At 64.1% G+C, this 54333-nt stretch carries 61 protein-coding genes and 1 tRNA gene (1 of these 62 only partly in view); 24 read left to right on the top strand and 38 right to left on the bottom strand.

The features are described 5' to 3' along the window. Positions 1 to 476: 476 nt before the first annotated feature. A complete protein-coding gene (locus tag ASF77_RS07530; RefSeq protein ID WP_056337110.1) occupies positions 477 to 2651 on the top strand; it encodes a tetratricopeptide repeat protein in 2175 nt (724 codons plus the stop codon). 11 nt (positions 2652 to 2662) lie between these two features. Here ASF77_RS07530 and ASF77_RS07535 read toward each other — a convergent pair whose 3' ends face one another. The 4 genes from ASF77_RS07535 to ASF77_RS07550 all read right to left on the bottom strand — a co-directional run bounded on the left by ASF77_RS07535 (position 2663) and on the right by ASF77_RS07550 (position 5990). After that, entirely contained in the window at positions 2663 to 3160 is a 498-nt protein-coding gene (locus ASF77_RS07535) for a GNAT family N-acetyltransferase (protein WP_056337114.1), read from the bottom strand. 66 nt (positions 3161 to 3226) lie between these two features. Further along, positions 3227 to 4321, bottom strand: coding sequence for a DegT/DnrJ/EryC1/StrS aminotransferase family protein (locus tag ASF77_RS07540; protein ID WP_056337117.1), 1095 nt, complete (start codon positions 4319 to 4321; stop codon positions 3227 to 3229). Positions 4322 to 4349: 28 nt separating this feature from the next. Then, positions 4350 to 4775, bottom strand: coding sequence for an FdtA/QdtA family cupin domain-containing protein (locus ASF77_RS07545; RefSeq protein WP_056337120.1), 426 nt, complete (start codon positions 4773 to 4775; stop codon positions 4350 to 4352). Positions 4776 to 4859: 84 nt separating this feature from the next. Continuing rightward, complete coding sequence (locus ASF77_RS07550) at positions 4860 to 5990, bottom strand: hypothetical protein (RefSeq protein ID WP_056337122.1); 1131 nt, start codon at positions 5988 to 5990, stop codon at positions 4860 to 4862. A gap of 273 nt (positions 5991 to 6263) precedes the next feature. Here ASF77_RS07550 and ASF77_RS07555 point away from each other — a divergent pair, with 273 nt between their 5' ends. Next, the gene (locus tag ASF77_RS07555) at positions 6264 to 7184 is read left to right on the top strand and encodes an NAD(P)-dependent oxidoreductase (protein WP_056337125.1); all 921 of its coding nucleotides are present in this window, start codon (positions 6264 to 6266) and stop codon (positions 7182 to 7184) included. A 13-nt stretch (positions 7185 to 7197) separates the two neighbouring features. Here the strand turns inward: ASF77_RS07555 and ASF77_RS07560 are convergent, their stop codons facing one another. The 9 genes from ASF77_RS07560 to ASF77_RS07600 are packed head-to-tail and all read right to left on the bottom strand — an operon-like array spanning position 7198 to position 15118. Next, positions 7198 to 8538 carry a class I adenylate-forming enzyme family protein gene (locus ASF77_RS07560; RefSeq protein WP_229445313.1) on the bottom strand — a complete coding sequence of 447 codons (1341 nt, stop codon included), beginning with the start codon at positions 8536 to 8538 and terminating at the stop codon, positions 7198 to 7200. A 2-nt stretch (positions 8539 to 8540) separates the two neighbouring features. Beyond that, positions 8541 to 8783 (bottom strand): acyl carrier protein, encoded by a 243-nt coding sequence (locus ASF77_RS07565; RefSeq protein WP_056337130.1) that lies wholly within the window; start codon positions 8781 to 8783, stop codon positions 8541 to 8543. Next, the gene (locus tag ASF77_RS07570; RefSeq protein WP_056337133.1) at positions 8773 to 10578 is read right to left on the bottom strand and encodes an HAD family hydrolase; all 1806 of its coding nucleotides are present in this window, start codon (positions 10576 to 10578) and stop codon (positions 8773 to 8775) included. The genes ASF77_RS07565 and ASF77_RS07570 overlap by 11 nt, the downstream gene beginning before the upstream one ends. Continuing rightward, a complete protein-coding gene (locus ASF77_RS07575) occupies positions 10575 to 11768 on the bottom strand; it encodes a glucose 1-dehydrogenase (RefSeq protein WP_056337136.1) in 1194 nt (397 codons plus the stop codon). Before ASF77_RS07575 ends, ASF77_RS07570 begins: the two co-directional genes overlap by 4 nt. Position 11769: 1 nt before the next feature. Beyond that, positions 11770 to 12783 carry a 3-oxoacyl-ACP synthase III family protein gene (locus tag ASF77_RS07580; protein ID WP_056337140.1) on the bottom strand — a complete coding sequence of 338 codons (1014 nt, stop codon included), beginning with the start codon at positions 12781 to 12783 and terminating at the stop codon, positions 11770 to 11772. Then, positions 12770 to 13477: an MBL fold metallo-hydrolase gene (locus ASF77_RS07585; RefSeq protein ID WP_056337143.1), complete on the bottom strand. Its 708-nt coding sequence runs from the start codon at positions 13475 to 13477 to the stop codon at positions 12770 to 12772. Before ASF77_RS07585 ends, ASF77_RS07580 begins: the two co-directional genes overlap by 14 nt. A gap of 1 nt (position 13478) precedes the next feature. Next, positions 13479 to 14198, bottom strand: a complete 720-nt coding sequence (locus ASF77_RS07590; protein WP_056337145.1) for an SDR family NAD(P)-dependent oxidoreductase — start codon at positions 14196 to 14198, stop codon at positions 13479 to 13481. Continuing rightward, positions 14195 to 14476: a hypothetical protein gene (locus tag ASF77_RS07595; RefSeq protein WP_229445315.1), complete on the bottom strand. Its 282-nt coding sequence runs from the start codon at positions 14474 to 14476 to the stop codon at positions 14195 to 14197. Before ASF77_RS07595 ends, ASF77_RS07590 begins: the two co-directional genes overlap by 4 nt. Positions 14477 to 14527: 51 nt before the next feature. Next, complete coding sequence (locus ASF77_RS07600; protein ID WP_056337151.1) at positions 14528 to 15118, bottom strand: GNAT family N-acetyltransferase; 591 nt, start codon at positions 15116 to 15118, stop codon at positions 14528 to 14530. A 260-nt stretch (positions 15119 to 15378) separates the two neighbouring features. Here ASF77_RS07600 and scpA point away from each other — a divergent pair, with 260 nt between their 5' ends. After that, positions 15379 to 17604, top strand: a complete 2226-nt coding sequence (scpA, locus tag ASF77_RS07605; RefSeq protein ID WP_082493645.1) for a methylmalonyl-CoA mutase — start codon at positions 15379 to 15381, stop codon at positions 17602 to 17604. A 4-nt stretch (positions 17605 to 17608) separates the two neighbouring features. Here the strand turns inward: scpA and ASF77_RS07610 are convergent, their stop codons facing one another. Next, positions 17609 to 18094, bottom strand: a complete 486-nt coding sequence (locus tag ASF77_RS07610) for a VOC family protein (RefSeq protein ID WP_056337154.1) — start codon at positions 18092 to 18094, stop codon at positions 17609 to 17611. A 585-nt stretch (positions 18095 to 18679) separates the two neighbouring features. Here ASF77_RS07610 and ASF77_RS07615 point away from each other — a divergent pair. From ASF77_RS07615 to ASF77_RS07640, 6 genes are all read left to right on the top strand, one after another. Further along, positions 18680 to 18946: a hypothetical protein gene (locus ASF77_RS07615; protein ID WP_056337158.1), complete on the top strand. Its 267-nt coding sequence runs from the start codon at positions 18680 to 18682 to the stop codon at positions 18944 to 18946. A 376-nt stretch (positions 18947 to 19322) separates the two neighbouring features. After that, the gene (gene dusA, locus ASF77_RS07620) at positions 19323 to 20333 is read left to right on the top strand and encodes a tRNA dihydrouridine(20/20a) synthase DusA (protein ID WP_056337161.1); all 1011 of its coding nucleotides are present in this window, start codon (positions 19323 to 19325) and stop codon (positions 20331 to 20333) included. A gap of 391 nt (positions 20334 to 20724) precedes the next feature. Next, on the top strand, positions 20725 to 22479 hold the full coding sequence (locus ASF77_RS07625) for a methyl-accepting chemotaxis protein (RefSeq protein WP_229445320.1): 1755 nt from the start codon (positions 20725 to 20727) through the stop codon (positions 22477 to 22479). Between the two features lie 109 nt (positions 22480 to 22588). Next, a complete protein-coding gene (locus ASF77_RS07630; protein ID WP_056337164.1) occupies positions 22589 to 22921 on the top strand; it encodes an energy transducer TonB in 333 nt (110 codons plus the stop codon). Between the two features lie 243 nt (positions 22922 to 23164). Then, positions 23165 to 23584, top strand: a complete 420-nt coding sequence (locus ASF77_RS07635) for a YXWGXW repeat-containing protein (protein WP_056337167.1) — start codon at positions 23165 to 23167, stop codon at positions 23582 to 23584. 153 nt (positions 23585 to 23737) lie between these two features. Next, entirely contained in the window at positions 23738 to 25222 is a 1485-nt protein-coding gene (locus tag ASF77_RS07640; RefSeq protein ID WP_082493646.1) for a DNA cytosine methyltransferase, read from the top strand. A gap of 6 nt (positions 25223 to 25228) precedes the next feature. Here the strand turns inward: ASF77_RS07640 and ASF77_RS07645 are convergent, their stop codons facing one another. The 6 genes from ASF77_RS07645 to ASF77_RS07670 form a co-directional block, all read right to left on the bottom strand. Next, positions 25229 to 25774 (bottom strand): hypothetical protein, encoded by a 546-nt coding sequence (locus ASF77_RS07645; RefSeq protein ID WP_056337170.1) that lies wholly within the window; start codon positions 25772 to 25774, stop codon positions 25229 to 25231. 9 nt (positions 25775 to 25783) lie between these two features. Then, positions 25784 to 26467 carry a SinI family restriction endonuclease gene (locus ASF77_RS07650; protein WP_056337173.1) on the bottom strand — a complete coding sequence of 228 codons (684 nt, stop codon included), beginning with the start codon at positions 26465 to 26467 and terminating at the stop codon, positions 25784 to 25786. A 142-nt stretch (positions 26468 to 26609) separates the two neighbouring features. After that, positions 26610 to 26685 (bottom strand) — tRNA-His (locus tag ASF77_RS07655). Positions 26686 to 26773: 88 nt separating this feature from the next. Beyond that, positions 26774 to 27637: a glutamate racemase gene (gene murI / locus ASF77_RS07660; protein WP_056337176.1), complete on the bottom strand. Its 864-nt coding sequence runs from the start codon at positions 27635 to 27637 to the stop codon at positions 26774 to 26776. A 44-nt stretch (positions 27638 to 27681) separates the two neighbouring features. After that, entirely contained in the window at positions 27682 to 29214 is a 1533-nt protein-coding gene (locus ASF77_RS07665; RefSeq protein WP_056337179.1) for a fumarate hydratase, read from the bottom strand. A gap of 21 nt (positions 29215 to 29235) precedes the next feature. Then, complete coding sequence (locus ASF77_RS07670) at positions 29236 to 29844, bottom strand: TIGR00645 family protein (protein ID WP_056337182.1); 609 nt, start codon at positions 29842 to 29844, stop codon at positions 29236 to 29238. Positions 29845 to 30044: 200 nt separating this feature from the next. On the opposite strand from ASF77_RS07670, the gene acs reads away from it, so the two are divergent. From acs to ASF77_RS07685, 3 genes are all read left to right on the top strand, one after another. Then, positions 30045 to 32042, top strand: a complete 1998-nt coding sequence (acs, locus tag ASF77_RS07675) for an acetate--CoA ligase (RefSeq protein WP_056337185.1) — start codon at positions 30045 to 30047, stop codon at positions 32040 to 32042. A gap of 60 nt (positions 32043 to 32102) precedes the next feature. After that, the gene (locus ASF77_RS07680) at positions 32103 to 32474 is read left to right on the top strand and encodes a DUF2946 domain-containing protein (RefSeq protein WP_056337190.1); all 372 of its coding nucleotides are present in this window, start codon (positions 32103 to 32105) and stop codon (positions 32472 to 32474) included. Positions 32475 to 32603: 129 nt separating this feature from the next. After that, complete coding sequence (locus ASF77_RS07685; protein WP_056337193.1) at positions 32604 to 34916, top strand: TonB-dependent receptor; 2313 nt, start codon at positions 32604 to 32606, stop codon at positions 34914 to 34916. 225 nt (positions 34917 to 35141) lie between these two features. Here ASF77_RS07685 and ASF77_RS07690 read toward each other — a convergent pair whose 3' ends face one another. The 18 genes from ASF77_RS07690 to ASF77_RS07765 form a co-directional block, all read right to left on the bottom strand. Beyond that, positions 35142 to 35465 carry a hypothetical protein gene (locus tag ASF77_RS07690; RefSeq protein ID WP_200934145.1) on the bottom strand — a complete coding sequence of 108 codons (324 nt, stop codon included), beginning with the start codon at positions 35463 to 35465 and terminating at the stop codon, positions 35142 to 35144. 75 nt (positions 35466 to 35540) lie between these two features. Continuing rightward, the gene (locus ASF77_RS07695; protein ID WP_056337196.1) at positions 35541 to 35930 is read right to left on the bottom strand and encodes a hypothetical protein; all 390 of its coding nucleotides are present in this window, start codon (positions 35928 to 35930) and stop codon (positions 35541 to 35543) included. A 320-nt stretch (positions 35931 to 36250) separates the two neighbouring features. Next, positions 36251 to 37435 (bottom strand): site-specific integrase, encoded by a 1185-nt coding sequence (locus ASF77_RS07700; protein ID WP_162244839.1) that lies wholly within the window; start codon positions 37433 to 37435, stop codon positions 36251 to 36253. After that, positions 37414 to 37641: an excisionase gene (locus ASF77_RS24130; protein ID WP_229445321.1), complete on the bottom strand. Its 228-nt coding sequence runs from the start codon at positions 37639 to 37641 to the stop codon at positions 37414 to 37416. The genes ASF77_RS07700 and ASF77_RS24130 overlap by 22 nt, the downstream gene beginning before the upstream one ends. Before the next feature lie 2 nt (positions 37642 to 37643). Next, positions 37644 to 37835, bottom strand: a complete 192-nt coding sequence (locus ASF77_RS24135; RefSeq protein WP_156648790.1) for a hypothetical protein — start codon at positions 37833 to 37835, stop codon at positions 37644 to 37646. Further along, positions 37832 to 39907 (bottom strand): DNA cytosine methyltransferase, encoded by a 2076-nt coding sequence (locus ASF77_RS07710; protein WP_056337202.1) that lies wholly within the window; start codon positions 39905 to 39907, stop codon positions 37832 to 37834. The genes ASF77_RS24135 and ASF77_RS07710 overlap by 4 nt, the downstream gene beginning before the upstream one ends. Positions 39908 to 39909: 2 nt before the next feature. Next, the gene (locus tag ASF77_RS07715; RefSeq protein WP_056337203.1) at positions 39910 to 40656 is read right to left on the bottom strand and encodes a hypothetical protein; all 747 of its coding nucleotides are present in this window, start codon (positions 40654 to 40656) and stop codon (positions 39910 to 39912) included. A gap of 3 nt (positions 40657 to 40659) precedes the next feature. Next, entirely contained in the window at positions 40660 to 40902 is a 243-nt protein-coding gene (locus ASF77_RS07720; RefSeq protein ID WP_056337205.1) for a hypothetical protein, read from the bottom strand. After that, positions 40902 to 42602, bottom strand: coding sequence for a YqaJ viral recombinase family protein (locus ASF77_RS07725; protein ID WP_056337207.1), 1701 nt, complete (start codon positions 42600 to 42602; stop codon positions 40902 to 40904). Before ASF77_RS07725 ends, ASF77_RS07720 begins: the two co-directional genes overlap by 1 nt. 9 nt (positions 42603 to 42611) lie before the next feature. Beyond that, complete coding sequence (locus ASF77_RS07730) at positions 42612 to 43562, bottom strand: recombinase RecT (RefSeq protein WP_056337209.1); 951 nt, start codon at positions 43560 to 43562, stop codon at positions 42612 to 42614. 122 nt (positions 43563 to 43684) lie between these two features. Further along, a complete protein-coding gene (locus ASF77_RS07735) occupies positions 43685 to 43897 on the bottom strand; it encodes a hypothetical protein (RefSeq protein WP_056337211.1) in 213 nt (70 codons plus the stop codon). Further along, entirely contained in the window at positions 43894 to 44214 is a 321-nt protein-coding gene (locus tag ASF77_RS07740; RefSeq protein WP_056337213.1) for a hypothetical protein, read from the bottom strand. Before ASF77_RS07740 ends, ASF77_RS07735 begins: the two co-directional genes overlap by 4 nt. Positions 44215 to 44624: 410 nt before the next feature. Further along, positions 44625 to 44972: a hypothetical protein gene (locus tag ASF77_RS07745; protein WP_056337215.1), complete on the bottom strand. Its 348-nt coding sequence runs from the start codon at positions 44970 to 44972 to the stop codon at positions 44625 to 44627. Positions 44973 to 44974: 2 nt separating this feature from the next. Further along, positions 44975 to 45181, bottom strand: a complete 207-nt coding sequence (locus tag ASF77_RS07750; protein WP_056337218.1) for a hypothetical protein — start codon at positions 45179 to 45181, stop codon at positions 44975 to 44977. 162 nt (positions 45182 to 45343) lie between these two features. Then, positions 45344 to 45568 (bottom strand): hypothetical protein, encoded by a 225-nt coding sequence (locus ASF77_RS07755; protein ID WP_056337219.1) that lies wholly within the window; start codon positions 45566 to 45568, stop codon positions 45344 to 45346. Positions 45569 to 45615: 47 nt separating this feature from the next. Further along, positions 45616 to 45996 carry a hypothetical protein gene (locus ASF77_RS24140; RefSeq protein WP_156648791.1) on the bottom strand — a complete coding sequence of 127 codons (381 nt, stop codon included), beginning with the start codon at positions 45994 to 45996 and terminating at the stop codon, positions 45616 to 45618. 38 nt (positions 45997 to 46034) lie between these two features. Further along, positions 46035 to 46460, bottom strand: coding sequence for a S24 family peptidase (locus tag ASF77_RS07760; protein ID WP_056337221.1), 426 nt, complete (start codon positions 46458 to 46460; stop codon positions 46035 to 46037). Further along, on the bottom strand, positions 46457 to 47137 hold the full coding sequence (locus tag ASF77_RS07765) for a S24 family peptidase (protein WP_056337222.1): 681 nt from the start codon (positions 47135 to 47137) through the stop codon (positions 46457 to 46459). Before ASF77_RS07765 ends, ASF77_RS07760 begins: the two co-directional genes overlap by 4 nt. Positions 47138 to 47252: 115 nt before the next feature. Here ASF77_RS07765 and ASF77_RS25205 point away from each other — a divergent pair, with 115 nt between their 5' ends. The 12 genes from ASF77_RS25205 to ASF77_RS07815 all read left to right on the top strand — a co-directional run. Next, positions 47253 to 47480 carry a YdaS family helix-turn-helix protein gene (locus tag ASF77_RS25205; RefSeq protein ID WP_082493649.1) on the top strand — a complete coding sequence of 76 codons (228 nt, stop codon included), beginning with the start codon at positions 47253 to 47255 and terminating at the stop codon, positions 47478 to 47480. A 20-nt stretch (positions 47481 to 47500) separates the two neighbouring features. Further along, a complete protein-coding gene (locus ASF77_RS07770) occupies positions 47501 to 48097 on the top strand; it encodes a hypothetical protein (protein ID WP_156648792.1) in 597 nt (198 codons plus the stop codon). Next, positions 48094 to 48966 carry a DNA adenine methylase gene (locus ASF77_RS07775; RefSeq protein ID WP_056337227.1) on the top strand — a complete coding sequence of 291 codons (873 nt, stop codon included), beginning with the start codon at positions 48094 to 48096 and terminating at the stop codon, positions 48964 to 48966. Before ASF77_RS07770 ends, ASF77_RS07775 begins: the two co-directional genes overlap by 4 nt. Next, the gene (locus ASF77_RS07780) at positions 48963 to 49823 is read left to right on the top strand and encodes a YdaU family protein (RefSeq protein ID WP_056337231.1); all 861 of its coding nucleotides are present in this window, start codon (positions 48963 to 48965) and stop codon (positions 49821 to 49823) included. Before ASF77_RS07775 ends, ASF77_RS07780 begins: the two co-directional genes overlap by 4 nt. After that, positions 49820 to 50107 carry a hypothetical protein gene (locus tag ASF77_RS24145; RefSeq protein ID WP_156648793.1) on the top strand — a complete coding sequence of 96 codons (288 nt, stop codon included), beginning with the start codon at positions 49820 to 49822 and terminating at the stop codon, positions 50105 to 50107. The genes ASF77_RS07780 and ASF77_RS24145 overlap by 4 nt, the downstream gene beginning before the upstream one ends. Then, positions 50104 to 50532, top strand: coding sequence for a RusA family crossover junction endodeoxyribonuclease (locus ASF77_RS07785; protein WP_056337232.1), 429 nt, complete (start codon positions 50104 to 50106; stop codon positions 50530 to 50532). Before ASF77_RS24145 ends, ASF77_RS07785 begins: the two co-directional genes overlap by 4 nt. Before the next feature lie 100 nt (positions 50533 to 50632). Next, positions 50633 to 51019, top strand: a complete 387-nt coding sequence (locus tag ASF77_RS07790; protein ID WP_056337235.1) for a hypothetical protein — start codon at positions 50633 to 50635, stop codon at positions 51017 to 51019. A gap of 178 nt (positions 51020 to 51197) precedes the next feature. Then, positions 51198 to 51464 (top strand): hypothetical protein, encoded by a 267-nt coding sequence (locus ASF77_RS07795; RefSeq protein ID WP_056337238.1) that lies wholly within the window; start codon positions 51198 to 51200, stop codon positions 51462 to 51464. Between the two features lie 231 nt (positions 51465 to 51695). After that, the gene (locus ASF77_RS07800; RefSeq protein WP_056337241.1) at positions 51696 to 51905 is read left to right on the top strand and encodes a hypothetical protein; all 210 of its coding nucleotides are present in this window, start codon (positions 51696 to 51698) and stop codon (positions 51903 to 51905) included. A 214-nt stretch (positions 51906 to 52119) separates the two neighbouring features. Continuing rightward, positions 52120 to 52371: an HNH endonuclease gene (locus ASF77_RS07805; RefSeq protein WP_200934146.1), complete on the top strand. Its 252-nt coding sequence runs from the start codon at positions 52120 to 52122 to the stop codon at positions 52369 to 52371. Between the two features lie 183 nt (positions 52372 to 52554). Further along, a complete protein-coding gene (locus tag ASF77_RS07810) occupies positions 52555 to 52875 on the top strand; it encodes a hypothetical protein (RefSeq protein WP_056337247.1) in 321 nt (106 codons plus the stop codon). Beyond that, positions 52811 to 54333, top strand: partial view of a terminase large subunit gene (locus ASF77_RS07815; RefSeq protein ID WP_056337252.1) — the 5' portion only. Its footprint extends 274 nt past the window's final position; only the first 1523 of its 1797 coding nucleotides appear in the window; it begins with the start codon at positions 52811 to 52813; its stop codon lies off the right edge, out of view. The genes ASF77_RS07810 and ASF77_RS07815 overlap by 65 nt, the downstream gene beginning before the upstream one ends.

Consider the following 54333-nt stretch of genomic DNA (forward strand, 5'->3'; position numbering starts at 1 on the left):
CGCTGCGCGCCCCGGGCGCCTCGGCAGTGATCTACGGCCAGCTCGACGGGTCATCGAGGTCGACAGTTTGTTCTGGGTGTTCGACAGCGAGTTCTGTGCGGACAGGGAAGCAGCGTTGGTGTGAAGGCTCAGCATGGTTGGCTCCGATTAGTTGGGGTTCAAGGAGCAGCTCATCTGCTCTCACAAGTACAAGACGACCGTACTCAGCCGTTCATTAAATGCCGTACGGAAATTTTTTGATTTATTTTTGCAGCCCCTGTTTTGGGACGCCGCCGCTGTCCCTGCACGGAGCGTGGCGCCCTTCTTGCTGCACGTAAACTGCGCCCTCTATAATGGAACGCAAGCTCCTCGCCACGCCTGCTATCCTTCAGGACGCCGATCCGCGTACCGCTCCACCTCACCAGCAAAGGTTCTCGACCATGGGAAAACACAGTAAAGGCGCACGATTCACGCCCGCCAATCCAACCGCGGCACGTGTGGCCACACTGTTCGACGAGGGGATCGCGTTTCACCAGAACGGCCAGCTCGAGCGCGCGCTGGCGGCCTACGAAGGCGTGCTGCGCCTGATGCCCAGGCACGTCGAGGCGCTGCACCATACCGGCATCGTCGCCTTCCAGCGCGGCGATTACCCGGCTGCGGCCAAGTTCATCGGTGCGGCGCTCGCGCTCAGCCCCGACATGGGCGCCGCCCACGGCAACCTCGGCAACGCCTTGAAGGAGCTGGGCCGCTACGACGAGGCACTGGCCAGCTACGCGCGCGCGCTCGCCCTGCAGCCCGACGACGCGGACACCCTCTACAACCAGGGCAGCGTCCTCCAGCACCTGGGCCGCTACGACGAGGCCCTGGCCAGCTTCGCGCAGGCGATCGCGCTCAATCCGAACGACATCGATGCCCTCAACAACCGCGCCGTCGTCCTGCACGCACTGCAGCGCAACGAGGAAGCGCTGGCCGATCTGGATCGCGCGCTGGCGCTCAACGTCGGCTTTGCGCATGCCCACAACAACCGCGGCAACGTCCTGAAGGATCTGGGCCGCTTCGAGGAAGCGCTGAGCGCTTTCGAGTTCGCGCTTGCAGCGGCCAACAATTTCGGCGACGCCTGGTACAACCGCGGCATCGTCCTGCACGTGCTCGGCCGGCCGGAAGACGCGGTGGCCAGCTACGACAATGCGCTGCACCTGAATGGCGAGTCGGCCGCCATCTGGCACAACCGCGCCCTGGCCCTGCAGCTGCTGCGCAACTACCCCGAGGCGCTGGAGAGCTGCGAGCGCGCCCTGGCCCTGCAGCCTGACAACCCGGAAATCCTGCGCCACCGCAGCCGCCTGCTGGCCCAGCTGCACCGGCACGACGCCGCGCTCGGCAGCCTGGAACAGATGCGCGCCCAGCGGCCGGACGATCCGAAGACCCTGCACCTGCGTTCTCAGACCCTGCGCGAACTGGGCCAGCTCGACGCCGCGCTGGCCAGCGTCGACCGCGCGCTGGCGCTCGACCCGGATCGCTACGAATTCCTGTTCACGCGCGGCTCGCTGCTGCGCTCCCTGCTGCGCTATCCGGAAGCCCTGGCCGATTTCGACAAGGCGGTCGCCCAGCGTCCCGACGCCGCGGCGGGCCACGCCGATCGCGGCATCGTGCTCGCCGACCTCGGCCGGTTCGAGGAGGCAGGCGCCGCCTACGACCGCGCGCTGGCCATCGATCCCGATTTCGCCATCGCGCGCTGGAACCGCGCGCTGCTGCGCCTGATGCTGGGCGACTTCGCCGCCGGCTGGCCGGATTACGAGGCGCGCTGGAACGTGGAAGGACTGAACGTCTTCCACGAAAAGCGTGACCTCGGCGCACCGCTCTGGCGCGGCGCCGAACCGCTCGCGGGCAAGACCATCCTGCTGCATGCGGAGCAGGGCCTGGGCGACACCCTGCAGTTCTGCCGCTATGCGCCGATGGTGGCGGAGCAGGGCGCGCGCGTCATATTGGAGGTGCAGCCGTCCCTGCTGCCGCTGATGCGCAGCCTGCCGGGCATCGACGGGCTGGTGGCGAAGGGCGATCCCTTGCCGCCCTTCGACCTGCAATGCCCCCTGATGAGCCTTCCGCTCGCCTTCGGCACGCGGCTCGATTCGATTCCCGATCCGGGCGCCTATCTCAAGCCGGGCGCGGCCAAACTCGCTCAATGGGCGGCCGAGCTGGGCGAAAAGACGCGTCCGCGTGTGGGCCTGGTCTGGAGCGGGAACGCGCATCACCGCCTCGACCGCTTCCGCAGCATGTCGTTCCTGGCGGCGTCGAACCTGGTGTCGGACGGGTTCGAATTCGTCTCGCTGCAGAAGGAATTGCGCCCGCTCGACAAGGTCGTGCTGGGGATGAAGCGCAACGTGCGCCACTTCGGCGAGCGCCTGGCCGACTTCGAGGACACGGCTGCGCTGATCGCGCAGATGGATCTGGTGATCACCGTCGACACCAGCGTCGCCCACATGGCCGGCGCCATGGGCAAGCCGGTCTGGATCCTGCTGGCGGGCGGCACCCTGGCCGACTGGCGTTGGCTACTCGAGCGCGGCGACAGCCCGTGGTATGCGAACGCGCGCCTGTATCGCCAGGAGGTGCCGGGCGACTGGACGCCGGTGCTCGAGCAACTGAAGACGGATCTGCGCGCGCTGGCCGTGAACTGACCTGGCGCGGGTCACACGGCGTCGGGTCGGATTGGCTTGCTCATGGTCGACGACCGGACTGCATAACCCAGCTCTTCATACAGCCGTTCGGCTGGTTGGTTGAATGTCCAGACTTCGAGCTGGATCTCGCTGGCGCCCTGCGAAGCCGCCCAGCGCTCCGCGTATTCCATGAGTGTCCGTCCGATGCCGCGTCCACGCATCGGCTCCGCGACACATAGCGTGCCGATCCTTGCAAAGCGTAGCGGCCGAAGCAGGCAATGGCGCTCTTCAGCGACATGCACGGTAACGAAGCCGACATCGATCTCGCCATCGCATGACAGGAAGGTCGCCGCGGCGTCGCCCTCCAGGCTCTTCAGCCAATGCGCCTGTTCCGCGTCGCGGTCGGGGTTCGGCTCGAAGAGCTGCGGCCATGCCGCGTGGTGCAAACGGTTGACGACCTGGCCAAGTTCGCATATCGACGGCAGGTCTTCAACGGTAGCGCGGCGGTAAGACAGCGTGTTTTGAAACATACAATGTCCGCAAGAGGGTGCCCGCTGCCGCCGGCTCGGGCGTGAGGGAATGGTTGTCGTGCCGACTCAGGCGAAAAAGGCCTTCACCTCGGTTGCGATCAGCGCCACCTCGTCCGCGCTCAGGTAGGGCGCCATCGGCAGGCTGAGGATCTCCGCCTGCAGCCGCTCGGTGACCGGGAGCGCCGGCCAGTCGTGGCCGGCATACGCCCCCTGGCGATGGCAGGGAATCGGATAATGGATCTGCGTGCCGATTCCGCGCTGCGTCAGGTGCTCGCGCAGGGCATCGCGCCGGGGCGTGCGCACGACGAGCAGGTGCCAGACCGACCGGGCGCCATCGGGCACGCGGATCAGCTCGACCGGCGTGTCGGTCAGCGCTGCGCGGTACGCCTCTGCGACGGCCGCGCGCCGTGCGTTGTCGGCATCCAGGTGCTGCAGTTTGACGCGCAGCACGGCCGCCTGCATCTCGTCCAGGCGCGAATTGATGCCCGCGGCATCGTGCTGGTATTTGATCGAGGAGCCGTAGTTGCGCAGCTTGCGCAGGCGTTCGGCCAGATCGTCGTCGTTCGTCGTGATGGCACCGCCGTCGCCCAGCGCGCCCAGGTTCTTGCCGGGATAGAAACTGAAGCCCGCCGCGTCGCCGAGGCCGCCCGCGCGCCGGCCCCGATACTGCGCGCCATGCGCCTGTGCCGCGTCCTCGATGACGCGCAGGCCATGGCGATCCGCGATGTCCCGGATCGCGTCCATCTCCGCCGGCATGCCGTATAGGTGCACGGGCATGATCGCGCGCGTGCGCGGCGTGATCGCGTCTTCGATCCGCTGCGGGTCGATGTTCCAGGTTGCGTCGTCGGGTTCGACCGGGACGATGCGCGCGCCGACCAGGCTGACCGCGAGCCAGGTGGCGATGAAGGTATTCGCCGGTACGATGACTTCGTCGCCCGCGCCGATGCCGTAGGCGCGCAGGATCAGGTGCAGGGCATCGAGGCCATTGCCCACGCCGATGCAATGCTCGACGCCGCAGTAGCTTGCAAACTCCCGCTCGAATGCGGCGGTTTCCTCGCCCATGATGTAGTAACCCGAGCGCAGCACGCGGTCGATCGCCTCGCGCATCGCCGCTTCATAGGGGGCGTTCGCGCGGCCCAAGTTGAGAAAGTCTATCGGCATTGTTGGTCAGTTTTTTATACGGGACAGGTCAGGCGCCGGCGAGCTTGTTCTGCCGGACGCGTTCGAGAAATTCGTCATAGTCACGAATATAGTCGTCTTCGCTATACCGTTCCGACGCCAGCACCATGCAGACGCCGCCTGACGAGAAATTATCGAGCGTGCGCCACATCATCGGCGAGATATACAGGCCATAGTAGGAGCGGTTCAATTGGAAACGGCGCTGGCGGTCGCCGTCGTCGAGCACGATGTCGAAGCTGCCCGACATGGCGATGACGAACTGATGGAGATTTTTGTGCGCATGCGCGCCGCGGTCGGAGCCTCCCGGCACGTCGTACAGATAATAGACGCGCTTGATATCGAAGGGGATGTGGTTTCCGCCTTCGACGAAGGTGAGGTTGCCACGGGGGTCGGAAATCTTCGGCAATTCGATCAGGCGGCAATCATTGAGAGGCATTCCCCGCTCCTTGTCAGTTCAACTCGTAAAAATCATCACGACGCCGCCGGCGCCGAAGTTTGTGCTGCGCATCCCCGTGTCCGCTTACGCCTTCGTGCGCACCTTGATCCAGTTACTCGTCTCTTCCAGGTATTTGACGAAGCCGAAGAGCGAGCAATGTTGCTGGTAGTGGCGCGCGAAATCGCGGCACTGCTCCCGGTGGGATTCGGGCGAGGCCATGACGCGCTCCGCCTTGATGCGTAATCCGCCGGCAGCGCCGTCGAAGAACAGGTCACCGTAGTCGCCGCCCAGGAACGTCTCGTACGGCCAATTCGATCCAGCCAGGAAGCCCGATCGGTTGCTCATCGCTCGCAAGGTACGGTCATGCAGGGCATCGTGAATCGGCGCCGCATCGACGATGCCGTACTGGGACGCGAACTGGAATGCATTATCCGATATCGTGTCGAACGACAGGAATTCGTGATGGCGGTTTTGCCTGAGCCGGAAGCGCTCCCATCCCCGCCCATAGATCTTGAGCGGCACATCCGCCAGATCGTTGACGATGTGCTCGGCGACCGTATTGCGATGGATTTTGTCGAGCAGCGCATGGACGTGCATGCGCACCGCCAGTTCCGAGCTGCTGAACTCCGCGCACAAGGCTGCCATCAATTCCGCGTCCAGCATGCCGTCGATGATGTCATGGTGGTTGGTTCGGTCGCCGTTCCTGAATTCGCCGATGATCGCATCCGCCGCATGGAGCAGGAAGCTCCCGAGCAGTTGATGCGATTCCGCACGCCACCTGTCCAGGGTCGTGTCGAGATCGTCGAGATTCTTGGGGAGGACGAAGAAATTCCCCTCGAACTGGCCTTTGACGCCATCGGTAAACAAATTCGGCGTCGGGAAGAACGTGGCGGCGATCCGGCGCGGAAGGTGGGTGTTCGCGAACCGGGCGAACGACGCCGTGCTGTAGATGTGCTGCACCCATGGCGAGGTGGCCGTGTGATTCAAGGGCATCTGGGCTGGATGGTCGCCGTGATAGCACAGTACCGGCACCTGCAACTGTTCCCAGAGGGTGGTGGGGTCGGTGTCCGTCGCGCCAAGCTGCAAACCGATGCCCTGCCATAGGATGATAAAATCGATACCTTCTTCGTTGATCGCGGCCAGCTTGTCCACCATCGAATCGTCGATATCGACAATATGAACCGACCGCCCCATACGCTCGATTGCCTGCTTCATGCATGTGCTGAAATAGGTGAAGAAATCATTTTCTCCTCCCTTCCAGTTGATTATCACGATGTTCATAGTTTTAAAAGATGAGTGGGGGAAGTCGTGCGAAGTGCGCGCTGGCGTGCAAAGACAATTTTGCCGGAATGATCTGCGTGCGCTTCCAGGCCGTGGGCCGCGAACTGTCGGTGCCCCTATTTTAGATGGAAGAAGATGTTTTAGGATAATACTCACCGTCCTGGGCGTGTCGTTCGGGCGTCGAAGCTCCATTCGGGTTGTACGAGCATGACCGGACGCCGCGCACTCGTCACCGGCGCCAGTGGCTATGTCGGCTCGCAGCTCGCGCGCCGCCTGGTGGAGGAGGGCTGGGAGGTGCATGTCCTATTGCGCCCCGGTTCCAGTCTCGACGCGCTGGCGCCCGTGATCGACAAACTTACCGTGCACCGCTTCGACGGCGGCACGGCCGCGCTGGCCCACATTGTGCGCGAGGCCGCACCCGACGCCGTGTTCCACCTGGCCGCCGTGTTCCTGGCCCAGCACCGACCCGACGAGATCGAAGCCCTCATCGAGGCCAACGTCCTGTTTCCAACCCAGCTTTTGGAAGCCATGGCGGCCAACGGCGTGCGCATCTTCGTCAACACCGGCACCGCCTGGCAGCATTTCGAGAACCGCGCCTACGATCCGGTGAATCTGTATGCCGCCACCAAGCAGGCCTTCGAGGCGCTGCTGGCCTATTACGTCAATGGGCTCGGCTTCTCGGTGGCGACGCTGGCGCTGTTCGACACCTACGGGCCGCAGGATCCGCGGCCGAAACTGATGAGCGCCCTGTGGAAGGCGGCCGCCAGCGGCGCGGCGCTGTCGATGTCATCCGGCGAGCAGCTGCTCGACATGGTGCATATCGACGACGTGGTCGACGCCTACCTCGCCACCGAACGCGCCTTGCGCACGGCCGGCCCGGTGCAGCTGCGCTACGGGGTGTCCTCGGGCGCGCCGCTGCGCCTGAAGGAGCTGGTGGCCGCATTCGAAGCGGCGCTCGGTGCGCGCCTGCAAGTGCGTTGGGGCGCGCGCCCCGATCGCCCGCGCGACACCCTGCGCGCCTGGACGGACTTTGAAGCGCCCCCCGGCTGGCAGCCGCGCGTGCCTTTCGCGGAAGGCCTGCGCCGCAGCGCGCCCCCCGGTTGGCAGCCGCACGATCCGGTCGAATAGAATCCGAAGGCGCTTACTCGCGCCGGACTTTCTTCTGGCGTGCGCTGTGCAGGACGCCTTCGGCCAGCACCACCTTGGCCGGCACCTTGAACGAGTTCAGCTGGGCCAGGCACGCCTGGCGTACGCGCTTCTTCACGCTGTCGACCGGCTCCGGCTGTTCGAGCACGATCTTGGCGACGACGATCTGGCCCAGCAGCGCGTGCTTCTCGCCGAACACGGCCACATCCTGCACATTGTCCAGGTCGAGGATCACGCTCTCGACCTCGGCCGGGTAGACCTTCTGGCCGCCCACGTTGATCATGTCCGTCACCCGGCCCAGGATGCGGAAGTAGTCGCCGTCGACCTCGACCTGATCCTGGGTGTTGAACCAGCCGTCGGCATCGAATTCGGATGGCGCGTTCAGGTACCCGACCATGGCGTAGTCGGACTTGATCCACAATACATTGTCGACGATCCTGGTCTGGAAGCCCTCGCCGCCGATGCGCACCCACAGCGAGCCGTCGTCGCGCGACTGCGAGCGCAGCACGCCGACCTCGGACAGGCCGTAGGTCTGCTGCAGGTTCACGCCCGGGAAGGCCGCGCGCACGCGGTCCAGCGTCGATTGCGGCATCACTTCGGTGCCGTAGGTGATCCGCTTGAGCGAGGACAGGTCGTACTCGGCGTACAAGCCGGAGGCCATCAGCAAGGTCAGGAAGGAGGGCGTGGCCGGCAACAGCTCGACCTTGTAGCGCTCGATCGCGCTGCAGATGTTCGCCACCGCGCGGTCGGCCACCGTGACCACGGTGCCCAGGCTGGCCGTGATGGCCAGGATGGTGTTGATGCCGCCGAAGTGGTCGATCATCAGGAACGGAATCGCCACCACCGGCGCGCGCTGCTTGCGGAATTTTTCGGCCACCTGGTTGAAGTCGTGCAGGATGCCCTTCGGCTTGCCGGTCGAGCCCGACGAGAACAGCACCAGCCCCGGCGTGCCGCGCTGGCGGAATTCAGCCAGCAGTGCGTTGTCGCTGGCCAGGTTGCGGTAGCCGATGCTGAAGCCGCGCCCGGCCGTGTCGAATTCGATATACCAGTCGCAGCCCGACACCCCGAGCGCCACCGATTCCTCGATCACCGACTGGCGCGTCAGCGGAATCACGATCGCGCCCAGCTGGGCCAGTGCCAGCATGGTGCAGAACACTTCGGGCGAATAGTCGCCCAGCACCACCACGGTCTGGCCGCGCGTCACGCCGGCGCTGGCCGCGCGCGCGCGGAAGGCGTTCACGTTGGCCACCACGGCGCCGTAGCTGACTTCGCGGCCTTCGTGGATGAATGCCAGCCGCTCCGGGGCGGCGGCGAACCGTTCGATCAGCCAGTCCATGCTCAGCCTTGGGCGCGCAGCTGTTGCTCGAGGACGAGCTTGATCAGCTGGTAGGAGGTGATGTCGCCCGCGTCCTCGTCGGGAATCGTCACCTTGAACTCTTCTTCCAGCGCGAGCACCAGGTTCATGTGGCGCAGGGAGTCCCAGCTGGGAATGGTGTCCATGCTCGCGTCGGGGCCGATGCTGGCCGGATCCACGTTCAACATGGTGGCCATCACGTTTTTCAGGGCGTCTTCATTCAGCATATTTGATCTCTATCCAAGGGGAGGCGGGAGCGGTGAAGGTGGCGAGGGGCACGCCGTATTCGCGTGTGCCGTCGGCCATCCGGTTCAGCAGGGGCAGGCCCAGGCGGTCGTAAAAGTCGGCCACCTGGGCATTCTTGGCGCTCGGGATGTACTGCGCGCGTATTTCGGTGCAGGCGCGCGCGGCGGCGCCGGCGGCGATGTGCGACCAGATGGCGGTCTCGACGCCACGTCCGATGACGCGGCAGCTCATGAAGAAATTGTCGACGTGGGCGACCGGGCCCGCATAGCGAACGACAACGACGCCGGTCAGGCCGGCACTGCCGAAGCGATCGGTGACCACCAGCGAATACACGTCGTGCTGCCCGCCGGCCATCATCTGCTCGACCTCGGCCCCGCTGTAACGGCGCGTGGTCAGGTTGAACTGATTCGATTTCTGCGACAGCTCGCTGATGCGGGCTACGCTCGCGTACGCGTTGCGGCTCAGTTCCACGGCCAGCTGCAGCGACGCCAGGTATTCCTCCTGGGTTGCGAACGCGGCATCGAGGGCCGCGGCGCTGGCGCGCTGGCGGTATTGCTCGGTCTTGCCGCGGCTGTCGGCCGCGATGCCGCCGGCCAGGAACAGCCCGCGAATCTCGCGCACCACGCGCGGGTACTCGGACAAGGTGGCCGGCACCTGCACCGTCTTCACCATCGGCAGCTGCTGGCGCACGGCCTCGCATTCGAAGGCGGAATCGTCGAGGAACACGAAGCTGTCCAGACCGAGGTTCAGCTCCTGGGCCAGCGCGCGCAGGTTGGACGGCTTGTCGTCCCAGTTGATGCGGCGCGCCACGATCTGCGGCGCACGCAGCACCATGTCGGGGTGGTCGCGCAAGACTTCGTCGACGTCGGCCGGGTTGTTCTTGGTGCACAGGCAGAGCAGCACGCCGGCGCGTTCCAGCGCCGCAAACTCGTGCTGCATGCGCCAGTAGATATTGCCGGGATAGTCGTGCGGGCCGAGCTTGATGCCGTTCAGCAGATCCTCGCCGACCACGCCGCCCCACAGGGTATTGTCGCAGTCCAGCACCAGCACTTTGTAGAAGTGGGCGCCGAAGCCGCGCGCGCTGGCCGCGATCCGGCGCGCCAACTCGTTCATGTAGACGCCGCTGTAGGGCGCCTTGTTGCGGAAGTAGAAGCGCAGGTCGAAGGCGGCCGCCGGGCCCACTGTGCGCAGGATGTCCTCGCTGTCGACGATGCGGATATTCGCATGCGCCGCCGCTTCTTCGCGCAGCGCGGCGTTGAAGCGCGCCAGCACCGCGGCCACCGCGTCCTGGCCGTCCGCGCCGGCCGGGCTGCCGAGGCGGTGGAAAGTCGCCAGCCAGACGCTGTCCATGCCGCGCGCCTTGGCGAAGGCCAGGCGGTAGCGCGCCCGCAGTTCGGCTTCCCTGGCGTCGAGCGCGTCCGGCGCCATGCCGTCCAGTTGTGCTTCGAAGGCCGGCAACAGCGTGTCGAAGAAGGGCAGCAGCACCATGTGGCGCACGCCCTGTTCAACGAAGCGTTCGACGTCGCCGATCGGGTCGTCGTAATTGCCGGGCACGATCTCGATGCGGGCGCCGGCCAGCAGGCCGTGCTTGCGCAGGTAGGTGCCCAGCAAATCGATGGTGGCGGACGACGACAGGCCGATCTTCAGGTGGCGCGCGGACGGCTCCTGCTCCAGCACAGCCATCGCCTTCATCAGTTGCGGCAGGGTGGTGCCGGCAGCGGCCAGCGTCGCCAGCGCCTCCAATGCCTCGGCGCGCTCAGTCGGCAACGCCGTCATCGGATCGCCATCCCGCCGTTCACGGCCAGCGTATCGCCTGTGACGAAGCCGGCATCGCTTGATACCAGGTAGGCCACGGCCGCGGCCACGTCGGCCGGCTTCGCCAGGCGGCGCAACGGGGTCTGGCGCGCGATCATCAGCTGCGCCTTTTCCGGAATGTCGCCGATCAGCGTGGTTTCGCACATGCCGGGCGACACGCAGTTGACCGTGATGCCCTGCGGGCCCAGCTCGGCCGCCATGTACTTGGAAAAGACGGCCAGCGCGCCCTTGGCCATTGCATAGCCGGTCCAGCCGAGCGAAGGCTGTCCATCGAGCACCTGCGAGGTGATGTTGACGATGCGCCCCCAGCGGCGTTCGCTCATGCCGGGCACCACCGCGCGCGTCATCAGGAAAGCGCCCTTGACCTGCACATCGATCTGCCGCTGCACGTCGCCCCAGTCGGTATGGCCGAAGGGCTTGGGATTGATGCGCGGCGAGGCATTGTTGACCAGCACGCCGACCGGGCCGAATGCCCGCAGCGCCGCCTGGTACAAGGCCTGCGCGCCTTCCTCGGTGGCGATGTCGGCCTGCACGGCGAGCGCCCGCGTCTTGCCCTGTTTGTTGATTTCTTCTGCGATGGCGACGGCGCGGTCGGCCTGGCTGCGGTAGTTGACCACCACGTGGTAGCCGTCGCTGGCCAGACGCAGGCAGATTGCCTTGCCGATGCCGCCGGCGCCGCCGGTCACGATGGCCACGCGCGGCCGTTCCTCTTGCTGCTGCGCCGCTTCCGGCACGGCGCTGACCAAGACCTTGACCTTGCCCTGGCCGGACAGCACCAGCTGCTGGTTCTGGTTGACGATGCGCGTGTCGAGCTCGAGCAGGCGGTCGCGCTCATGCTTCTTCAGCACGGTGGCGCTGATGGTGAGCCGGTCGCCGAGCCGCACCGGCAGCAGGAATTCCATGTTCTGCGACACCCACAGCGCGCCGGTGCCCGGCAGCTTGGTGCCGATCACGGTGGAAATGAAGGAGGCGCCCAGCATGCCGTGCACCACGATGTCCTTGAAGGCCGTGGTTTCGGCGTAGGCACGGTCGACGTGCAGGGGATTGTCGTCGCCTGTCATGTCGACGAACTTGCGCACGTCCGCCTCGGTGATGTCCTTGACCAGCGTCTGGGTGTCGCCGACCTGGATCGCGTTGAAGTCGCCGAACATCTCAGGCTTCCCGCTTCGGCATGTGCCAGCGCCATACCGAGGCGCCGAAGTTGAAGCCGGCGCCGACCGCAGCCAGCACCACCAGTTGCCCATCTTTTAAGTGGCCTTGTGCCACCGCCTCGCTGAGCGCGATGCCGACCGACGCGGCGCCGGTGTTGCCCACCTCGGCCACGTTGGTGAAGGTCTTTTCCAGGCCATAGCCCATCTTGCGCACCACGTATTCGATCATCTTCAGGTTCGCCTGATGGAAGATCAGGAAGTCCACTTCCTTCGGATCGACATCGCTCTTCGCGCAGGCGCGCCGGATCACGGTGGGCAGGTGGGTGATCGCCTGCTTCCAGGTGGCGATGCCGTTCATTTCCATGTAATCGACGGCCGCATCGAAACCGCGCTCGCGCAGCGGGAAGCTGGAGCCGCCGCCGCGCATGCGCACCGCCTCGAAATTCGAGCTGTCGGTATGGAAGGCGGACGACTGGATGCCGAGGCCGGGCGCGCAGCGGCTCAGCACGACGGCGCCGGCGCCATCGCTCATGTAGATCGCCGAATTGACGTCGCTGCGGTCGATGTAGCGCGAGTTGATCTCGACGCCGATCACCAGCGCGTGGCGCACGCTGGCGTCCACCAGCATGCGGTCGGAAGCGGTCGTCAGGCCAGTGACGAAGCCGCTGCAGTTGGCCTGCAGGTCGAAGATCTGCGCACCCTGCGCGCCGAGCAGGTTCTGTACCTTGGCCGACACCGGCGGGAAGATGTAGTCGCCGGAGAAGGTGCAGACCACGATCAGGTCGATCTCGCCCGCTGGCACCCCGGCCATCTCGAGCGCGCGCCGCGCCGCCTGCGCCGCGTAGTCGGACGCCGAGTCGCCCGGACGCGCCAGGTAGCGGCGCTTGATGCCGGTCTTTTCGATGATCCAGTCCGGCGTGACCTCGAGGTTCGCGCACAGCGTCTCGTTGTCCTCGATCAGGTCGGGCAGGTGATGGCCAACGCCGGAGATGGCTACGCCGCTATCGAATTTCATAGTGTTCAGAATGTTGTTCTTCAGTGGTGTTCAAGCCCAGGAAGGCCAGCAGCGCCTTGTTGTCGCTGCGCACGGCCGCGCCGCTGGCGCTGTCGCCATGGCCCGGAAACACGGTGTGCCCGGCGCTCAGCAGGGGCCACAGCGCGAGGATACTTTGCTTCAGCTGCGCGCGGTCTTCGCCGGGCAGGTGGGACAGGCCGACGCCGCGGCTGTAGATGGTGTCGCCGGTGAACAGTGCCGTGCCCAGCTGGAGCACGCAGGAGCCCGGCGTGTGGCCCGGCGCGCCGTGGAAAGTCAACGCATGTGCGCCGACGGCGATCGACAGGCCGGCGCTTGCCGCGGTGATCTGCGCCAGCTTGACGCGCGTCGCCAGCTTGCATGCCATCAGCAGGAAATTCGACGCCTTCAAAATCTTGAGGTCGGCGCCGTGCAGGTAGACCGGACAGCCGTACTTCTGCTGGAAGTACTCGGCTCCGCCGGCATGGTCGAAATGGCCGTGGGTGCAAAACACCGCATGCGGCTGCACGCCCAGCTCGCCCATCGCCGCATCGATCGCGGCCGGATCCAGGCCGGCATCGATCAGGATGCAGCCGCCGGGCAGGTCGATCCCGCAGATATAGGCATTCGAAGGAAACTCGCCGCTGGTGACGCGCCAGACCGGCCCGCCGCCCCAATGGCCTGCAGCCGCGATCATTTCAGTTGACCCCGCCGAGGAAGACGGTCTGCGCGGTGATGATGGAGCTGCGCTCGGCGGCGAAGAAATCGATCACGTTCAGGATGTCGTCGGGTTGCGAGAAGCGCGGCACCGGCAGGCCGGCGATGATGGCGTCGATCTTGTCGCGCGGCAGCTGGGACAGCATGTCGCTGTCGATCGCGTTGATGGCGAGCGTATTGCAGGTCACGTTCATCGCCGCGAACTCCTTGGCCATCACGTTCGCCAGCGTGCTCAGGCCGGCCTTGCAGGCGGCGTACATCGAGTCGCCCATCGGCTCCAGGCTGGCCGCCATCGAGCCGATGTTGATGATGCGGCCCCATTTGCGCTTGCGCATCATTTTGGCCGCCTCGCGCGACACCATGAAGGGGCCGAGCAGGTTGACGTTGACCATGGCCTGGGCCGCTGCCGGCGGCATGATCATCGCGTATTGCGAGGTCAGCACGGCCGCGTTGTTGATCACGATCTGGATCGAGTCGGTCACTTTCTTCACTTCGCCAAAAGCGCGCACGACGGCATCGGTGTCGCCGACGTCGACCTCGAAGTGGTGGTAGGACGGGTGTTCGATGGCGGCCGCGCCGCGCGCGAAGCCGAGGACGGTGGCGCCGGCCGCCAGGAAGTGCTCGGCGATGAGCTTGCCGACGCCGCGCCGGCTGCCGGTCACCAGCACCACTTTGCCGGCGTATTCGCTGGGCACGCTCATGGCGCCTCCGCCAGCAGTTCGACGATGTAGTCGGTCAGCGCCTGCACGTCGGTGAACGGCGACACCGCACGGCTCATGGCGCGGTCGTCGGTCAGGCTGATGGCGCGCCCGATGGCGGACGAGACATCGCCTTCGACGTCGACGATGACGGAGACCAGCGACAAGGAATCGAGCGCGGCGTCGGCGCCGAACAGCGCGGTGGTCGGGCTCACCTCGAACTTGTCGTCGGGGCCCATCTCATCGTTTACGGTGTCCAGCGCGCGCAGAATGATTTGCAAAATATCGGCTCGATTCAACATTCCTGGCTTTCTTCTAAAGAGGGAGAAAAATTAAGATTGGGCAGCTTGCTGGCGTGCCATCTTGATCAGCACTTCCATGCGCGGCAGGGCCTCGCTGCGGTATTCGTCGGCCAGCAGGCCGAGGCAGACGGCATCCTGCCAGGCGCCGTCGATGAAGTAATGCTGGCGCAGCCGGCCTTCCTCTTTCATGCCGAGGTATTTCTGCCACTTGATCATGCGCCCGTTACCGGAAGCGACCGTGCCGTGCACGCGCACCAGGCCCAGTTCGTCGAAGGCCAACTCGTAGAGCAGCTTCATCGCCTCGACCGCGGCGGGCATGCCGCGCGCGCCGTCCTCGTCGCCGATCAGGAAGCGGCCGCTTTCCGCATGGCGGTTGACCTTGTCGATACCGACCAGCGCCAGCATGCCCAGCGGCCGGCCATCCTTGCGTTCGATGATGAAGTTGCATTCGCCCGCCGGGCGGCCGGCGATCCAGCGCGCCTGGGCGTCCACGTCGGGCGCGCCGGCATTGAGCAGGCGCGCGCGCTCGGCCTGGCGCCAGGCGAAGGTGAGGGCGGCGTCCTCGATGCGCAGGGGGCGCAGGTCGATGAACTCGCCGATCCGGCGGCTGCATGCTTGCATCTTGGTATACAGCCGCGTCCCGCGCGGCGCGGTTTCCGGCCCGCTTTCGGCGTGCTGTCCTGTATCTGTTGATCCGCCGGCCGTGACCGCTGCGTTATGCCAAAGGCTGTATTATACGAGGCCATCCCCGTTTCAGTTCGCAGAAATAAGCCACATTCACCGGTCTGCTCGACTGATGCCAGCGCGCAACAAGTTGCGTCGTGGAATCATCTGCCACGCTATAATCGGCTACTCCTTCCCCAACCAAAGTCGCCCTTCCCATGTCCGATTTCGACCGGCCGAGCCTCACCGAGTGGCACCAGGCGGCGGCGCCTTCCTCACCTGGCCAGGATCCGTCCCGTCTCGACCAACGCGATCCCGACGGCATCACGATCAAGGCCCTGTACACGGCGGCCGATCTGGAAGGCCTGCCGCATACCGACACCCTGCCGGGCTTCGCGCCCTTCGTGCGCGGCCCGCAGGCCACGATGTATGCGACGCGGCCATGGACGATCCGGCAATACGCCGGCTTTTCCACGGCCGAGGAATCGAACGCGTTCTACCGCCAGGCGCTGGCCGGCGGCGCCCAGGGCGTGTCGGTGGCCTTCGACCTGCCCACCCACCGCGGCTACGATTCGGATCATCCGGGCGTGGCGGCCGATGTCGGCAAGGCCGGCGTTGCGGTCGATTCGGTGGAGGACATGAAGATCCTGTTCGAGGGCATCCCGCTCGACCGGGTGTCGGTCTCGATGACCATGAATGGCGCCGTACTGCCGGTGCTGGCCGGCTACATCGTGGCGGCCGAGGAGCAGGGCGTGCCGCAGGCGCAGTTGAGCGGCACGATCCAGAACGACATCCTCAAGGAGTTCATGGTTCGCAACACCTACATCTACCCGCCCGAACCGTCGATGCGGGTGGTGGCCGATATCATCGGCTACACCGCGCAGCACATGCCGCGGTTTAATTCGGTGTCGATCTCCGGCTACCACATGCAGGAAGCCGGCGCGACGCCGGTGCAGGAACTGGCCTTTACCCTGGCCGATGGCATGGAATACGTGCGCACCGCGCTGCGAAGCGGACTGGACGTGGACGATTTCGCCGGCCGCCTGTCGTTTTTCTTCGGGGTCGGCATGAACTTCTACCAGGAAGTGGCCAAGCTGCGCGCGGCGCGCCTGCTGTGGTGCCGCATCATGCAGTCGTTCGGCGCCAGGGAGCAGAAGTCGCTGATGCTGCGCACCCACTGCCAGACCTCGGGCTCGTCGCTGACCGTACAGGATCCGCACAACAACGTGGTGCGCACCACGATCGAAGCGATGGCCGCCGTCTTCGGCGGCACCCAGTCGCTGCACACCAATTCGCTGGACGAGGCGGTTGCCCTGCCGAGCGAATCGGCCGCGCGCATCGCCCGCAACACCCAGCTGATCCTGCAGGAAGAGACCGGACTGACCCAGGTGATCGATCCCTGGGCCGGTTCCTACATGATGGAGAAGCTGACCCAGGACATGGCCGACGCGGCCTGGGCCCTGATCGAGGAAGTCGAGGCGATGGGCGGCATGACCGAGGCGGTCGGCAATGGCTGGGCCAAGCGCCGTATCGAGACCGTGGCCGCGGCCAAGCAGGCCCGCATCGACAGCGGCAAGGACGTGATCGTCGGCGTCAACAAGTACCGCAGCGCGCAGCAGCAGCGGGTGGAGGCGCGCGACATCGACAACGGCGCGGTGCGTGCAGCCCAGCTGGCGCGCCTGGCCGCGCTGCGCGCCGCGCGCGACCAGGGGGCCGTGGACGCGGCGCTGGGAGCCTTGACCGCCGCTGCCCGCGACGGCGGCGCCAACCTGCTGGCGCTGGCGGTGCATGCGACCCGTGTGCGCGCCACCGTCGGCGAGATTTCCGATGCCCTGGAGCTGGCATGGGGGCGGCACCGCGCCAGTAACGAAGGCGTGACCGGCGTGTACGGCAGCGGACTGGGCGAGGACGCCGAGTGGGCGCGCCTGCGCGGCGACACCCAGCGTTTCGCCGAGGAGCAGGGGCGCCGTCCGCGCCTCATGGTGGCCAAGCTGGGCCAGGACGGCCATGATCGCGGCGCGCGTGTGGTGGCCTCCGCGTTTGCCGACCTCGGCTTCGACGTCGACCTCGGCCCGCTGTTCCAGACGCCCGATGAGGCGGCGCGCCAGGCGATCGAGAACGGCGTGGACGCGATCGGCGTCTCCACGCTGGCAGGCGGCCACAAGACCCTGGTGCCGGCCCTGACGGCGGCGCTGCGCGCCGGTGGCGCCGGTGACATCGTCGTGTTCGTGGGCGGGGTGGTGCCGAGCCGGGATCACGATTTCCTGTACAAGGCCGGCGTCGAGACCATCTTCGGCCCCGGGACGCCGATTCCGCAGTGCGCGGCCGAGGTGCTGGGGTGCATCGCAGCGCTTGCCCGCCGGCGCATGAAAAGCGCCGCCGTGCCAATGGATGCGAATGCGGCTGCGGATGCGGCCAGGTTGCCGGAGCTGTTCGGCGGCTAGTCGGCTAATCGGCCAGCGCCGCGATCACCTCCGGCGGCGCTTGTACCAGTTCGATCAGCACCCCGGCGCCGCTGAGCGGAAACGCGTCGTTGGGACGCGGGTGCACGAAGGCGACCTCGTGCCCGGCCGCGCCCTTGCGGATGCCGCCCGGCGCAAAGCGCACGCCCTGCGCCTGGAGCCAGGCGCAGGCCTGCGCCAGGTCGTCCACCCACAGCCCGATATGGTTCAGTGCCGGCTGGTCCACGCGGGGGCTGCGCGCCGGATCGACCGGCTGCATCAGATCCACCTCGACCTGGGCCGCGCCGCGCCCGAGCAGCACGATATCCTCGTCCACGTTCTCGCGTTCGCTACGAAAGTGTCCGGCCGGCTGCAAGCCGAACAGGTCGACCCACAAGGCGCGCAGCGGCGCCTTGTCCGGCCCGCCGATCGCAATCTGTTGCAGGCCCAGGATGCGGAAAGGCCGAGCGGGGGGCGTGGCAGCGCCGTTCACGGTTCGCACACCGGTTCATCCATGGCCGTGGCCGACGGCCGAGGCAGACGGTGTTGGGGAACGGAGTTGAGGCACTCGATCGCGGTATGAGGAAATTTATCGTGCATCGTCGGAGCTGAATATTTTGCATAGGCATTCTAGCTCAGTCACTACCGAAACAGCCGGTTAGAAGCGCACTATCGCGGGTGTGATACGAACGAGCGTTGATCAGGGCCATGGCGCTATCTGCGCGTACTTCGCCGATCCGGCGAGGCTTTATCTCTCGAGGCTGTGTTCTCTTGTTCCAGGCGTTTATAGAGATCGACGGCAGCCTCATGCGTCAACGCACGCCCCATCGCGGCTTTCTCTTCATCGGATGCGGCAGTGGGCGTCGTTGAGCGCTCGTTCTGATGTTGCGTCGGTATGGGCATGGCGCCTCCTCAATCCCACCATGCGCCACATTGGCACCGGCGTCAATCGATTGCTTCCGACCGGCGACCGTCGTCGATGGTTCGTCCTGAATGCCGTCTAACGCCAGGACGCTGTACATTCGGTGAATTGTTGTCATGAACGCGCAAGCCGCGACGAGGCGGCCAGGAGAAACGTATGGAAGAGATTCAGCGAAGAGCAGCGTTTCGCGGGCTGCCCTTGACTTCGCAACAGGACAGCGAGATCAGACATTACATTCATTGCAGGCAACGCAACGGTCTGCCTTGGGATACCGAGGAGCTTGGCTCCATGCTGCACGATATGCTCTCGCCCCCTGAAGCGACGAGCGAAGAGAGCGGGGCGATCGATGGCGAGACCCGCAAGGAACGTGATACCGCCCTGAGTGAAGCTTACCTGGATGGGCGGGAGATCGACAAGGAATAAAGGCAGGTACGTCCTTGGCCGCAGCGGGCGGCCCAGGCGCGGACTGAGGCCGGATCGTTCACGGGGACGGGCGTCTGTCGTCGTCCGGCCGCCCATGTTACACTCTCGCGCTTGACCCTCGGCCAGGCCGTCGTCTTGCGCCCATCGGGAAGGCTGGCGGGTGCAAGCGCCGACGCGTCTGCGCGTACATCACGCTGCCATGCTCGCATGCGCTCTGCGCGATTCGGGTGAACGTTTCTTTCCGATTCATTCCACCTGCGCGTACTCGAGCAAACCATCTCCACCAGGATAGTCTGCCACTGGATGCGAGTCCATGTGTCCCCTGGCGTACCTGTTTAATCTCTCGCGTGCACCCTGGGTGCACCTTGTGCTGCACATGAACAAAACTAGCGAAAATAGCATCGGCGTGAACAAAAGGCGGCTGAGCGTCGCCCCGATGATGGACTGGACCGACCGCCACTGCCGCGTCTTCCACCGCCAGATCACCCGCCACACCTGGCTCTACACCGAGATGGTGACCACCGGCGCCCTGGTCTACGGCGACGTTGAGCGGCACCTGCGCTACGACGAGATCGAGCATCCGGTCGCGCTGCAGCTGGGCGGCAGCGAGCCGGCCGACCTGGCGAAAAGCGCGAAGCTGGGGCAGGAGTGGGGCTATGACGAGATCAACCTCAACTGCGGCTGTCCGTCCGAGCGCGTGCAGCGCGGCGCATTCGGCGCCTGCCTGATGAACGAGCCGCAGCTGGTGGCCGACTGCGTGAAAGCCATGCGCGACGCGGTGTCGATTGACGTCACGGTCAAGCACCGCATCGGCATCGACAAGAACGAGGAATACGGCTTCGTGCGTGATTTCGTCGGCACGATTGCCGACGCCGGCTGCCGCACCTTCATCGTCCATGCCCGCAACGCCGTCCTGAAGGGCCTGTCGCCCAAGGAAAACCGTGAGATCCCGCCGCTGCGCTACGAGGTCGCCTACCAGCTCAAGCGCGAATTCCCCGAGCTGGAAATCATCATCAATGGCGGCGTGAAGAGCGACGACGAGATCGCCCTGCACCTGCAGCACCTGGACGGCGTCATGCTGGGCCGCGAGGCGTATCACAATCCCTACCTGATGGCGAACTGGGACGCCCGCTTCTACGGCGACACGGCGTCGCCGAAGACGCGCGCCGAGGTGCTGGCGGCGATGGTGCCCTACATCAGCGCCCAGCTGGCGCAATACGGCCCCCTCGGCCTCAAGCTCAACAGCATCACCCGCCACATGCTCGGCCTGACCGCCGGCCTGCCCGGTGCGCGCGCTTTCCGCCAGATGCTGTCCGATCCGAAGAAGCTGGCCACGGCCGATCCGAATCTGCTACTCGAAGCGGCGGGCCAGATCCGCAGCTTGTAGGACATCGACGGCAGCTGTTCACGCTGCCGTTTTTCAGTCCGGACGACACGAAAGACGGCTTGGCAACAAGGTCAAGTCGTCCTTTGCGCTTTTGTCATTGCAAAACCACTTATTTTCGTTGCCTTACGTAATAAGTCGGTATGACAAAGATAAGAACACCCGTGCTAATTCTCTTGCGTGTAGGAAATTTACTACAAGGAAACGAGAATTTGTGTAGACAAATCATGCCAGTGCTTGCTCTACAGCAAGCTCCAATCCATAATTTCGACACGGGGTTTTAACCCAACGCAATACCGAAGCACTTTGTGCAGCGAATCCGCGCAATACAGCTGTGCATTACATCTGCCTAGTACATTTGCTTAGTACGTCTGATCAACCATTAGGAAGCGAAATGAATTTATCGAAGATGAAAGTCGGGATGCGCTTGGGACTGGGCTTTGCCCTGGTGCTGGTGCTGCTCGTGGTCGTCACCATCGTCGGCATCGTGCGCATGTCGCAGATCCAGGATCGCCTCGACTATGTGGTCAGCGTGAACAACGTGTCGAGCCGCGCCGTCATCGAGATGCGCAACAATGTGCACGACCGTCTCGCTTCGCTGCGCGTCCTGACCTTGATGACCGACGCCACCGAAATGGAACCTGAACTCAAGAAGTTCAAGGAACAGACCGCCAAGTACGACGAGGCCCAGAAAAAACTGAGCAGCATCTTCGCTGCCGAAGGCAGCACTGGCGAAAAAGCCCTGCTGGCCGAGATCAAGTCGCACGAAGCTGCCGCCATGCCAGCCATTGCCAAGGCCTCGGAACTGTATCTCGCCAACGACGCCATGAGCGCCACCCGCGTCATGATCAAGGAAGTGCGTCCAGTCCAGAAGAAGTGGACGGAAGCGCTCGACAAGCTGGTCACCATGGAAGACGCGCAGAGCGCCCAGAGCCAGAAAGATGCCGAGTCGGCCTTCGCCAGCACCCGTAACTTCATGCTCTTCATGCTGGTCGCGGCCCTCGCCATGGGCGTGGCGGCTGCCTGGTTCATCACCCGCGGCCTGATCAAGCAGCTCGGCGGCGAGCCGGACTACACCACCAAGATCGCCGGCAGCATCGCCCACGGCGACCTGGCCATTGCCATCGACACCCGCACCGCCGAAAAAGGCAGCCTGCTGGCCGAGATGAACGAAATGCGCAACAGCCTGGTCAAGATCGTCGGCCAGGTGCGCCGCGGCACCGAGACCATCGGCACCGCCTCGCGTGAAATCGCCGCCGGCAACATCGATCTGTCCTCGCGTACCGAACTGCAGGCCAGCTCGCTGGAAAAGACCGCGTCGGCCATGGAAACCCTGACCACCACCGTCAAGCAGAACGCCGAACATGCCCGTGAAGCGAACCAGCTCGCGGCCAGCGCCTCGGATGTGGCCCGCAAGGGCGGCGACGTGGTGTCGCAGGTGGTTGGCACCATGGGCGAGATCAACAGCTCGGCCAACAAGATCGCCGACATCATCGGCGTCATCGACGGCATCGCCTTCCAGACCAACATCCTGGCGCTGAACGCCGCGGTGGAAGCGGCACGTGCCGGCGAGCAGGGCCGCGGTTTCGCGGTCGTCGCGTCCGAAGTGCGTAACCTGGCCCAGCGTTCGGCAGCGGCCGCGAAAGAAATCAAGACCCTGATCGGCGACTCCGTCGAGAAGGTCGAGCGCGGCAGCAAGCTGGTCGGCCAGGCCGGCGTGACGATGGACGAAGTGGTTGCCAGCGTCAAACGCGTCACCGACATCATGGGCGAGATCGCCAATGCCAGCACCGAACAGAGCGCCGGCATCGAGCAGGTGAACATGTCGATCATCGAGATGGACAGCATGACCCAGCAGAACGCAGCCCTGGTCGAAGAGGCAGCCGCCGCCGCCCAGAGCCTGCAGGATCAGGCCGGTGAACTGAGCCGCGTGGTCAGCATCTTCAAGCTGGTCGATGGCGAGGAGCACAGCATCGAACAGGTCGCCGCCTTGCCTGCAGCAGTACCTGCAGTCGCCAAGCTGCCGGCAGTGCGCACCCCGGCACCACGCCCGGCACGCCCGGCGCTGAAGAAGAGCGCACCGGCAGCGGCCCAGCCGAAGCCGAAGAAAACGCCGGTTGCAGCAGGCGACGACTGGGAAGAGTTCTGATTTCGCATTACGTTTTTAAGTTTTACATTCACGGCGATTTCGCCGGACACACTGAAAGACCGCAAGCAGTCAGCGGCAGATAAACAACAACTACCAAGGAACGACCATCATGAAAAACACCATCATCGCCACCATCGCTATCGCCTTCGCCGGCTCGGCTTTCGCCGCTGAAACCCCAGCTTCGTTCGACCCATCGAAGTGCAAGGTCGAATACCCGAAAGCCTCGCTGATGAACGAAGAGCAGGGCACCACCTCGATGTCGTTCCTCGTCAATGCCGACGGCAGCGTCGCCGATTCGAAGCTGGAAAAGTCGAGCGGCTTCAAGGGCCTGGACAAGGCAGCCCAAAAGGGCCTGGCATCGTGCAAATTCAAGCCGGGCATGAAGGACGGCGCACCAGCCCAGACCTGGGCCAAGGTCGACTACGCATGGAAGCTCGACTAATTTGCTGATGCACCTTGCATGAAGAACAGCCGGCCTCGCGCCGGCTGTTTCGTTTTACGAGTGCCGCATTGGTAGCCGGACTCGTCCGTGCGCGTTCCAAATGGCCGACGAGGTAGCATAAGGTTTCCAGTCTGTTAATGGATTCCTGCCAAATGTATCGATTGTAAGCACTTGCATCAGTGCTACTGTGCGCTGGAACGTTTGGCTATAGTGATCTCACACCGAACCGAAAGGAGCACTACCATGAAACGAATTCTCTTAGCAGTTGCAGCCGCCGTGATCAGTACCGCTGCCTTCACCCCGGTGGCGCAGGCGCAGCACACCCGCACCGAAGTCATCGTCGTGCAGAAGGCGCCACCGCCGCTGCGTCGCGAAGCGGTTCCGGCGGCACGCCGCGGCTATGAATGGGTGCCTGGCTATTGGAACTGGAATGGCCGCCGCTACACCTGGGTCAAGGGCCATTACGAGCGCGTTCGTGTCGGCTACGTCTATGCCCGCCCTGAATGGCGCCGCGACGGCGACGGCTGGGTGCTGAACCGCGGCGGCTGGCAGCGCGGCGACCGCGACGGCGACGGTGTCTCGAACCGCCATGACCGCGACCGCGACAACGACGGCATCCCGAACCGCGCCGATGCGCGTCCGAACAACCCGAATCGTTACTGATCGGGGAGGGCTCCGGCCCTCAGTCATCAAGGCCACCCGCGGGTGGCCTTTTTTGTTCGTTCAGCGCCTCCATGCCGGGCTAACCCAGCATGGATATCGTGGCAAGCATCGGGTATCATTTCGGTTTCGATAGCGAAACGAAAGCAATACCCCATGCAGGATGCAATGACGGCTGCGCAAGCTGCCGACCTACTCAAGCTGTCCGAGCAGCGTGTCAGAACCTTGCTGCGCTCCGGCGCTATCGAAGGCAAGCAGATCGGCAAGCAATGGATCACGACGCCCGCCGCGGTGGCGACGTTTCAATTGTCCGGCGCGGCGCCCGCGGCGCACGACCATCCGCGCATGCCCGGCCCCTTGCCGCAACTGAAGGCGCTGTCCTTCTTTTCCGGCGCCATGGGGCTCGATCAAGGCCTGGAAAAGGCCGGCATCCACGTACTGCTGGCCTGCGAGATCGACAAGATCTGCCGCCGCACGATCACCGCCAACCGCCCGGATATCGGCCTGCTGGGCGATATCTGGAAGTATTCGCCCGCCGAGATCCGCACCGCCGCCGGCCTCTCGGACACCGACGAGATCGACATCATCGTCGGCGGCCCGCCATGCCAGGCCTTCTCCACCGCCGGTGCGCGGCGCGGGTTCGAGGATGCGCGCGGCAATGCGTTTCTGCGCTATATCGAGATCATCCTGGCCCTGCGCCCGAAATTCGCGGTGATCGAAAACGTGCGCGGCTTATTGTCCGCGCCGATGGTGCACACGCCCCATGCCGAGCGCGGCCCAGGCTGGCAGCCCGATCCGGAAGAACGTTCGGGCGGGGCGCTGTACCACGTGCTGCAAATGCTGCGCGCGGGCGGTTACGGCGTTTCCTTCAACCTGTACAACGCCGCCAATTTCGGCGTGCCGCAATCGCGCGAGCGCGTCATCCTGGTCTGCTCGCGCGATGGCGAAAAACTGCCGCACCTGATGCCGACCCATTCCCAGGACGGCGCCTTCGGCCTGCCGAAATGGAAAACCCTGCGCGAAGCGTTCGAGGGACTCGATCCGAAAGCCGGCGACCATGAAGTCTTCCCCGAAGCCCGGCTGCGTTTCTACCGCATGCTCGGCCCCGGCCAATACTGGAAGCACCTGCCGGTCGAACTGCACCGCGCTGCGCTCGGCAATTCGCTCGATTCCGGCGGCGGCAAGACCGGCTTCCTGCGCCGGCTCGACTGGGACAAGCCCTCCTGCACCCTGGTCACCTCGCCGACCATGCCGGCCACCGACATCTGCCACCCGGAAGAGGATCGCCCGCTCTCGGTACAGGAATACAAGCGCATCCAGCAATTCCCCGACGATTTCATCCTGTGCGGCGCGATCAGCGACCAGTACAAACAGATCGGTAACGCGGTGCCCGTCGGCCTGGGCGAAGCGGTGGGGCGGCTGATCCTGGCGCACATGGCAGGGAAGGACGTGCGTCCGCCCGCCGGTTTCCCGTTCAGCCGCTACAAGGACACGGACGAGGTGTCGTGGGAGCGCAATACGCGCATCGCGATGGGGCTCGACCAGAAGCAGCCGAAGGTGAAGGCGAAAGCTGTAGCAAAGCCATCGGCGAAAGACAACTCGCAGATGGCCTTGTTTGTGGCGGATGCCGAGCTGCAGTAAGAGGAACTAGCCTTCGCGACGCTCGGTGGCGAAGAGTGCCGTGAACTTTCTGATGTCGAGGATGAAGGACGACTTCGCGTTCGGGTCGCCAGGGCCCACACGATGTTGGTAAGAATGCTCGGGGGCGCCTGCTTCGATCAGCGCAGCAACATCGCTGAACGGCAGATGGAAGATACCGCCGTAATAGTCAACCGTACCCCAGCGCGAGCTTGTCTCCGTCCAGTCGAGCCAGAAATAGATCGAGATGTCTGAGTAGTACGCTTTGTATCGCTCGTAATCCTTGCGGTTGAAGGTCACGGCGTAGCGCGGGTCGATACCAAAGCGGCGCGCCGTGTAGAAGGGCGTTCGCTGCGACTTCAAGTCGGCAAGGCCGCCATTCACCATTAGATCCGGTGCGCACGGATCTTCATCTTTCGCCGGGTTGATCTCGGCATCGAGTCCGAACTTTGTCCGGCAGAGCTTGACGAACTCCTTTTCCATTGCCGCGCCATGGAGGTACCACCAGCCGCGGTCTTCGGTATCGTGAGGCACGTTCGGATTTCGATCGCTCATGTTCTTCCTTTATGTTTTCAAAGCGCGCAGGTAATTCTTGACGAAGGTTCTGAATCCTTCTTCGCACAGGTGTGGGCGCAATTCGGCGTCCGGAAAAGCGTTCCAGTTCGATCCGGCTTTCTTGGAGAATGTCCTGTGCCACTTCTCGATCAACGTGCCGATGCGAATCGCACTGCTCGACGAGTTCTCGGAATTATCGCGATTCTTGATCTGCAAAACAGTCCAGGGGCCGCCCGGTAGCGCCGGCGGCTTGATGAAGTCGACCGCTTTTACGATGGAGCCGGAACACCAGATCCAGCCGAGCGGTTCCGCAACGGAAGCGATATACCGTTCCAGCAAATCCCCCACCATGTTTTCCGCGCCCATGGAAAGCGCATGTTCTTCTTTTGCCCTGGCCAGGTTCGCGGCTGGAATACCGAAATACTCTTGCAGAATTAACGAAACCATTTCGTCGGGAACGGTGGCAGGCGCTGCTGGTGCCCGCGGTTCCCTAGCGACGACGAAGATCCTGGCGAGGCGTTCGATATGAAGTTTCGAGCCGACTTCAGGTGCATACCTGCCGCGTATCAGTGCTGCGGAGTGGGGCGAACTGACCAGATAGCGAATGAGGGTAACAAATTTTCCGACGAGCGAAGAGTCGATCGCAGTCATCGCATCGCGGGCCACGATTTCCGCATTGGCTGGGAAACTCATATTTGCTGGGAGCAAGTTTAAAATAAAACTGTAGCACACCGGCTCATGGGGCAATGCAGTTTCTGAAACTATTAGTCTCAGTTCGGAAAACAAAAAAGGGTTACACGCCGAGGCATGTAACCCTTTCTGTACAACGAATTCTTGGGGTGGCTGATGGGACTCGAACCCACGACAACAGGAATCACAATCCTGGACTCTACCAACTGAGCTACAGCCACCACTGACTTACTTGACTACCTTGCTTTTCTATCTCAGCACTGCCGAGACAGAACGAGATTATACAAACTTCGAAGCAAACTGGCAAATCTAATTGTTCTGCCCGATCAACATGCCGCCGGCGCCGTCCGCAGCCACCTCGTGGACGGGCGGATCGATGCCGAGCAGGCCCGTGAAGGCGCTTGATAAGGCCGTGCTGCTGGCGCTCGTATAACCGTCGAGCCGGGCCGGAACATCGGTGGTACTGCGCACGATGCCGCCAGCTGCCAGCAGCCGCGCCAACTGGCGGGCCACGGCCTCGCCGGTATCGATCAGCGTGACAGGACGGTCGGTCGCGGCGGCGATCACGCGTTCGATCGAGGCCTGCACCAGCGGATAGTGGGTGCAGCCGAGCACCAGGGTGTCGGCGCCTTCGTCCAGCAGGGGCAGGATGAAGCGGCGCAGCAGGGCGTCGGTCTCGTTCGAGTCGAGCGTGCCGAATTCGATCTGGTCGGCCAGGCCGTGGCAGGGCTGGAGCAGGAAGCGCGCGCCAGTGGCGGCGGCGATCTGGTCGCGCAGCAGCAGGAACTTGGCGCCGGCCAGGGTGCGTTCGGTGGCCAGCACGCCGACCACGCCGTTGCGGCTGGCGCTTGCGGCCGGCTTCAGGCCCGGTTCGACACCGACGATGGGCATGCCAGGGTAACGCGCGCGCAGGGCGGCGATCGCGGCGACGGTGGCCGTGTTGCATGCGACGACGATGGCTTTCGCGCCGCGTTCGACGAGAAAGGCGCCGATGGCCAGGACGCGTTCGGTGACGACGTGTTCGGGCTTGTCGCCGTAGGGGGCGAAGCCGGAATCGGCGAAGTAAATGAGGTGTTCGTGCGGGAGCTGCGCGCGGATATGGCGCAACACGGAAAGACCGCCGACGCCGGAATCGAAGATGCCGATGGGGGCGTCGGGGAGGGTAGGGAGCATATGCGTGGTTGCGAACGTGGACGGTAAGCCGTCCACGCACGTGTTTAGATCGCGTTGACCGGAATGCCCTTCAGCGATTCGATCTTCGCCGCCCATTCCTTCGGGCCGGTGTTGTGCACCGAGGTGCCGCTCGAATCGACGGCAACCGTCACCGGCATGTCCTGCACCTCGAACTCGTAGATCGCTTCCATGCCCAGGTCTTCGAAGCCGACGACCTTGGCCGACTTGATCGCCTTCGAGACCAGGTAGGCCGAGCCGCCGACCGCCATCAGGTAGGCCGACTTGTGCTTCTGGATCGATTCGATCGCGATCGGGCCGCGCTCGGCCTTGCCGATCATCGAGATCAGGCCGGTTTTTTCGAGCATCATGTCGGTGAACTTGTCCATGCGGGTGGCGGTTGTCGGGCCTGCCGGGCCAACCACTTCCTCGCGCACCGGATCGACCGGGCCGACGTAATAGATCACGCGGTTGGTGAAGTCCACCGGCAGCTGCTCGCCCTTGGCCAGCATGTCCTGGATGCGCTTGTGGGCGGCATCGCGGCCGGTCAGCATCTTGCCGTTCAGGAGCAGGGTCTGGCCCGGCGTCCAGGAAGCGACTTCCTCTTTCGTCAGCGTGTTCAGGTCGACGCGCTTGCTCTTCTCGGTGTCCGGCGTCCACTGCACGTCAGGCCAGGTCGAGAGCGAAGGCGGTTCGATGTACGAAGGGCCCGAGCCGTCGAGCACGAAGTGCGCGTGGCGGGTCGCGGCGCAGTTCGGGATCATGGCGACCGGCTTCGATGCGGCGTGGGTCGGGTACATGCTGATCTTCACGTCGAGCACGGTCGTCAGGCCGCCCAGGCCCTGGGCGCCGATGCCGAGCGCGTTGATCCTGTCGCACAGTTCGATACGGAGTTCCTCGGTCTTGTTCTGCGGGCCGCGCTGTTTGAGCTCGTACATGTCGATGTCTTCCATCAGCGACTCTTTCGCCATCAGCATCGCCTTTTCGGCCGAGCCGCCGATGCCGATGCCGAGCATGCCCGGCGGGCACCAGCCGGCGCCCATCAGCGGCACGGTCTTCAGCACCCAGTCGACCAGCGAGTCGGACGGGTTGAGCATCACGAACTTGGTCTTGTTTTCCGAACCGCCGCCCTTGGCCGCGACCTTCACGTCGACCGTGTCGCCCTCGACCAGTTCCATGTGCACGACGGCCGGGGTGTTGTCCTTGGTGTTCTTGCGCTCGAAGTGCGGGTCGGCGACGATCGAGGCGCGCAGCTTGTTGTCGGCGAAGTTGTAGGCGCGGCGCACGCCTTCGTTGACGGCGTCGGTGACGGTGCCGCTGAAGCCTTCGAAGCGTACGCCCATGCCGATTTTCAGGAACACGTTGACGATGCCGGTGTCCTGGCAGATCGGGCGCTTGCCTTCGGCGCACATGCGCGAGTTGGTCAGGATCTGGGCGATCGCGTCCTTCGCGGCCGGGCTCTGCTCGGCCTCGTAGGCGCGCGCCAGGTGCTGGATGTAGTCGGCCGGGTGGTAATAGCTGATGTACTGCAGCGCGGCGGCGACGGATTCGATCAGGTCGTCCTGTTTAATGACGGTCATGGTAGTTCTCGGATAGATGGATTAGTGGTTCTTCGACAGGTGCGTCGTCATGACGATGCGGTCGGTATAGGCAATCGCCATGGCCGACAGCAGGAAGGCGAAATGGATGATGGTTTGCCACATCATCGTTTCCGGCGCGTAGTTGGCCGCATTGATAAAGGTTTTCAGCAGGTGGATCGACGAGATGCCGATGATCGCCATCGCCAGCTTGGTTTTCAGCACCGAGGCGTTCACGTGCGACAGCCATTCGGGCTGGTCGGGGTGGCCTTCGAGGTTCATGCGCGAGACAAAGGTTTCGTAGCCGCCGACGATGACCATGATCAGCAGGTTCGAGATCATGACGACGTCGATCAGCCCCAGCACGACCAGCATGATCGTCACTTCGGTCAGTTTCGTCGGACGCGCGGCGCCTTCCACGGTCACGGCATCGAGGATGTGCTCGAGCGAGGCGACATTGCCCATCGCCGCGCCGATCAGGTCTTTCAGTTCGACCCAGAAATGGAACACATAAACGCATTGCGCCAGGATCAGGCCGAGATAGAGCGGCAACTGCAGCCAGCGGCTCGAGAAAATCAGGCGGTTCAGAGGGGTAAGCTTGTGCGGCTCGCGTGCGGGTTGGTTTTGCGCCATCAGGTACGACTCCAGAGTTCCGACAAAAATCAGCCCATCATTTTACACGGCTGGCGCGCGCTTGCAGATGCCCGCCTCGGTTTGTTCGCGGGTTGGTAAAATCGCACTGGAACAGGGAAGGCGGCAACGTGCAAGGCTGTAAGGGATCAGTAAGCGCGGGCGCCTAAGGTATGGCAAAACTATTACGACAGGAGACTAGCATGGCCGAGAACGAGACCAATCAGGAAAACCATGGCTTGCAGGAACACCGCGTGTTTCATCCGCCAGCGGAGTTCACTGCCAAGGCCGCGATCGCCGGCATGGAAGCCTACGACAAGCTGTGCGCCGAAGCGGCGGGCGACTACGAAGGCTTCTGGGCCCGCCTGGCAAACGAGCACCTCGACTGGCACAAGCCCTTCACCAGCACCCTCGACGAATCGAATGCGCCCTTCTATAAATGGTTCGCCGACGGCCAGCTGAACGCCTCGTACAACTGCCTCGACCGCCATCTGCAGAACGGCAACGCCGAGAAGACCGCGATCGTCTTCGAAGCCGACGACGGCAGCGTCACGCGCGCCACTTATCGCGAATTGCACGAGCGCGTCTGCAAGTTCGCCAACGGTTTGAAAAGCCGTGGGATCAAGAAGGGCGACCGCGTCATCATCTACATGTCGATGTCGATCGAAGGCGTGGCCGCAATGCAGGCCTGCGCCCGCATCGGCGCCACCCACTCGGTCGTGTTCGGCGGCTTTTCCGCCAAGTCGCTGCAGGAACGCATCATCGATGCCGGCGCCGTGGCCGTCATCACCGCTGACGAACAACAGCGCGGCGGCAAGTCGCTGCCCCTGAAATCCATCGTCGACGAAGCGCTGGCGCTCGGCGGCTGCGATACCATCAAGGATGTGATCGTCTATAAGCGCACCGGCGGCAACATTGCCTGGAGCGAAGGGCGCGATCTCTGGCTGCACGAGCTGGTCGACAACCAGAGCGCCGAGTGCGAGCCGGAATGGGTCGATGCCGAACACCCGCTGTTCATCCTCTACACCTCGGGCTCGACCGGCACGCCGAAGGGCGTCCAGCATTCGACCGGCGGCTTCCTGCTGTGGGCGGCGCTGACGATGAAATGGACTTTCGACATCAAACCAAGCGACGTGTTCTGGTGCACCGCCGACATCGGCTGGGTCACCGGCCACAGCTACATCGCCTACGGCCCGCTGGCCGTCGGCGCCACCGAGCTCGTGTTCGAAGGCGTGCCGACCTTCCCGAACGCCGGGCGCTTCTGGGACACCATCGCCAAGCACAAGGTGTCGATCTTCTACACGGCGCCCACCGCGATCCGCTCGCTGATCAAGGCCTCCGACGTGAACCCGGACGTCCATCCGTCGAAATACGACCTGTCCTCGCTGCGCCTGCTGGGTTCGGTGGGCGAGCCGATCAATCCGGAAGCCTGGATGTGGTACTACAAGAACGTCGGCGGAGAGCGCTGCCCGATCGTCGACACCTTCTGGCAGACGGAAACGGGCGGCCACATGATCACGCCGCTGCCGGGCGCCACGCCGATGGTGCCGGGTTCGTGCACGCTGCCGCTGCCGGGCATCATGACGGCCATCGTCGACGAGGCCGGCGCCGACGTGCCGAACGGGCAGGGCGGCATCCTGGTGGTGAAGCGTCCGTGGCCGTCGATGATCCGCACCATCTGGAACAATCCGGAGCGTTTTAAAACGAGCTATTTCCCTGAAGAGTTGGGCGGCAAGTACTACCTGGCCGGCGACGGCGCCATCCGCAACAAGGACACGGGCTATTTCACCATCACCGGCCGCATCGACGACGTGCTCAACGTCTCGGGCCACCGCATGGGCACGATGGAGATCGAGTCGGCGCTGGTCGCCAACCCGAACGTGGCCGAGGCCGCCGTGGTCGGCAAGCCGGACGACACCACCGGCGAAGCGATCTGCGCCTTCGTGGTGCTGAAGGGCGCGCGTCCGACCGGCGAGGAGGCGAAGAAGCTGGCCGCCGAACTGCGCAACTGGGTCGGCAAGGAAATCGGCCCGATCGCCAAGCCGAAGGAAATCCGCTTCGGCGACAACCTGCCGAAAACCCGTTCCGGCAAGATCATGCGCCGCCTGCTGCGCGTACTGGCCAAGGGCGAGACCATCACCCAGGACGTGTCGACGCTGGAAAATCCGGCGATCCTGGAGCAACTCAAGGAATCGGCCTGATCCTGGGATCGAGGACTGTCCGCGTACCGTGCGCGGGCAGTCCTTCCTTATAATTTGACCATGACACGGATTTTTCGACATACGCTGGCCGCCTGGATCGCGCTCTTTGCGCTCCTGTTCGGCGCGCTCGCGCCGACGCTGTCGCATGCCTTCGTGCGCGCGGCGCCGCAGGCCGTCGAGTTTCCGATCTGTAGCGCCGGCGGCCATACGCCGGAGCTGAAGTCCGCGGGCTTGCCGGATCTCGGCGTCGATCCCTCCAAACATTGTCCCTACTGCGCCGATCAGCACCATGCGCCGGGGCTCCTGCCACACAATGCTGCCGCGATCCTTGCGGTCGGCGGCTTTGTCCGTCCTTTCCTGTTCTATGCCGCGCCGGCGCCACTGTTTCAGTGGTCGACGCCACAGTCGCGCGCCCCGCCACGGCTTTCTTGATTCCCCGCTGATGTCGTGACCATGCCTTCCGGTATGGTGCATCCGCACGTCCTGGCAAACGCGCAGCCCGTCGCCCTGTCTGACGGTGACGCGCGCTTGCAAGCGTGATCGTAGTGAACAGGAAAAACAATGAAACCAGTCAAATTCGTCCTGGCGCTGTCCGTCGCAGCCGCCTTCAACACCGGCGTCCATGCTCAGGAAGCGCAGGAAACCCAGGACGCGTCGCCGAGCGCCGCGCCCGTCAAGCAGATGGGTACCGTACTCGTCACCGGCAACCGACCGACCTCGCTGCCGACGCAGATCCCGACCACGATCGAAGACGTCACCGCCGAGGAAATCGCGCGCACCGTCAACGCCTTCGACGCCGAAGACGCCCTCAAGTACCTGCCGAGCCTGCTGGTACGCAAGCGCTATATCGGCGACTACAACCACGCTGTGCTGTCCACGCGCGCCTCGGGCACCGGCAACAGCGCGCGCTCGGCCGTGTATGCCGACGGCATCCTGCTGTCGAACTACCTCGGCAACGGCGCCACCTTCGCGCCGCGTTGGGGCATGGTCACGCCGAGCGAGATCGAGCGCGTCGACGTGCTCTACGGCCCGTTCTCGGCGGCCTACGGGGGCAACTCGGTCGGCGCTGTCGTCGATTACGTGACGCGCATGCCGCGCCGCTTCGAGGCGCATGCCAAGTTCTCGCTCTCGCACCAGCCCTTCCGGCTCTACAACACACGCGACGATTTCAGCGGCCGCCAGGGCAGCGTTTCGCTGGGCAACCGGCAAGGCGCCTGGTCATGGTTCATCGACCTCAGCCGCAACGACAGCGAAGGCCAGCCGCAAACCTTCGTCACCCGCCTGCCTGGCGCCGGTACAGCCACCACGCTGGCCGACAGCGTCAGCGGCGCCGTACCCGGCCAGGATCGCAGCTATCGCGACTGGCTGATCCTCGGCACCGCCACCCGCTACCAGACCGTGCAGGATCACCTGAAGGCCAAGCTCGCCTACGACCTCTCGCCCAGCGTGCGCGCCACCTATGTGCTCGGCATCTGGCAGAACGAATCCGAAGGGCGGCCCGACAGCTACCTGCGCAACGGCGCCGGCCAGCCCGTCTACAGCGGCCCGGTTACCATCGGCGGCCGCAGCTACACGCTCGTCCAGACCGACTTCAACGTCTCGAACGAAGACCTGCGCCATGTGATGCACGGCCTCTCGGTGAAAAGCCATACCAAGGGCGTGTTCGACTGGGAGCTGGCTGCCAGCCTCTACGATTACGCCGACGACACCCTGCGCGCCGCGACCGTGGCGCTGCCGGGCGCACTGAACGGCGGCGCCGGGCGCATCGTCGACGGCAGCGGCACCGGCTGGAACACCTTCGCCGCCAAGGGCGTATGGCGCCCGGACGGGCAGGGCGGCGCGCACATCGTCGAGTTCGGCTACCAGCGCGAAGCGTACGAGTTGTCGAGCATCGAACGCGCGACGTCGGACTGGATCGACGGCGCACCTGGCGCGCGCAATGCTGCTTTCGGCGGCCGCACCCGCACCCAGGCGATCTATGCGCAAGACAGCTGGCGCTTCGCACCGAACTGGAAAGCTGTGCTCGGCCTGCGCCTGGAACAGTGGGAAGCGCGCGCGGGTCGCACCTCGAATGCGAGCACGACCGTGGCCCACGGCGAGCGCAGCGAACATTACGCCTCGCCCAAGGCCGCGCTGGCCTGGCAGGTCGTGCCGGACTGGACAGTGAAAGCCTCGCTCGGACGCGCCGTGCGCATGCCGACCGTGTCCGAGCTGTACCAGGGCGGCGTCAACGGCGCCGGCGTCCTCATCAACAATGACCCTGGCCTGGCGCCGGAACGCTCCTGGACAGGCGAGCTGACGGCCGAGCGCAAGTTAGAAGCCGGCTCCTTGCGCCTGACCGCCTTCGGCGAACGCACCCGCGACGCGTTGTATTCGCAGACCAATGTGCTGGTCACGCCCAATGTCACCAATGTCCAGAACGTAGGCCGGATCGACACCAAGGGTTTCGAGCTGGCCTACGGTGCGACCGACGTGAAGTGGACGGGCCTCGATCTGAACGCCAGCCTGACCTGGACGGACTCGACTATCGAACGCAACGCAAACTTCCCCGCCAGCGTCGGCAAGCGCCAGCCGCGCATCCCCGAGTGGCGCGCGACCGGGGTGGCTTCCTACCGCTTCAACGACCGCCTCGCCCTGACGCTGGCCGCGCGCTACAGCGGCGACCAGTTCTCGACGCTGGACAACACCGATCCGAACGGCTTTGCCTACCAGGGCGCGAGCAAGTATTTCACCGCCGATCTGCGGGCCACGTATCGGCTCAACGCCCAATGGAGCGTCGCGCTGGGAATCGATAACCTGAACAATGATCGGTACTGGAATTTCCATCCCTATCCGCAGCGAACCTTCCTGGCGGAGCTGAAGTACGACCTGTAGCAGGTTGGCAGTCGTGAAACGTAGGGCGGGCATGCCCGCGGATTCGGTACCTGAGCAATGCTTGCTCCCGCCAATGCCGTACATCGACGCGCACCGTAGGGTGGACACCCGTGTCCACGCGGTTCACCATCCGCACCGCGCCTACGCATACCCCTGCCCATAAAAAAATGCCAGCCGATCGATCGGCTGGCATTTCTATCGACTGCCTGCTATTGCGTCGCGAACTTACGACCCAGCAAACGGGCTGCCGACAAGCCCCACGGCCAGTTCGGCCCAGACGAACATGAAGCCCAGCACGATCACGGCGCAGGTGATCAGGCGCGATTTGGTCGTGCGCAGCTTGGTGCGGGCGAATTCGAACAGCAGGCCGAAGCTGCCAATCACGATGGCACCGATCACGAAATCGCTGGATGTCCAGTTGACTTCGCGGGTGAATTGCATGGCGACCAGGGGGATCAGCAGGATGGCTGCGGTGACCATGAGCACACGCAGGAATTGTTTGCTGCCGAAATGTTGTGCTGATTCGTTGCCGCTGGTCATGGCGTTCATGGTGGGCTCCAGGATGTTGGATCGAGATTCGAGAATGTCAGTTTGCCATGACCGGCGGTGGAGTTCAACGATTGTTTAGAGAGTACCAGGCATCGGGGCATCGATCATGAACGCCGCCATGGCCAGGAGGACGAAGGCGATGACCGAGATGACCGCGTGCGCCACCACGATGCTCTTCGGTAGCGGAACGTTTTTTAGGTGGTAATACAAATTCAGGACGATGCCGCCGATGGAGCCGCCCAGGAACAGCAGCAGCGACAGAAAGGCCATGCCGGGGGCCTTCAGTACCAGCACCGCGTAGGCGAGCAGGGTGACGCCGGCGGCGGCGAGAAAGCCGTGGGCCATGGCGAGCCAGGAGGGAGGATTTTTGGCCGCGCTGAAGCGGATCCAGGCCATGACGATGCCGCCGAGGGCGGTGAGGGTGAAGAGGTAAGTCGCGATTTGCAGCATGTGGGTTGCTTCCATTGCGGTTCTCCTGGTGTTGTTATTAGCGCTGTCGAGATTGTCTTGGCAATATAACCAGAATATGGAGGGAGGGGGGGCGCCCTCGGCGCGCGGGGCCGTCGCCCCTTGGGCGACGGCAGTCAGTAGATTCGAAGAGGGCTGGTGCCCAGCCCTTCGAATCCCCCTCTCTCCGCCACAAATGAAAAAAGCCACCCCCCGGGTGGCTTTTTTCATTTGTATTCTGGCGGAGAGAGGGGGATTCGAACCCCCGGTAGGCTATGAACCTCTAACGTAGGGTAAACAGGGGGAGGGGAGGGGAGTGCCTCATAGGAGAGCAACCCCTACAATGCCCTCGATTTCCCCTCGGTTTCCCCGGGAAATTCCCCGGACGCCGATATCGCGCGCTCCAACTTGTCCATCTCCCGATCGTCGTCGGCGCCGGTGATCCATTTGGCGTACACCGTGAAGAACATCCGCAGGCTGTGCCCCAGCTGGCCGGCCATGAAGCCCGGCTTCACGCCGCTCATCAGGCCCATCGTCGCGTACGTGTGGCGCATGCTGTATGGCCGCCGGTATCTGATGCCCAGCTTCTTCAGCGTAGCCTGCCAGAACGACCGAACGTCCGTGATTTTAACGTACGTCCAGGGCTCGCCGGTCTTCGGGTCGTGGAAGACGTGGGCGCCGGCCAGGTAGGTGTGCGCCTTCTGCCGCTGCAGCGCTTCGACCGCCATCCCGTTCAACTTCACCACGCGCGACTCGTAGGTCTTCGTCGTGTCGGCTTCCTCGTCATACACGTTGGCGCCGTCGATCAGCACTTCCTTCTTCCGGAAGTCGATGTCCGCCCAGCGCAGCGCGATCCCCTCGGACGTGCGCAGTCCGGTGAAGAACATCAGCTGCACGAAATTCAGGATCTGCTCGGATCGGTGCTCACGCAGATGGCCGAGGATCGCGTTCACCTCGCCAAGGTCGAATGGATCGGGGGCCGGCTTCTGGTACCCGGCGCGCTTCACCTCCGCGCATGGGTTGTCCTTGATCAGCTTGTCCAGGCGCGCGAACTCGAACACGCCGTTGATCAGGGACAGCTCGTTGTTGCGGCTCTTTCCGCTCTTCCATGTGCCGCCGTTCAGCGCCGTGAGGATGTCGGAATAGCTGACCTCGCCGATCGGGCGATCCTTCAGTGCTTTCTTCCAGAAACTTTCCAGCCGCTTGCTGTACTGGCCCCGAGTCGATGCCTTCCCATCGAAGACCTCGATCCATTTGTCCATCACCTGGTGCAACATCGGCACGCCTTCCTCCGGCTCGTCCGCGTGCGGCGATTTCGGGAAGTACTCCGCATATTCGAACGTGCCGTTGTCGATCTTCTGCCGGATCTCCGCGACCAGGCGCTTCGCGTACTTGGCGTTTGCCGGCGTCGGGGCCATCGGCTCGTCGCCGATGTACAGCGTCTCCTTCCGCTGCTTGCCCCGGTACTCGAAGCGGATGCGAATGCTCCGCTCCCGCAGTTCTACGCCGCCTGTTCGACCCACTTGTAATACTCCTGAACGTTCATCGTGATCCGGCCGTCTGGCGCCTTGCGGAAGTGCTTGCTTTGCAGCCACACTCCGTCCTCGATCTTCCTACGCACGGCCTTCTCGGTGTAGCCGGTGAGGGCGCAGAACATAGGCAACAGCACCCATTCTACGTGTATTGCTAAGCTGCCCATCTTGCTCTCCTTCGCGTTTGTCGTTTGCATATCTATTCCATTCCTGATTCCGGGAAGCGCCGGCGCTCAGCGCGCGGCGGCGTCTCTCCATACCCAATTCGTATTGCCGACGGCGGTACCGGCTGGCTGCGCATGGCGCGCCGGTCGAGGCCGTCGCGGCGCTCGGGCAGCAGCTGCTCCGGCGAGCGCGCGCGCCAGCGGCGGTCAGGGCCGCGGGCGATCACGCTGCCTCCCGTGCGATTTCTCGCTCGTGTGCGAAGTTCGCGCGGATCAAGGCTTCCGACAGCGGCGGGCAAACGCTGTTGCCGCACATGCGCACCTGGGCCGACTTCGTCAGGCGCACGCGGGGCAGCGACAGTGGGTCGGCCGCGACCTGGGCACCGTCGCGGAACAGCAGCGCCGGATCGGGAATCTCGTCGATGACGTAGTGCTCCGGGAAACCCTGCGCGCGGTACAGCTCGTGCGGCGCCAGCATGCGCAGGCCGATGTCGACGATTTCGTAGTCCTGACCGCTGATGGTGACTAGGCCGAAACGATCGCGGCTGGTGACGGTTGCAAGCGGCGTGCCGGGCGCCTGATCCTGATCGGTACCGTAATAGGCCAGCAGGAAGGCGCGCACCTCGGCGTGATGCTGGCCACCAGCACTGATCGTGTGCAGGGGCTCGTCGGAGCCGGCAGCGGTGCTGGTGCCGCCCAGCTTCACCAGGCTGCTGGCCACGACAGCGTGCCGGTTCTCGGTCGTGATCGTGTTGATCGGCTCACCTGGCAACTGGCCGCGCGCATCTGTCGGACGCTTGTCGCTGTAGTACGGCGAGATGTGGGCCGCCACCAAGCTGTGATGGTCGCAGCTGGTCACGGTGCCGATCGGGTCGGCCAGGTCGGAGCCGACGACGCCGGTGTAGTGCTTCGCGAGGAATGCGACGCCGAGTGCCTTGTTGCCGCTGGCGGTCACCGTTCCGAGAGGTTCGTCTACCGGCTTCGCACCAGTGCCCCAGCGTTTGACTCCGGTCGGAGATATCTCCCCGTGCGCGGCGTCCACCAGCGTGGCCGAGACCAGGCCGAAGTGCCCTCCCTTGACCTGGGCGCAGACTGTGCGCAGCGGTGCGTCCGCTGGCATGACGCGCTGGTTGCTCGCGTTCGCATGCTCATTCAGGAAAGCAGTTACCAATGCCGCCTTGGCCGAACCTGCGACGACGGTGCCGAGCGGCTTTTCGATGTCGAGCGCGCGCGGCGCCTGGCCCTCCCGCTCCCCGTAGCCGGTCTGCACCATTGTGGCCACGGCCAGCGCCTTCTCGCCACGCTGCGCGCCGGTAATGGTGCGGAACGGTTCGAGCACGGATTCGCTACGATCGCTGCCCTGGTGCGTGACCGGTACGATGGACGGCAGGACAACGGCGCGGTGGTTCTCAGTGGTCAAGGTGCCGAACGGCTGGTTCGCCGTAACCGGCTTGCCAGCGTAGATCGGGCCGCCCTGGCCCACGATAAACGGCTCGGCCGCGTCGACCACGTAGCGCATGATGCCCTTGGCGATGCGACGCAGCGTCGCCTCGGCCAGCGGCTTCTTGCGGTCGAAGATCGATGGGCACGGCAACGACCAGTCGATGCACTCCGCCGCGGTGCGATACGGCTGCAGCTTGCCGGCGCGGACGCCTGGCGAGTCCGGCGCGCCGTGCGTCGCCGTTGGCCACTGGATCGGCAAGCCGTCGCGCCGCGCCACGAGGAAGAAGCGCTTGCGGATCGTCGGTGTCGCGTGGTCGCTGGCGCGCAGCTCGCGGTGCTCGACCTTGTAGCCGTGGCCCTGCAGCTGGCGCACGAAGCTGTCGAAGGTTTTGCCCTTCTTGGCTGGGTCAGGCTTCCAGTTGCCGTGCTCATCGCAGATCAGCGGGCCCCACGTTTTGAATTCCTCAACGTTCTCCAGCATGATCACGCGCGGCTTGCACTTCGCCGCCCAGCGCAGCGTTACCCAAGCCAGCCCGCGTATCTTCTTCTCGACTGGCTTGCCGCCTTTGGCCTTGCTGAAGTGCTTGCAGTCGGGCGACAGCCAGACCAGGCCGACCGGCTGGTTGCCGGTGACCTCGATTGGGTCGACGTCCCACACGCTCTCGCACAGATGCTTCGTGTACGGATGGTTGATGGCGTGCATGGCCAGCGCTTCCGGGTCGTGATTGATCGCGATGTCGACCGGGCGGCCGAACGCGGCTTCAAGACCCGTGCTCGTCCCGCCGCCGCCGGCGAAGTTGTCGATGATGAGCTCGCTGCCCAGGTCGAGCTGCATGGTCATGAGGTCGCGCTTCATGATCAGGCCGCCTCGCCCAGGAGCGACTTCTGATCCGGCTCGACGTCCAGGGCGTCGCCTTCCGACAGCAGCTTCGAACGCTCCTCGATGACGATCGTCACGTAGCCGCCCTCGGCGTCTGCCAGGCTGTGCGCCCAGTCGCCCTTGGCCAGCGTCAGCACCGCCTTCACGCCGTCCTTGAACACGACCTGGTCGACGTTGGCCTGGAAGGTCAGGCGCGCATTGCTGGCGATGATGTCGACCGCGTCGCGCACGGCCTCGCGGCAATCCCGGTGCACGGTGGCCAGCACGCTCTTCTGCTCGCCTTCCTTCATATCGATCCACGGCTTCGACAAGGTCTTCAGGTGTTTGGTCGCGGCCTTGATCATGGCGCCGAGCAGGAACTCTTGCGCGAACGCCTTGCCGTCGAGGACACCGTGCACGCCGGGGCGGGCGAAGACCGCGATCGGGCCTTGGTCGCTTTCGGCCACGGCGGCGAGCGTCCAACCATCGCCTTCAGGCGCAGCTGGCACCCAAGGGCTGATGTCGGCGCCACCGCCGAGCCAAAAAGCGGCGACTTCCTTTGCGTTCTTGTCGTCGCAGAGCTCGACGATTGCGATCTCGTTGCCATTCACCACGGCACCGGGCTTAAGACCTTCTGTCGGTACGTGGAAGTCTTCGAAACCGGGCAGGGCGCCGTAGCCATTCTCGTTGCGCTTGAGGGTGGCTTTCGTGATTGCTTCAGCAGCTTGTTTCGTGGTGGCGTTCATTCTCTATTTCTCCAGGGTGGTTTGATTTCTTGGGTCTTGCAGGTACTGCTGGTATCGCTGGCGGATTCGTTCGTTCCACCGGCCGCGCGCCGCCTCGTCCTGATCCAGCTCCCTGCGCGAGCTCACCTCGCACAGCTCCTTCACCCGGATCGCGGCGGCCTGCTCGCCGTCGACGCCGAGGAACTGCTGGAAGGCGCGCTCGCGGCAGCGCTGGACTGTCCAGAGGCATGCGCGCTGGCCGGTCATTACGCGGCCTTCGCCTGGCCGGCCGCTGCGATACGGCGGATCAGCGCGGAGCACATCGAGGGGAAGTCCGCCTCGTGGTACAGCACCGCGGCGCGGTCGCGGCCGGCGGCGGCGAAGCCCAGGGACGCCAAGAAGTCGGCGGTCAAGGCGAAGCCAAGGCGCTCGGCGATCTGGCCCAGGCGTAGGGTCGGCGCGGCGCCGGCGGCGGCCGGGCGTGCTGTAGCGATCGGCATTACCTGGGCGGCCGGCGCGGTTGGTGCGGGCTGGGCCGCTGCTGCGCGCGCCGCGGCCTCTGCGTTGGTCTGGGCCAGCGCTGCCGCCTGCTCGCGGGCGTCCTCCTCGGCCTGGCGTGCGGCTGCCTCGGCGCGCGCCCTGGCCGCTTCCTGCTGCTGGCGTGCCTGCTCGGCCTTCTCCGCCTCGATGCGCTTGTGGTTGCCGATCCGCGCGTTCACGACTAGCTGGAAGTCTTCGTCGGCCTTCTGGATGATCGACTGCAGGTCGGCGAACAGGAACTCGAAGCCGGCGGCGTGCTCGCGGTACCAGGTCAGGCGGCCGCGCACGGCCTTGGCGATCGCGTCGACGGTGATCTTCGCGTTGGCCAGCTCGGTGTCGACCGCATCCTGCAGCGTGGCCAGCGTGCGCTTGTTCTTCATGGCGCCGGCGAAGTCGCGGGACTGGAACACCAGGCGCAGCGGTGCGATCTCCTGCTCGAGCGCGGCGACGTACTCGGCGAAGACCAGCTTCACCTTGTGCAGGATCTCGGCCTTGATCTGTTCCTTCTTGGTCGTCACGGTCTTCGACAGCGTCAGGCGTTTGGCGCGCAGCTGCTCGCTGATCAGGTCGATGGTGCGCATCAGGTCGGCGATGTCGACGGTCTGCTCGAGCGCGGCCCGCTTGGCTTGCGCCAGGTCGCCTTCGGCCTTCTCGCAAAATTTCACCGTCGCTTCGGCGTCAGCGAAGTCCTGGTCGGTGACCAGGTCGGTTTTGATGCTGGCGATGAAGCGCTCCGCCTTGGCCTGGAAGGCGGGCAGGTTGCTGGTCGCCACTTCACCGCGGATCTGGATGACCAGGGCGGGCAGGGCCATGATGGCTTCGGCCTCAGGCTTCGGTGCGTATTGGCGCGGTTCGTACGCGGCCAAGTCGGACTCAAACTGGTTCCAACCTGCGATGATCTCGGCGCGTAGCGCTTCATTCGGCTCGTACCAGAAGTGGCGCTCGTCGACCAGGTTGTCGTTGTTGTCCCACTTCGTGGCGAGGAACAGACAGCGTTCGGCGCCGGACACCAGCAGCTGCTGTTCCATCTGCACCTGATAGTGGCGGCCGAGCTGGTCGGCGGACTCGCATGCGCGGATCTCGTCGTTCAGCGTCTTGTGTTCCCACGCCACATCGCCCGCCATGGTGATGCCGTCGAACGACGCCGACAGGTTGCCGAGCGAGCCGGTGACCGGATACAGATCCTCTCCGACCAGCTGCTCGGCGCGGGGCCGGGCCAGCGCCTCGAAGCGGTGGCCGTCATCGAAACGTGCCTGGGTGGCAGCGTCGACCTCCGGTGCAGCGCCGGTATGGCACGCGTGCAACAGCTCGCTGCGGCTGCGGTATGGCGAGCAGCCCATCATTGCGGGGGCGTCGCTGGCGTTGCGGTGGGTGGCCCGGTAGGCATGCCAAGCTGGCGAGCCTTGTTTGAGGTTATGGATTTGCATGGCGGCTCCTTATTCGCCTTCGTGCGACCAGCTGTCGATGGTCAGCTTCTGGTTCTCAGTCAGCACGGTGCGCGTTTCGATGAAGGCGATCAGTTCCGCCGGTGTCTTCTTCTTGTCGAGGATGGTCTTGCGCCAGGCCGCGGTGTTCTTCGTGAACTCTTCGTCGCTGCACGCAGGGAGACCGGCGCCGACGACTTCGCCCGTGGCCTGATCGACCGTGCTCTGATCGTCATCACGATCGTCCACAACGACCATGTCGCCGTCGATCGTGAACGGCTTGTTCGCATCGACCGCGGTGGCCACGTCCATGGCGCGCTGAACCTCGATCGATTTCGGCATGTACTTGAGCACCTGGAGCAGCACCACCTTGCGGGCGTACATCTCCATGTTCTGTCCGTTCTTCTCCAGGGCGTAGTGGCGCGCGCCGACCTTGTTGAACTTGTTCAGGTGCTTGATCACCTTGTCCATCGTCCAGACCTCGATGACCGGGAACTGGCTGCCGTTAACGCGGCCGATGGCATAGACGTGCGTGATGTCCCGGTAGCTGTCGCCGCCGGCGCCAGGGCGGTGCTTGACGTACGGTGCATCACCCAGCGCCCAGTCGAACTCGTCGCCGACGTAGACGGCCCCGGTCCAGACCGTGGCGCGTCCGGCGCGCGAGACCAGGTCGACCAGACCTTGCCAGCCCGGGACGAATTGCGCCTTGCCGCCGTACGGCACGAGGTAGCCCTGACCGCCGACGCCGATCTCGAGGCCCAGCTGCGACGCGACGACGACCGAGCCGAAGATGCTGTTCAGGTCACACTTCTGCAGCGCGGCGTTCTGGCTGAACGCGGTCATGGTCAGGCGCACCATGCGATCCGGGCTGATGTGCTTCGGCAGGGCGTTGGCAATTTGACCTTTATATTTGTCCAGGAATGTACTGAGGCTCTTGGCCGGGCTGGCGACTACTTGATTCATGGGTGGATCCTCTCGGGGTTAAAAGCCGTTTTTGTATGCGCGGATTGCGCGGGTGATCGCCTTGCGGCGACCGAAGCCGGAGCGGCAGGCGTGGCGGTACTGGTGGACGACGAAGCGCAGCATCACCAGCCCTCCACCGCGCGGCGGTCTTGCATCAGCCGAACCTGGTGCAGATGCATGGCGCCCTCGGCTTCGGCCAGGTCGGCACGGAGGATCTGCAGGCGGGTCAGCTCGAGCTCGGACTGCTCCAGGCGGATAGTGGTCAGCAGCAGGGCCAGCGGCTTGAGCAGCTTGCGCAGGGCGCGGCGCGGGGCGCGGATGGCGGCGGCGGTCATGGGGCCTCCACAGCGGCCAGGGCATCAGCGGCATGCTGCTTGACGAAGGCCATGGCCTGCTCTGCCGTCCAGTCGTCGCCGATGGATTGCGTCTTGATCACGCGCAGCGCCTTGACCAGCTCCTCGTGCGCGTTGCAGGCGCGGACGATGAAGGTGGCGTTGGCCGCGGCCTCTTCATCGGACGGGAAGAAGCCGCTACCGTTGTAGCCGTGAGCACCCGCGATCAAAACTCCGTGCTCAGAAATCGGACGGCAGTCGTCTTTGATATTCGTGCCGTCGGTGACGCGCCATGGCGTCGGCGTATGCTTCGTTCCCATCCTGCTCTCCTGGTTGGCGCCGGCCCGGCCGGCTTCGTTATTGGCCCCGGCCTTTCACCGGGTGGCGAGCTCTAACCGCGCTCGTCGCGGGCCTATGCGCAATCAGGCTAGCGAGTGGTGGCCGACGGGCCGCCGATACTTCAGACAGCGGTGCAGGCGCTTGGCGGCGCCGCCGGTACCACACAGAAGCAGCCTCCAGCCTTCCGATTGCTGGAGCCCCTCTTCCTGACGGGCGCCGTGCACAGCGTTCCCCGTCATTCCGTGCGCTTTCTCGGAGTCGCGCCGCTGCTTCTGTGTGGTGCCTGTCTGTTCCAGGCCGCCAGGGCATTTGAGAATCCCACTCCCTCTATTTCTTCACCCGAGATCAGGGCTATCCGCGCGTTGTGCTCCGGGGCGCGGCGCTTCGGTGGTCAGGTTCGGTGCCAGATGGCCAAGTCGATCCGCGCCTGGTCGTCGTCCTCGCGGGCGTCGGCTTCGATGCGCTGCAGCTCTTCCTCGGCGCGCTGCTCGGCCTCGACGCGGATCAGGCCGGCCAGCACCTTCGTGAACGGGTTGCCGCCGGCGGCGGTCTTGCGCAGCAGCTCGGCGCGCGCCTGGTCATCCTGGAGGTACTCGGCCAGTGCTTCGTCGATCAGCTGCATCGTCTTCGGCAGGCCGGCGGCCAGTGCCTGGGTGATAGCGTCGGCCGCTTCGTCGGTGAGCTGACCGAGGCGCTCGGCGCGCTTCTGTTCGTAGGTGATTGGGTCGTGGAGGGCCATGGTTACGCGGCCTCCGGGACGTTCGACTCAGCCATGCGGCGTACCATCAGCTCGCTGACCTGGGTGTCGGTCATGTCGGTGCAATCCGTCCAGCTCGGCGCCTTGATGGCGATCTCGCTCACGTGGAAGTGGTCGGACTTGAACCCGCAGGGGCTGACCATGAAGCGGTGCTCATGGAGCTTGAGGGATGGTGTAGGGGTGGTGCGCATCTGCTCTCCCGGTTGTAGGGCCAACTGCTTGGGCCGCTTCTCGTTTCAACTAACTACAACCACAGGTTACAGCAAGTTCAACCGTAGTGCAAATAAAAGTTGTAACTACCGGCGAAAAAAAGCCCCGGCATGCGGGGCGTCTTTGCGGCAGAAAGTTTTGATCTAGTCCGGCTGGCGCGTGTAGCGCTTGTTCGTAAGCACATCCTCGAAAACGTCGCCGCCAAGCGGATTGATGTGCCGGCCAGAGGAAGTTTGGTACTCGCGCGCGCCAGGGATCATCTTGGTTCCTGACAGAGCACGATGCGCGATCATCTTGGTGAGTTCGATGATTGTACAGGTGGAACCATCTTCGGCCACGGCGATGAAGCTATCTGTTTCTTCAAGCATGAGACTTTCTCCTTAGGTCGGCATATTGGCGTGCCGTTGCGCGTCCTTCAATCCGCAGCGAAAAAATTATCTACTTTGGCACCAAGGGAGTTGGCGGCCGCGACGAGTCGACGGGCATCCTCCAAGTCTTTCAGATGGAATATATAGTTCCCGCCACATACGCCCCACGTGGTTACCGCTAACGTCAACCTCGACTGTCGCAATGAGAAAGCTGCAAGGCGCAAGTCTGACAAAGGTATATTTACCTTCTCCGCACCGCATATCGCTTCTTTACGGACAAAGGGATTTTGAATCCATTCGCCATACCCGAGCTGTTGGAACGTCTTTACTGACTCATCACGGCTGAGTTGCGGCAGTGCGGTAATATCTTGTGTTGCACATCCAGCTAAAGCCAAAATTAAGCAGAGTGAGAGAAAGGCGCGTTTCATCGATACTCCAAATAGATAAGGCGATACGCCGTTCAGTATTAAAGTTTTCCCGCAAGAGTGCGCCCAGCCTGATAAACCACCCGGCCAACGACACTCAATTGTCCACTGCGAGTGTTCACCGGCTTAAAGTCGGAATTCACGTAGCTGAGATACCACTCTGCACCACGTTTCACCAGCTGCTGCACGCATGCCTCGCCGTTCCAATTAACTGCATACACCTCCCGGCTTCGGATCGCCGTGTCGCCGGTGTCGATCACAATCCAGTCATCTTCGAATAACATCGGCTCCATGCCTCGATCGCGGACACGAACCGCGAGCAACTGGCGCGAGTGTTGCGGCATCGCTGCCAACGCAGCGGCCGGCACCGACATGGTTCCACCTTCGGACATATCGGGCTCAGTTTCGAAGCCGGAGACGCCGGCACGCAAGCGAAGCTTTACGCGCTGCGCTGAGACTGCTGTCATACGCTCGGCCTGAATGCAGCTTTTGGAATATGCCCCAGCACCAGGTGAAGTGCCTGAATATCCGAGCAGTCGATGATGATGTTCGGATGGTCTTTGTTCACCGATTCAAAGCAGCTTTGCCCATCTCGCATCCATAGCAGTCTCTTAATCATTCTGCGGCCGTCAGCCAGCTGGACAATAACCTCGTCGCTGGGAAGCACCTCGGCGCACGGGTCGACGCCAACAAACTCACCAGGCAAATAACGCGGACTCATGCTTTCGCCGCGGACTCGCAGCGCATAAGCCTCAATACACGAGCTATACCAAAACATGTGACCTTCTGGACTCTCCAAGGGGGTGTCGTCAATATGGATGACGCCATCGGCGCCGGCCTGGACGCGGCCTGCGACCGGGATGAGGCGTGGAGTTGCCACGATCGATGGAGCTTCTTCAAGTTCCGCTGGGGCCCTGAGCGGGGAGAGCGGCTTATATGGGCCGCTGACCTCTAGGCCGAATTTCAGTTCCACTGGCGAGATGCCAAGAAATTCCGCTGCCAGCTCAAGATTCTTGCCTTTCGGCTCCGAGACCCCTGCAATCCACTTCTGCACCGCCTGCGGCGTGACGCCGACGAAACGCGCCAGTTCAGACTGGTTGCCGCCATTCTTCGCAGCTAAAAATTTCTCGATCCGGTTTGCCATAGTTTCCATCCAGTCATCTTACAAGCGCAGGTTGTAATTCGCACTGCAATTTTGAGTTGTAGAAGAGATCGCTTTACTGTAACCTGCGGTTGTAGACAACAACTTAGGCAGGATCATGGAAACCGGAATCGCAAAAGCTATTCGCCTTGCAGGCAGTCAGACCGCTCTCGGCACCATGCTGGGCCTGACCCCGCAAGCTGTCCAAAAGTGGGCATCCCAAGGATTCGCCCCTGGCGACCGATGCCGCGAGGTTGAGGCCGCGCTCGGCGGCCAGGTGACTCGCTACGAGCTGAACCCAGCTGTCTTCGGAGACCCACCTGCAGTCGAAGCCCAGCCACAGTAACAGTGCGTTAAGGAAATAGCATGCGGAGCAATCCACACAACCCAACGAAGACCCGGATCGCCATGTACCGCGAGTGCGTGGAGGAATGGCGCAAGCGCGAAGGCTGGAGCCGCGAGACCGTCTGCCAGATGATCGTCGAGGCCCACGAGAGCATTGGCGGCCCGGCCACGACCGACATCCGCTTCGAGCCGCCGACCACCGACGCGTACGAGCGCCAGAAGGTGAACGCCGAGCGGATCTTCCGCTGGCTGGACGACGTTAGCAAGGACAGGAACCTGTTGCCGGCGAACTTCGAAGCCTCGATCGAAGCTGCCTTCCCGATCGACATCTACCTGAAGTTCGAGAACATGCGCTTGGCGCGCCGCGGCGTCGAGCTGCGCCTGGTTGAGGCCGAGCCGCGGCCAGCTCTGGACGTCACCCCGCACGTACGCAGCATGGTCAAGGAAGACGCCGAGGCAATCAGCTCGCTGCTGAGCCTCGGGCCCGACTCGACCGTCGAGCAGCTGAAGGCCGCATGCCGCGAGCTGCAGGACGCTGAGGACTCGGCCGCCGGCGCCAAGCGTGACATCCAGTGCGAGATCGCGCGTCGCAGCGCCGAGCCGAAGGCGGTTGTATGACGACCACGATTGACGTCGCGCCAACGCGCCCGGTGCTGCGGTACCACGGAGGCAAGTTCCGCCTGGCGCCGTGGGTAATCAAACACTTTCCCCCTCACCGTTGCTACGTCGAACCCTTCGGCGGCGCGGCCGGCGTCCTGGTGCAGAAGGAACGCGCCTATGCCGAGGTCTATAACGACCTCGACGGCGACATCGTGAACGTCTTCCGCGTGCTGCGTGACGCTGGCCAATGCGATCGCCTGATCCAGCTGCTGCTGCTCACGCCATACGCTCGCGACGAATTCGACGCTGCGTACGAGCCGACGGACGACCCGATCGAGCGCGCGCGCCGCACACTGGTGCGCGCCGAGATGGGTTTCGGCTCCGCCGGAGCAACGAAGGGCACGACTGGGTTCCGCATCGATACCAGGCGTAAGCATGGCACCGCGCAGCAGCTATGGGCGCGCTTCCCTGAATCGCTCGCTCGAGTATGCGCGCGTCTGTCCGGCGTCATGATCGAGAACCGGCCGGCCTTGGGCATCATCGAGCAACATGACGCCGAGGACACGCTGTTCTACGTCGACCCGCCGTACGTCATGGACACCCGTAATGTCGGCGCGAAGCACGGCCGATACTACGACTACGAGATGAAGGATGCCGATCACGTCCAGCTGCTCGAAAAGCTGCTTGCCGTGAAGGGCATGGTCGTGCTAAGCGGCTACTCGAGCGCCATGTATCTCGGCGCCCTGCAGGGCTGGGCCATGGCCAGTACGGAAGCACGGATCTCGGCCGCCCGTGGCACAGCGATGCGTACCGAATGCCTGTGGCTAAATCCCGCCGCATCACGTGCGCTCGATCGCACCGGTCTATTTGCCGAGGTGATGCTGTGAACTTCTACAAGCGCCACATCGGCGACTACATCAAGAAAGCCGGCCACCTGACGCTGCTCGAGCACGGCATCTACGCGCGCCTGATGGACGTCTACTACACACGCGAGGCCGGCATCCCTGCGGACAAGGCCGCGCGTCTCATCGGCGCCAGGTCAAAGGACGAGCAGCAGGCGCTGGCCAACGTGCTCGACGAGTTCTTCACGCTGGTCGACGGCCTGTGGACGCAGAACCGCTGCGAAGAGGAAATCGAGGCAGCAAACGCACAAGCGGATGCGAACCGAACCAACGGGAAAAAGGGCGGAAGGCCGAAACGGAAGGAAACCGATCCTAAACCCACTGGAAACCCATTGGGTTTTGATCCGGTTAGCGAAAATAACCTTAGCCAGACACCAGACACCAGACTCCAGACTCCAGACCTTACACACCGCGCCTCTACTCAACCGGAGTTGGGCGCGGGGGAAGGGCAGGAACCAACCCCCGTTGGCGCCCTCAGCATCGCGATGCGCGGCTTCGGGATCATGTCGAACCCGGGAGATCCTCGCCTGATGGCCATTGCAGCGCAGGGCGTTACGCCGGAGACCGTCAAGGCCGCATGCGAGCAGGCCAAGCGCTCGAAGCCGAACGAACCTATTGGCCCGGCCTACGTGTTCGCCATCTTGGAACGCTGGGCGAAGGAGGCCTCCGACCTGAACGCCGCCGGCGCCACGCGGCCAGCAGCACCTGGCACCCCACCGGCGCCGATCCCGATCCGCAAGCCCCAGGGCATGGATCCGAAGGGAACCGACGAGAGCTACGAGGAGTACCAGGCCCGTATCGACGCCGCCGAGCTCGCCCGACGCAAAGGCAACGGCGCATGAACCGCGACCACCAGCCATGCGGCAAGTGCAACCGCTTCCCGCCAGCCGCCTCGGCGAAGGAAGAGGCGCAAGAGCGCACAGGCCACTGCAGCGGCTGGGAGAAGCCAGTGCTGTCGACCAACGTCGAACAGCCCTGCGTGCTCTTCCTCGAGCGCGGCACCTGGGCGACCAGGCAGCGCGAGAAGGCCGTAAGCCGCGACCAGTTCCCGCGCGATCGGAAAGCACCAGCACAACCAGCCCGGCCAGCCCGGGCAACCACAACGACAGGAGAAACTGCACGATGATCGCATTCACCATTCCCGGCCAGCCAGTGGCCAAAGGCCGCCCGAAGTTCGCCCGCCGCGGTGCGCACGTTGTCGCGTACACGCCGGCCAAGACGGCCAGCTACGAAAACCTGGTCAAGCTGGCCGCGACCACTGCCATGTCTGGCAAGCTGCCGAGCACGAAGCCGGTGGCCCTGTCGCTGGTGCTCAACCTGCAGGTGCCGGCCAGCTGGTCGAACAAGCGCCGCGCGGCCGCCATCGCCGGGACGATCTGCGCCACGAAGAAGCCCGACGCCGACAACGTGCTCAAGGGGATCAAGGACGGCTGCAACGGCATCGTGTGGGGCGACGATGCCCAGGTGGTGCGGATGACGATCGAGAAGCGTTATAGCGAGACGCCGAGCGCAATCGTCGAGGTGGTCGAGGTGCTGGGAGAAGCAGCATGACCGCCGTCGCCGTCTGGATCGCATGCTCACCCCTGGTCGGGGCCGTGATCGGGCGCTTCATCGGCGCCGGCATGGTCGACCGCGCGCGGAAAGGAAAACCTTGACCGATTACGAACGCCGCGACATCGGCTCGCGCCTGGAGAATTGGGCGCGAGTCTACCGGGACACCTACCGCATCGGGATCAGCGCGACGGGAGCTTTCTGCGACCAGCTGCGCCGCGAGGCACTGGGCGAAATCGGATCACCCGAGCGGAGGGCCCTCGACGACGCTGACGCCGAAGTAATCGAACTCGCGATGCGTACCCTCGAAACGAAGCACCGGATGATGATCTGGTGGTGCTACATCAAGCAGGCGCATCCGGGTGAGGTCTGCCGCAGCCTCAGCATTGCCCACCGACCCGTTACCGTTTTCACCACCGCCTTCCGGGCCGCGCAGCTCGCCGTCGAGAAAGCAGCAGAGCCGCGCAACACTTTCCATGATGCCTAATCGAAAGTTCTTGACAGCAGGAAAACTCAGCAGTAAATTCCATCCGACAATTTATTTCCATCTCTCAAGATGCGTATCCGGTTGCCTGATGGCAGCCGGAGTCACGTCTGAGGGAATCCAAGAGCCCCGCGATCAGCAATGACGCGGGGCTTTTTGCTTTCCACCACCAGGAGAAAACATGCTCGGATCAATCGGCCGCCGGATCGCCTTCGCTGCCGCAGCGGTTCTCGCCTCGTGCACTGGCATTGCGCCCGCCACAGCGGCCCAGACGAGGATCGCGCACGCGCCAGCCGAATCGGGCACCCCACGCGGGTTGTTCAACAGCTGGCCGATCAGCTCGCCAGCACGCTACGGCCGAAAGGGCGCCGGTATCTCGATGGCCCAGCAGCAGCGCGCCGCGGCGAAGAAGCGCTGCATCGCGCGCAACCGCCGGCACTACCGATAACCGAGGCCCAGCCTCTGACCAGCCGGGAACAGCAGCGGCACCACACGACGGGCATCTGGTAGTAGGTCGGCGCGAAGATCAGGCGCGACCGGTTGAACCCAGTCGCCCGCCGTGTGGTCAAGCGCTGATCGCGTGAGGCCCTCGTGGCCGCCACAAGATGTCTCCAGGGCTGTCTCAGCAGCAGCCCCTTCGCCCGGCCAAGCGCCGGGCTTTTTTATTCCTGAGGTGCGTATGAAGAAGGTTGCGATCAAGGCTTCGTCCCTGCCAACACGTTCGCCTGTCGGGCCCGGCCTGCTGCTGTGGCTGTTCCTCGAGCATATCCAGGCACCCGGTTGGGCGTACGGCGTTTTGTGGGCTGTAATCGCTCTCGCCGCAATCGCCTGGATCCACTGCTTCTGCACCACCACGGAACGCGACGTACCCGGCTTCGGCGAGAAGTAGCCATGGACTTCGACACCTGGTACCGCCACCGGATCCGCGTCGCACATGCGAAATTCATGGAGCGCACGTCGTACAGCCTACGGTGCGATTGGCCCGTATTTTCGCCCGAAGGTATTGCAGGCTTCTGCTCGCGGCCGAGCTGATGGTCTGGGGCACGAAGAGCCGACACGAGCGGGGCTACGGCACAGCGTGGGTCAAGCTGCGCACCAGAATCATGGAGCGCGACTGCGGCCTGTGCCAGGTGTGCAAGAAGGACGGGCGCGTGACCGTTGCATACGCGGTCGACCACATCGTCAGCAAGGCCAACGCCGCGCGCCTCAGGTGGACGTCGGAGCAGGTCGACCACCCGAGCAACTTGCAGGCAATCTGCCGGCCGTGCCATGACGTGAAGACCCAAGAAGAGCAGGGGAAGGCGAAGAACAAGCCCGTGCGCATCGGTATCGACGGCTTTCCGATCGAAGGGTAGGGGGTGGTCAAAAGTCCAAAGCCCCCGTTGCTAGGTACCGTCCGAGTTCCTTTTATTTCGCACGTGCAGGATAGGAAAAACGGTTTTTGAAGGAACACACATGCCAGGCCCACCGAAGAAAGCGGCGACGCTCCATGCCGTGCGGCGCCGGCACCAGCGGTCGAACTTCCGGTTCTCGACAAGGTGCCCGAGGCGCCCGACTGGCTGCCGAACGCGCACGCCGTCAAGGAATGGAACCGGCTGGCGCCGATTCTGACCGCGAACAAACTGCTGACGGAAGGCGGCCTGTCCGCGCTCGCCCACCTGTGCGCAATGCACGGGAAGATCGTCCAGCTATACGCGGCCGGCGAGGCGCCGACGGCCAGTATGGCCGGCACGCTGCAGAGCATGATCAACGACTTCGGCCTGACGCCGGTGGCCCAGGGGAAGGTAAAGCCGCATGGTGGCGAAGAAGACAAAGGGAACAAGTTCGCCAGAAACGGCAAGCGCACCGGAACAGCGTGATTACGTCCAGGTCGCCATCGATTACGCGAAGGCGGCCGTGGCCGATAAGAAGGGTAAGCGGTTCGGGCGCTGGGTGCGCCTGGCTGCGGCCCGATTCCTGAACGATCTGAAGCGCGCACGCTACGATCACGCGAAGGGAGCGTCGACAGCGACGCGAAAGAACGCACCTTTTACGTTCGACCCCTGGCACGCCTGGGATCCATGCGACTTTATCGAGAAGCTGCCGCATGTCGAGGGCGAGTGGGGTACGCCGACGGTCGTCATGCACGAGTCGCACATTTTCTTCGTGGTGAACCTGTTCGGATTCCGCAACCACGACGGCACGCGCCGCTTTACCACTGCGCTGTTTGCCGTGGCGCGGAAGAACGCGAAGTCGTTCCTGTGCTCGGCCATCCTGCTGTACTGCTTCTGCTGCGAGACCGAGAACGGCCCCCAGGTGATCAGCGCGGCGACGACCGGCTCCCAGGCTCGCATCGTGTTCAACACCGCGAAGCGCATCGTCGAGCTGGTGTCGGATCTGCGCGAAGCCTTCACTCTCGATCCGTTCGCGAACGCGATTGCGCGCTACGAGGTGGGTGGCACGTTCAAGCCGATTAACGCCAAAGCCAGCACGCAGGACGGCCTGAACCCGTCGCACTGCGGCATCGACGAGGTGCACGCCCACAAGAATCACGACCTGCTGAACGTCCTGAAGTCGGCTGCCGGAGCGCGCAAGAACCCGCTGTTCCTCTACACCACGACCGAAGGCTATACCAACCCAGGCCCGTGGGGTGAGATACGACACTTCGCCAAGCAGCTGCTGCAGGGTGTCGTCGAGGCCGACCACTTCTTGGCGGTGTATTACGCGCTGGACGATGAGGACAAGTCGGCCGGCATCGAGGCAGACGGCGACTTCGACGAAACGAAGTGGATCAAGGCGAACCCCCTGATGGAGGTAAACCCTCTCCTGATGAAGGAGATCCGGAAGGAGGCGGTCGAGGCGAAGTCGATGCCAGGCCGCCACGCTGAATTCAAGATCAAGCGGCTGAACCGGCCATCCGCCGCAGCCGGTGGCTGGGTCAACCTGGTCAAATGGAAAGCCTGCAAGGGCGCGGTCGACCTGGAATGGCTGCGGCAGTTCCCATGCTGGGGCGGTCTCGACTTGGCCAGCACGCGCGACCTAACGTCGTTCCGGCTGGTCTGGAACGTCAACGGCGTGCTGTACACGCACGGCTGGCGGTTCGTTCCGGCGGCCGCAGTCGCCGGGCGCACCGAGCGCGGCCTGGTTCCGTACCAAGCGTGGGTGCAGGGTGGGTTCCTCATCGAAGCCGGCGCCGAGGTCACCGACTACGACGCCGTGCAGTCCTGCATCCTGGCTGCGAAGGAGCGCTTCAACATCCAGATGATTGGCTTCGACTCCTGGAACGCGAAGCAGCTGGTTCAAAAGCTTCAGGCCGAAGAGGTGCCGCTGCAGGAATT

Origin of the sequence: Massilia sp. Leaf139 (assembly GCF_001424165.1) — a bacterium.
Taxonomy (GTDB): domain Bacteria; phylum Pseudomonadota; class Gammaproteobacteria; order Burkholderiales; family Burkholderiaceae_D; genus Telluria.

What these genes read in the sequence shown, in the direction of transcription:
- ASF77_RS24130 (WP_229445321.1), bottom strand. Translation starts at nt 37,641, where the DNA reads ATGCAAACGACAAACGCGAAGGAGAGCAAGATGGGCAGCTTAGCAATA.
- ASF77_RS07560 (WP_229445313.1), bottom strand. Translation starts at nt 8,538, where the DNA reads ATGGACTGGCTGATCGAACGGTTCGCCGCCGCCCCGGAGCGGCTGGCA.
- ASF77_RS07615 (WP_056337158.1), top strand. Translation starts at nt 18,680, where the DNA reads ATGGAAGAGATTCAGCGAAGAGCAGCGTTTCGCGGGCTGCCCTTGACT.
- ASF77_RS25205 (WP_082493649.1), top strand. Translation starts at nt 47,253, where the DNA reads ATGGAAACCGGAATCGCAAAAGCTATTCGCCTTGCAGGCAGTCAGACC.
- ASF77_RS07600 (WP_056337151.1), bottom strand. Translation starts at nt 15,118, where the DNA reads ATGCAAGCATGCAGCCGCCGGATCGGCGAGTTCATCGACCTGCGCCCC.
- ASF77_RS07755 (WP_056337219.1), bottom strand. Translation starts at nt 45,568, where the DNA reads ATGCTTGAAGAAACAGATAGCTTCATCGCCGTGGCCGAAGATGGTTCC.
- ASF77_RS07575 (WP_056337136.1), bottom strand. Translation starts at nt 11,768, where the DNA reads ATGTTCGGCGACTTCAACGCGATCCAGGTCGGCGACACCCAGACGCTG.
- ASF77_RS07565 (WP_056337130.1), bottom strand. Translation starts at nt 8,783, where the DNA reads ATGCTGAATGAAGACGCCCTGAAAAACGTGATGGCCACCATGTTGAAC.
- ASF77_RS07650 (WP_056337173.1), bottom strand. Translation starts at nt 26,467, where the DNA reads ATGAGTTTCCCAGCCAATGCGGAAATCGTGGCCCGCGATGCGATGACT.
- ASF77_RS07800 (WP_056337241.1), top strand. Translation starts at nt 51,696, where the DNA reads ATGAAGAAGGTTGCGATCAAGGCTTCGTCCCTGCCAACACGTTCGCCT.
- ASF77_RS07690 (WP_200934145.1), bottom strand. Translation starts at nt 35,465, where the DNA reads ATGAACGCCATGACCAGCGGCAACGAATCAGCACAACATTTCGGCAGC.
- ASF77_RS07625 (WP_229445320.1), top strand. Translation starts at nt 20,725, where the DNA reads ATGAATTTATCGAAGATGAAAGTCGGGATGCGCTTGGGACTGGGCTTT.
- dusA (WP_056337161.1), top strand. Translation starts at nt 19,323, where the DNA reads ATGAACAAAACTAGCGAAAATAGCATCGGCGTGAACAAAAGGCGGCTG.
- ASF77_RS07710 (WP_056337202.1), bottom strand. Translation starts at nt 39,907, where the DNA reads ATGAAGCGCGACCTCATGACCATGCAGCTCGACCTGGGCAGCGAGCTC.
- ASF77_RS07740 (WP_056337213.1), bottom strand. Translation starts at nt 44,214, where the DNA reads ATGGGAACGAAGCATACGCCGACGCCATGGCGCGTCACCGACGGCACG.
- ASF77_RS07785 (WP_056337232.1), top strand. Translation starts at nt 50,104, where the DNA reads ATGATCGCATTCACCATTCCCGGCCAGCCAGTGGCCAAAGGCCGCCCG.
- ASF77_RS07680 (WP_056337190.1), top strand. Translation starts at nt 32,103, where the DNA reads ATGACACGGATTTTTCGACATACGCTGGCCGCCTGGATCGCGCTCTTT.
- ASF77_RS07570 (WP_056337133.1), bottom strand. Translation starts at nt 10,578, where the DNA reads ATGACGGCGTTGCCGACTGAGCGCGCCGAGGCATTGGAGGCGCTGGCG.
- ASF77_RS24140 (WP_156648791.1), bottom strand. Translation starts at nt 45,996, where the DNA reads ATGAAACGCGCCTTTCTCTCACTCTGCTTAATTTTGGCTTTAGCTGGA.
- ASF77_RS07590 (WP_056337145.1), bottom strand. Translation starts at nt 14,198, where the DNA reads ATGAGCGTGCCCAGCGAATACGCCGGCAAAGTGGTGCTGGTGACCGGC.
- ASF77_RS07540 (WP_056337117.1), bottom strand. Translation starts at nt 4,321, where the DNA reads ATGCCGATAGACTTTCTCAACTTGGGCCGCGCGAACGCCCCCTATGAA.
- ASF77_RS07665 (WP_056337179.1), bottom strand. Translation starts at nt 29,214, where the DNA reads ATGACCGTCATTAAACAGGACGACCTGATCGAATCCGTCGCCGCCGCG.
- ASF77_RS07770 (WP_156648792.1), top strand. Translation starts at nt 47,501, where the DNA reads ATGCGGAGCAATCCACACAACCCAACGAAGACCCGGATCGCCATGTAC.
- ASF77_RS07765 (WP_056337222.1), bottom strand. Translation starts at nt 47,137, where the DNA reads ATGGCAAACCGGATCGAGAAATTTTTAGCTGCGAAGAATGGCGGCAAC.
- ASF77_RS07580 (WP_056337140.1), bottom strand. Translation starts at nt 12,783, where the DNA reads ATGAAATTCGATAGCGGCGTAGCCATCTCCGGCGTTGGCCATCACCTG.
- ASF77_RS07550 (WP_056337122.1), bottom strand. Translation starts at nt 5,990, where the DNA reads ATGAAGCAGGCAATCGAGCGTATGGGGCGGTCGGTTCATATTGTCGAT.
- ASF77_RS07735 (WP_056337211.1), bottom strand. Translation starts at nt 43,897, where the DNA reads ATGACCGCCGCCGCCATCCGCGCCCCGCGCCGCGCCCTGCGCAAGCTG.
- ASF77_RS07640 (WP_082493646.1), top strand. Translation starts at nt 23,738, where the DNA reads ATGCAGGATGCAATGACGGCTGCGCAAGCTGCCGACCTACTCAAGCTG.
- acs (WP_056337185.1), top strand. Translation starts at nt 30,045, where the DNA reads ATGGCCGAGAACGAGACCAATCAGGAAAACCATGGCTTGCAGGAACAC.
- ASF77_RS07795 (WP_056337238.1), top strand. Translation starts at nt 51,198, where the DNA reads ATGCTCGGATCAATCGGCCGCCGGATCGCCTTCGCTGCCGCAGCGGTT.
- ASF77_RS07585 (WP_056337143.1), bottom strand. Translation starts at nt 13,477, where the DNA reads ATGATCGCGGCTGCAGGCCATTGGGGCGGCGGGCCGGTCTGGCGCGTC.
- ASF77_RS07695 (WP_056337196.1), bottom strand. Translation starts at nt 35,930, where the DNA reads ATGGAAGCAACCCACATGCTGCAAATCGCGACTTACCTCTTCACCCTC.
- ASF77_RS07630 (WP_056337164.1), top strand. Translation starts at nt 22,589, where the DNA reads ATGAAAAACACCATCATCGCCACCATCGCTATCGCCTTCGCCGGCTCG.
- ASF77_RS07715 (WP_056337203.1), bottom strand. Translation starts at nt 40,656, where the DNA reads ATGAACGCCACCACGAAACAAGCTGCTGAAGCAATCACGAAAGCCACC.
- ASF77_RS07555 (WP_056337125.1), top strand. Translation starts at nt 6,264, where the DNA reads ATGACCGGACGCCGCGCACTCGTCACCGGCGCCAGTGGCTATGTCGGC.
- ASF77_RS07545 (WP_056337120.1), bottom strand. Translation starts at nt 4,775, where the DNA reads ATGCCTCTCAATGATTGCCGCCTGATCGAATTGCCGAAGATTTCCGAC.
- ASF77_RS07670 (WP_056337182.1), bottom strand. Translation starts at nt 29,844, where the DNA reads ATGGCGCAAAACCAACCCGCACGCGAGCCGCACAAGCTTACCCCTCTG.
- scpA (WP_082493645.1), top strand. Translation starts at nt 15,379, where the DNA reads ATGTCCGATTTCGACCGGCCGAGCCTCACCGAGTGGCACCAGGCGGCG.
- ASF77_RS07775 (WP_056337227.1), top strand. Translation starts at nt 48,094, where the DNA reads ATGACGACCACGATTGACGTCGCGCCAACGCGCCCGGTGCTGCGGTAC.
- ASF77_RS07685 (WP_056337193.1), top strand. Translation starts at nt 32,604, where the DNA reads ATGAAACCAGTCAAATTCGTCCTGGCGCTGTCCGTCGCAGCCGCCTTC.
- ASF77_RS07635 (WP_056337167.1), top strand. Translation starts at nt 23,165, where the DNA reads ATGAAACGAATTCTCTTAGCAGTTGCAGCCGCCGTGATCAGTACCGCT.
- ASF77_RS24145 (WP_156648793.1), top strand. Translation starts at nt 49,820, where the DNA reads ATGAACCGCGACCACCAGCCATGCGGCAAGTGCAACCGCTTCCCGCCA.
- ASF77_RS07720 (WP_056337205.1), bottom strand. Translation starts at nt 40,902, where the DNA reads ATGACCGGCCAGCGCGCATGCCTCTGGACAGTCCAGCGCTGCCGCGAG.
- ASF77_RS07760 (WP_056337221.1), bottom strand. Translation starts at nt 46,460, where the DNA reads ATGACAGCAGTCTCAGCGCAGCGCGTAAAGCTTCGCTTGCGTGCCGGC.
- ASF77_RS07805 (WP_200934146.1), top strand. Translation starts at nt 52,120, where the DNA reads ATGGAGCGCGACTGCGGCCTGTGCCAGGTGTGCAAGAAGGACGGGCGC.
- ASF77_RS07730 (WP_056337209.1), bottom strand. Translation starts at nt 43,562, where the DNA reads ATGAATCAAGTAGTCGCCAGCCCGGCCAAGAGCCTCAGTACATTCCTG.
- ASF77_RS07645 (WP_056337170.1), bottom strand. Translation starts at nt 25,774, where the DNA reads ATGAGCGATCGAAATCCGAACGTGCCTCACGATACCGAAGACCGCGGC.
- ASF77_RS07750 (WP_056337218.1), bottom strand. Translation starts at nt 45,181, where the DNA reads ATGCGCACCACCCCTACACCATCCCTCAAGCTCCATGAGCACCGCTTC.
- murI (WP_056337176.1), bottom strand. Translation starts at nt 27,637, where the DNA reads ATGCTCCCTACCCTCCCCGACGCCCCCATCGGCATCTTCGATTCCGGC.
- ASF77_RS07535 (WP_056337114.1), bottom strand. Translation starts at nt 3,160, where the DNA reads ATGTTTCAAAACACGCTGTCTTACCGCCGCGCTACCGTTGAAGACCTG.
- ASF77_RS07745 (WP_056337215.1), bottom strand. Translation starts at nt 44,972, where the DNA reads ATGGCCCTCCACGACCCAATCACCTACGAACAGAAGCGCGCCGAGCGC.
- ASF77_RS07725 (WP_056337207.1), bottom strand. Translation starts at nt 42,602, where the DNA reads ATGCAAATCCATAACCTCAAACAAGGCTCGCCAGCTTGGCATGCCTAC.